Source organism: Bacillus sp. AR4-2, assembly GCF_008274865.1.
In the GTDB taxonomy this organism is placed as follows: domain Bacteria; phylum Bacillota; class Bacilli; order Bacillales; family Bacillaceae_G; genus Bacillus_A; species Bacillus_A cereus.
In genome coordinates, this window is sequence record NZ_CP031062.1 from 155,001 (window position 1) to 212,671 (window position 57,671).

Consider the following 57,671-nt stretch of genomic DNA (forward strand, 5'->3'; position numbering starts at 1 on the left):
ATCGCTCAACGGATAAAAGCTACCCCGGGGATAACAGGCTTATCTCCCCCAAGAGTCCACATCGACGGGGAGGTTTGGCACCTCGATGTCGGCTCATCGCATCCTGGGGCTGTAGTCGGTCCCAAGGGTTGGGCTGTTCGCCCATTAAAGCGGTACGCGAGCTGGGTTCAGAACGTCGTGAGACAGTTCGGTCCCTATCCGTCGTGGGCGTAGGAAATTTGAGAGGAGCTGTCCTTAGTACGAGAGGACCGGGATGGACGCACCGCTGGTGTACCAGTTGTTCTGCCAAGGGCATAGCTGGGTAGCTATGTGCGGAAGGGATAAGTGCTGAAAGCATCTAAGCATGAAGCCCCCCTCAAGATGAGATTTCCCATAGCGTAAGCTAGTAAGATCCCTGAAAGATGATCAGGTTGATAGGTTCGAGGTGGAAGCATGGTGACATGTGGAGCTGACGAATACTAATAGATCGAGGACTTAACCATATAATATGTAGCAAATGTTATCTAGTTTTGAAGGAATATATATTAAAATTTCTTCTTGACATTTCGAAAGAAATGTTTATAATGATAAAAGTCTGGTAATGATGGCAGAGAGGTCACACCCGTTCCCATACCGAACACGGAAGTTAAGCTCTCTAGCGCCGATGGTAGTTGGGACCTTGTCCCTGTGAGAGTAGGACGTTGCCAGGCTAATATTATTCCGCAGTAGCTCAGTGGTAGAGCTATCGGCTGTTAACCGATCGGTCGTAGGTTCGAGTCCTACCTGCGGAGCCATTATGCTTCCATAGCTCAGCTGGTAGAGCACTTCCATGGTAAGGAAGAGGTCACCGGTTCAAGCCCGGTTGGAAGCTTGGGAATAGGTTTAAAACTTTTTTGGCCCGTTGGTCAAGTGGTTAAGACACCGCCCTTTCACGGCGGTAACACGGGTTCGAATCCCGTACGGGTCACCACTTTTGGAGGATTAGCTCAGCTGGGAGAGCACCTGCCTTACAAGCAGGGGGTCGGCGGTTCGATCCCGTCATCCTCCACCATATATATTTAAAATGTCGGAGGGGTAGCGAAGTGGCTAAACGCGGCGGACTGTAAATCCGCTCCTTCGGGTTCGGCAGTTCGAATCTGCCCCCCTCCACCATTTTCTTTAAAATAACCTGAGAGGGTTTATTTTTTTGAAAAGATAACCATACTAGTAAATATTAATGGGCTATAGCCAAGCGGTAAGGCAACGGACTTTGACTCCGTCATGCGCTGGTTCGAATCCAGCTAGCCCAGCCATTTACGAGCCATTAGCTCAGTTGGTAGAGCATCTGACTTTTAATCAGAGGGTCGAAGGTTCGAGTCCTTCATGGCTCATCATTTTTGCGGAAGTAGTTCAGTGGTAGAATACAACCTTGCCAAGGTTGGGGTCGCGGGTTCGAATCCCGTCTTCCGCTTAATTAATAAGGGGCCTTAGCTCAGCTGGGAGAGCGCCTGCCTTGCACGCAGGAGGTCAGCGGTTCGATCCCGCTAGGCTCCATCTAAATAAAAAAGCTTACATCATACGATGTAAGCTTTTTTTGTGTTTAAAAAGACAACTTTTATACTTGTCGTTTAAAATGAAGAAAACGTAAAAATAAGGGATGGGGAGATAATTGTGAAAGTTGTTATTGCATCTGATTCATATAAAGAAAGCCTAAAAGCTATAGAAGTATGTGGAGCTATTGAAAGAGGTTTTAGAGCAATTTTTCCTAATGCAGAGTATGTGAAAATACCAATTGGAGATGGAGGAGAAGGGACGGTTGAATCACTTGTTGATGCTACAGGGGGGAGAATTATATCAATTAGTGTGACAGGACCGCTTAGAGAAGGTATACAAGCTTTTTATGGCATTTCTAAAGATAAAAAGACAGCGTTTATTGAAATGGCAGCAGCATCAGGATTACAGCACGTTCCAGTTGAAAAGCGCAACCCACTTATTACAACGACAAAAGGAACAGGAGAACTTATATTACATGCGCTAAATCAAGGAGTGGAGTACATAATTTTAGGACTTGGAGGAAGTGCTACAAATGATGGCGGGGCAGGTATGTTAGCGGCTTTAGGAGTAAGGTTTATAAATGGCAAGGGTGAAGTAATAGATCCATCTGGAGGCACATTACACTCGATTGTTACTATTGATTTTTCACGAATGGACCCACGCTTAAAGGGGGTAAAGATAGAAGCGGCATGTGATGTGGATAATCCATTAGTCGGAATGCAGGGAGCATCTTTCGTATTTGGGAGACAAAAGGGTGCAAATATAGAGATGATGAAAGAGCTAGATGAAAATTTACAACATTATGCGAATATGCTTAAACGATATGTATCTTTTGATGTATCTGAAATACCTGGTGCAGGGGCAGCGGGAGGAATGGGAGCGGCTGTTATTTCAGTGTTAAAGGGAGACTTGCGTAGGGGCATTGAAATTGTATTAGATTATACAAATTTCGATAAACATATAGAAGATGCAAATCTTATTATAACTGGTGAAGGTAGAATAGATAAACAAACTGCATATGGAAAGGCTCCTGTGGGTGTTGCGGGGCGTGCAAAACGTTTTTCTGTGCCTGTAATTGCTATTGGAGGGTCTGTATCATCTGATTATTCAGCTGTGTACGAGAAAGGAATAGATGCGGTATTTAGTATTACAACGAGACCGATGACACTAGAAGAAGCATATAAAGTAGCAGAAGAAAATATTGAAATGACAACGAAGAATATTGCAACAGTATGGAAAATAGCATCAGAAAAACACTTCTAAATATAGGAGTGTTTTATTATTATTATTTAATAATAGTGATTGCGATTGTTTCATTAAGTTAACTTTATACATAGAATGGTCTTAAAATTTGGTTTTCAACGTGAATATAAGTGAATAAATTGTATATCCATACAGAAAAATGTCGAGTTGAGTCAGACTATATAAAAGATTTAAAATATTTAGTGAAGGCATAAAAGGGGGATACTATCTATGAAAAAAGAAATCTCAGTTATTGGAGTTCCAATGGATTTAGGACAGATGCGTCGTGGAGTTGATATGGGACCGAGCGCGATCCGTTATGCAGGGGTAATTGAAAGAATTGAAGAAATTGGATATGACGTTAAAGATATGGGAGATATATGTATAGAGAGAGAAAAAGAGATAGATGAAAATACAAAATTAAGAAACCTTACACAAGTTGCAACTGTATGTAATGAATTAGCAAGTAAGGTGGATCATATTATAGAAGAAGGTCGTTTTCCACTTGTATTAGGTGGTGACCATAGTATTGCTATCGGTACATTAGCTGGTGTAGCAAAACATTATAAAAACTTAGGCGTTATTTGGTATGATGCACACGGTGATTTAAATACAGAGGAAACTTCACCATCTGGAAATATTCATGGTATGTCACTTGCAGCAAGTTTAGGTTATGGACATTCTTCACTTGTAGATTTATACGGAGCATATCCAAAGGTGAAAAAAGAGAATGTCGTAATTATCGGTGCGCGTGCATTGGATGAAGGAGAAAAAGATTTCATTCGCAATGAAGGTATTAAAGTGTTCTCAATGCATGAAATTGATCGTATGGGGATGACGGCTGTGATGGAAGAAACAATCGCATATTTATCTCATACCGATGGTGTACACTTATCATTAGATTTAGATGGTCTTGATCCTCATGATGCACCAGGTGTTGGAACACCTGTAATTGGCGGTCTATCTTATCGTGAAAGTCATTTGGCGATGGAAATGTTAGCAGAAGCTGATATTATCACATCTGCTGAATTTGTTGAGGTAAATACGATTTTAGATGAGAGAAATAGAACGGCAACAACAGCAGTTGCTTTAATGGGTTCTTTATTCGGTGAAAAACTAAAATAAATGTAAGAAAAGCAACTGAGAAGTTGCTTTTTTTATTTGAAAATAAGCGTATAATAATGATTTATATTATACTGTACAATAAAAATGTTTGACATCTTACCAATTTGAGCTAAAGGGGGTTGTTTGTAATTGTCGTTTGTTTCATGTATGGTATAATTAACTAGTTGTTGGAAATACATACAGATAGAGCATAAAACAATATTTCAATATATGGATAGAATTGCTCGTAAGTAGGAGGAAGGGATAGCATGCCTTTTGAAGATACGACCATTTTGAAATATCTTAGTACGGCATTAGATATTGCCATTGTATGGTTTATTATATATAAGCTAATTCTTATAATCCGAGGGACGAAAGCTGTTCAACTTTTAAAAGGGATTACAGTTATTATCGTCGTTAAGATGATCAGTATTTTCCTTGAATTGCGTACGCTATCTTGGCTAACTGAACAAGTATTAACGTGGGGATTTTTAGCCGTTATTATTATCTTTCAGCCAGAATTGCGAAGAGCACTTGAGCAGCTAGGGCGCGGGAGTTTATTTTCGCGTGTTGGAACGCATGAGGATGATGAACCTGAAATGGTTGCAACAGCGATAGCAAAAGCAACCGAATATATGGGGAAACGTAGAATTGGTGCATTAATTACTTTGTCAAAAGAGACCGGTATGGGTGATTATGTGGAAACGGGTATTCCGCTTAATGCAAACGTATCATCGGAATTACTTATTAATATTTTTATTCCAAATACACCTCTTCATGACGGAGCGGTAATTATGCAAGGAAGTACAATTAAAGCAGCAGCATGCTATCTTCCATTATCAGAAAGTCCGTTTATTTCTAAAGAATTAGGAACTAGACATCGTGCTGCAATGGGAGTTAGTGAAGTTACTGATAGTATTACAGTAGTTGTGTCTGAAGAAACTGGTCAAATTTCTTTAACGAAAAATGGTAAGTTGCATCGTGATTTGAAGACAGAACAGCTGAAAGATATGTTATTAGCTGAATTTAGTGGAAACGAAAAAACGACTTCTTCGTCTTTATGGAATTGGAGGAGAAAGCGTCATGGATAAGTTAATGGAGAATCATTGGTTTTTAAAAGGGATCTCATTACTATTGGCGTGTATGCTTTTTATGTCAGCGACGTTAACTGAAAAAAATACGACATCAGGTATATTACCTTTTGCAAATGATACGAAAGAAACATTAACTAATTATGCTATTAATCTTAAGTATGATGAGGAAAAATATATTGTAAGTGGTATTCCGGCAGAGGGCGTTAAAGTAAAATTAGAAGGCCCAAAAGCATCAGTTGCTACAGCAAAAGCAAAAAAACAATTTGACATACCGGTTGATTTGCGAGATAGTCCAAAAGGAACTTATGAGATTTCTTTAAAAACGAACGGGCTTCCAGATGATGTGAAAGGAACAGTTCAGCCATCAACAATTAAAGTTACTCTTCATGAAAAGGCGAGAAAATATGTTCATGTAGATCTGAAATTATCAAATGAGGATCAGATGCCAGCGGGGGCTACTCTAGAAAAATCAAGCCTTAAACCGGATACTGTTGAGGTAGTTGGGACGAAAGAAGAAATTGAAAGCATTTCATCTGCCAAAGCGTATGTTGATTTAAAAGGTGTTAATAAAACTGTTACAAAAACTCCCGAAGTTACATTATACAATAAAGAAGGAAAACGTTTAAATGTAAGAACAAGTCCATCTAAGATTAGTGTAACGTTGAATGTGGCAACGCAAACTACAGCCAATAATACTGAAAAAACTGTTCCTGTAACGTATACGAAGAAGGGGAGTTTAGCAGAAGGATTGGCGGTTACAAATATCAGTGTTGAACCGAGAGAAGTAACGATAGCTGGTCCAAAAGATATTTTGGATAATATACAATCTCTAGAGGGGGTCGAAGTAGATCTTAGTCAATTGACAGAGTCTACAACATTCGATGCCTCTGTTTTATTACCCAAGGGTGTAACAAGTGCAAAACCGAATCAAGTGAAGGTTTCGGTGGGAGTGCAAAAAACAAAACAAACGAAAACAAAAACGATTGATGGTATCCCAATCCAGAAAAATGGACTGTCTAAAGATGTTACTGCTCAGCTACTTTCGCCGCAAGATGGAAAGATAAGTGTTGATATTTCAGGAGAAGCAAGTATAGTAGATAAAATAACAGCTGCTCAAATAACAGCGGTAATTAATCTGCAAAATGTATCCTCAGGGACGAAAGATATTTCCATTCAAGTGAGCGGTCCTGGTAATATTTCAATAGAGCCAAAACAAAAAAGTGCTAAAGTTACTATTGTGAAGAAAGAAAAACCAGATAAAGAAGTACAGGGTAACGGTCAACAACCGGATTCAAATACGGATCAAGAAAATCAAAATGAGAAACCAAAAAATCCTGAACCTGATTCAGAAAAAGAACAGGAAAAGAATCAAAACCAAAATCAAAATCAAGATAAAGATAAAGAAACGAGTCAAGAACCAACAGTAGATAATCAAAAAGAGCAAGAAAAAGGAGCGAATCATAATGGGTAAATATTTTGGTACAGATGGAGTACGCGGAGTTGCAAATAAGGAGTTAACACCTGAATTAGCTTTCAAAATTGGACGTTTTGGTGGTTATGTATTAACAAAAGATACAGATCGTCCAAAAGTAATTATCGGTCGTGATACACGTGTATCTGGTCATATGTTAGAAGGAGCTTTAGTAGCAGGCCTATTATCAACTGGAGCAGAAGTAATGCGCCTTGGCGTTATTTCTACACCGGGCGTTGCTTATTTAACAAAAGCACTAGATGCACAAGCGGGTGTTATGATTTCTGCATCTCATAATCCAGTACAAGATAACGGTATTAAATTCTTTGGTTCAGACGGCTTTAAATTAACAGATGAGCAAGAAGCTGAGATTGAAGCTTTATTAGACAAAGAAGTTGATGAACTACCACGTCCGACAGGTACTAATCTTGGACAAGTGAGCGATTACTTTGAAGGTGGACAAAAATATTTACAGTACATTAAACAAACTGTTGAAGAAGATTTCTCTGGCCTACATATCGCTTTAGATTGTGCACATGGTGCAACTTCTTCTCTAGCTCCATACTTATTTGCAGACCTAGAAGCTGATATTTCAACAATGGGAACTTCTCCAAACGGTATGAATATTAATGAGGGTGTAGGATCTACACATCCAGAAGGCTTAGCTGAATTGGTAAAAGAAAAAGGTGCGGATATCGGACTTGCTTTTGATGGCGATGGCGACCGTTTAATTGCTGTAGACGAAAAAGGAAACATCGTTGACGGTGATCAAATTATGTTCATTTGTGCGAAATATATGAAAGAAACTGGTCAATTAAAACATAATACAGTTGTTTCAACTGTTATGAGTAACTTAGGTTTCTACAAGGCACTTGAAGCAAATAATATTACAAGTGATAAAACAGCAGTTGGTGACCGCTACGTAATGGAAGAAATGAAGCGTGGAGGTTACAACCTAGGTGGAGAACAATCAGGCCACATTATCTTACTTGATTACATTACAACTGGTGATGGAATGTTAAGTGCACTTCAACTTGTAAACATCATGAAAATGACGAAAAAGCCATTATCTGAGCTTGCAGGAGAAATGACGAAATTCCCACAATTGTTAGTAAACGTTCGTGTAACAGATAAAAAATTAGCATTAGAAAATGAAAAAATTAAAGAAATTATTCGTGTTGTAGAGGAAGAAATGAACGGTGATGGCCGTATTCTTGTTCGTCCATCTGGAACAGAGCCACTTATTCGTGTAATGGCAGAAGCACCAACACAAGAAGTTTGTGATGCATATGTACATCGCATTGTAGAAGTTGTGAAAGCCGAAGTTGGCGCTGAATAATTAGCTGAATTTATATGAAAAAGGAGCACAAAAAGTGCTCCTTTTTCATATGTTTTATAGACGATGAAAAAAATTTCATTGACGGTTTATCCATGTTTGTTATAAGATGGTCTTGTTCTTTTTCTCAAAGGAAATATTGTAAATTATAAAAGCGCCAGAACTACAAATAGTGTAGTTGACGAGGTGGGGTTTATCGAGATTTCGGCGGATGACTCCCGGTTGTTCATCACAACCGCAAACTTTTACTTAAATCATTAAGGTGACTTAGTGGACAAAGGTGAAAGTGTGATGAGAGAAGAGGAACGGATGAAAACTAGCTGTATAAGTATATACGGACTTAAACCCAATCGAGAGGAAGGTGAAAGCCGTTACAAGCTTACAGGGCTAGCAATATGTAATCCGTTTTTTAGTATAAATAAAAATGGTATCGGACTATGTCGTTACATGTTCGCAGAGCAGTGTAAGCATTTGTAACGGCGACTAAACATGTGTGGAATCGTAGGATTTATTGGAGAGCAAGATGCAAAGGAAATTTTATTAAAAGGTTTAGAAAAGCTAGAATATCGTGGATATGATTCAGCAGGTATTGCAGTACAAGCAGAGAACGGTGTTGTTGTATACAAAGAAAAAGGCCGTATCGCAAAACTTCGTGAAATCGTAGATGAGAACGTAGCAGCAAGCGTGGGTATCGGACACACACGCTGGGCTACACACGGTGTTCCAAGTAAGGTAAACGCGCATCCGCATCAAAGTACATCAAAACGCTTTACATTAGTTCATAACGGTGTAATTGAAAACTATGAATTAGTGAAAAAGGAATATTTACAAGATGTAACGTTCGTAAGTGAAACAGATACAGAGGTTATCGTACAGCTTATGGAACAACAAGTGAGCACAGGATTAAGTGTAGAAGAAGCGTTCCGTAATACGCTATCTCTTTTACATGGCTCTTATGCAATCGGATTACTTGATGCTGAAAATCCAAACATGATTTATGTTGCTAAAAACAAAAGCCCGCTATTAGTAGGTGTTGGTGACAACTTTAATGTTGTGGCAAGCGACGCTATGGCGATGTTACAAGTTACAGATCAATTTATTGAGCTAATGGATAAAGAAATCGTAATCGTAACGAAAGAAAGTATTACAATTAAAAACTTACAAGGTGAAACGATTGAACGTGCACCGTTTACAGCGGAATTAGACGCAAGTGATATTGAAAAGGGAACATATCCTCATTTCATGCTTAAAGAAATCGATGAGCAACCACTTGTAATCCGTAATATAATTCAAAAGTATCAAGATGAAAATGGCGAAATTGAATTAAATCAAGACATCCGCAATGCGATTTTAGATAGCGATCGTATTTACATCATTGCATGTGGAACGAGTTATCATGCAGGTCTTGTTGGAAAACAATTTATCGAGAAGTTTGCAAAAATGCCAGTTGAAGTACACGTGGCAAGTGAATTCTCTTACAACATGCCATTATTAACAGAAAGACCATTCTTCATTTACATTTCACAAAGTGGTGAAACAGCTGATAGCCGTGCAGTACTTGTGCAAACAAATGAAATGGGCCATAAAGCATTAACAATTACAAACGTGCCTGGTTCTACGCTTTCTCGTGAAGCTGATTATACACTTCCGTTATACGCTGGACCAGAAATTGCAGTTGCATCAACGAAAGCTTACACAGCACAGCTTGCAGTACTTTCAATTTTAGCGGCTGATATTGCTAAAGCAAAAGGTGAAGTTCTTGATTTCGATTTAACACACGAACTAGGACTTGTAGCAAATGCAATGATAGAACTTTGTGATCAAAAAGAAGAAATGGACGCATTAGCAAAACAATTTTTAGCGACAACGCGTAACTGTTTCTTCATCGGACGTAGCGTAGACTTCTACGTAGGATTAGAAGGTGCGTTAAAACTAAAAGAAATCTCTTACATCCAAGCAGAAGGATTCGCTGGAGGAGAGTTAAAACACGGTACAATCGCTTTAATCGAAAATGGTACACCAGTTATCGCACTTGCTACACAAGAGCACGTAAACCTTGGAATTCGTGGTAACGTGAAAGAAGTAGTAGCACGCGGGGCTAACCCATGTATCATTTCAATGAAAGGCTTAGAAATGGAAGGTGACAGCTTCGTATTACCAGCTGTACACGAAGCGCTAGCACCGCTAGTAGCAGTTATTCCATTACAACTTATCTCATACTACGCAGCACTTCACCGCGAGTGTGACGTTGATAAGCCACGTAACTTAGCTAAGTCTGTTACTGTTGAGTAGGAGATTGGTAGGTTAATAAGTATAGTTATACGTTTGAAATAAATTAAAACTAAGAAAAAACTCTGTAAAAATCATTTTACAGAGTTTTTTTAGTTATTTATTGTTTTACATAACAAATTGTTACTTGTTCGTCTATGTGGAAAATCTGTAACGCTTTACCATCTAAATTTTTAACCTCATATGATGAATAAATAGGTCTTTCTAATTTCACTTCTTGACCATTTTGAGTTCCTTTTTCCACCATTAGCGTTAACTGATGGGAAGAAACGTCTGCTTGGTATGTTCCTGTTAAGTAATTATCTTTATTTGGATAAGAACCATTTGCATATGTTTCAAATGTCTTATCTGCTTTTAGGACTAACGTAGTTTTGACTCCGTCTCCGTAATCAATACCCCAATTACCTACAAGCTCTGTACCGTCTTTATAGTTGTTCTGTACATTCTTAAACTTAGCGGAATCCTCGTCTGGTGTATCAATTTTTCCTTTGAATATACCAGTTTTATCTTGGGTACTGTATGTTTTAACTGTATTACCACTAGATAAACTCGGTGAGTTAGAAGAACTAGTACCACTTGTTGTAGAAGTAGTTGTTGAACCACCCTTAGCTTCCGCTTTTAACTTATTAAATACAGGTTTCCAAATGCGTTTTGCTTCATCTAATTTATTGTTTGCTTTATCTATGATTGCATCATCCGTATCTTTAAGTGTTTTAGAGTAATCAAATAACTTCGATACTTCTTTGAAAGATTCTTTTAACTTTTGAACAGCTTTTACAATTTCCTTATGATCTTCCTTGTATTTTCCTGGTGCATCTATACGCTCTATTTTATTAAATACTTTATCTAAGTCTTTAATACTATCTCGTACCTCTTCATTTGACTTACTTCCCTTTTTATTATCCCTCACAGAGGCATCATAGTAATCTAGACGTCTTAATAAGTCTTCTTCAATGTCTACCATAAGTTGTGGGTAATCCTCAGGTAAAACCATAATCATCTTAACATCTTTACTTTCTTCTTTTGAGTTAGTTGATTTTTCCTTTGTTTCAGATGATTTACCTTCTGACTTAGTTGAATTTGTTCCTTCTGTCTTAGTTTCTTTACTTTCTTGTTTACCAGATTCAGCATTTGTTTTTTCTTTTTCTCCAAATAAATTTGTTACACTACAAGCTGACATAGAAACTACTAATCCGGATGCTAGTAAAATTTTACCTGTACTCTTTTTGAAATTCTTCATATGATTTTTCAATTCTCCCTTTGAAAACATAAAATAGATGTGCTTTAGCCCCTTTAAAACTAAAAAACATACCCCTTCTATATTTATTTTATAATACCTTTCTACGTATAATATTTTACAATTAATTACAGATACGGTCAAAATTTATCTTAGTTTAACGATGTTCACAAAAAAGATGCGAAGCTTTATTCCTTCAAGTAAAGATTCTAAGTGAGTTTTGATTAAAATTTTTTTATAAAAATCTCATACTTAGTTAAAAAGAGTAATTCTATTTTGATCAATCGTTTTTTCAAAATGAATTTTTTTGTTGTTAAATAAAGATTTGTGACTTCATTTCTATCAAATTTTATTCCAAACCAACATATAGTTATAGCTTTAAAATAAATTTACAAATTTGTATCTAAAAGGGGTGTTTTTGTGTCGAAAAAGAACATCTAGAATTGGTAAGTGGATAGAACTCCATAAATTAAAGTTTTACTTTATCGACTTCACTTTTATTTATCTGAATTTTCCGTTATCATTTTAAGTATTCGTGAACAATTTCCTTTATTACGACAAAAAGAGACGAGAGATTTATGGACATTTCGAGGGGGTATATTGATGAAAGTGAATGAAAAAACATATTTAAGTATAGAAGAGGTTATTTCATTACCAACCGTATCAAGTACAAACATAAGTGATGATGGTAAAAACGTAGCATTTGTTAAGAAGACGGCTGATTGGAAAGACAATACATATAGGAATCATGTATGGATATATGAAAAAGATAAGAAGCGGAGTTACCCATTATCAAATAGTGATATAGATAGTATACACCCATTATGGTCTCCAGATGCTAGGTGTATCGCATATCTTAGTCCAGTTGGTGATGGGAAAAATCAGATATTTGTTAAGTCACTAGATGGTTATAGAGAGGTTCAAATTACCGATGAGAAAGAAGGAGTCAGTACATTCAAATGGGGTCCTACTGGCAAGGGTCTTTATTATGTTACGCAGTCAAAAGAATGTGAGGAGATAAAGAAACGTAAGGACCTATATGGAGATTTTCAACATATAGGTAAGGAACACCAGAATAATTGTTTATATTACATTGAAATAGAGAAGGTGATACAAAGTGATACAGATGAACACGAGAACAGAGTCGTTTATCAATTAACGGATGGTAAGGATTTTCATATCCATGAATTTGATATTTCAAATGATGGTAAAAAGGTTGTATTTATGGCGACACCAAGCTCAAATATGGCAGATTATATAAATGGAGATCTATACATACTCCATATTAAAGCTGGAGAGCTACAAAAGCTGAATGTGGATAAGTTGTTGGGAGGGAGTGTTTGCTTTTCTCCTGATGGCAGTGAAATATGTTACACAGCAAGCATAAGAGAGAAGGATTACTATAGAAACCATATACAAGATAGTACGTTAGAGATATATGATATAAATACCGGAAAGGTAATTCAACCTGTAACAAATTTTGATAGTACGGTTATGCCATTACAGTGGACAGCTAAAGGGGTTTTAATTAGGTGGCAGAATAAAACGAATTATCTTATTGGTTTGCTAGCCGAAGATGGCACTGTGGAAATATTAAGCGAAAAAGTAGATGGCTTTATAATGGATGCTTCTATAACAAAGGATGGCAAACATATATCCTACAATAAGGCAATAACAAATGAAACCTTTGAAATCTATTTAGACGATAAAAAAATAACGGATGAAAATAGCTTTTTCAAAGGGAAACTTAGAAGTAACAGGGAAATCATCTCATGGAAAAGTAGCGATGGTCTTGAAATAGAAGGTGTTTTATCAACGCCAGTAGAGTTTGACACTAATAAAAAATATCCTTTATTAGTAGTAATTCACGGCGGTCCGGCTTGGGCATCTTTTCCGATATTTTCAGACTGCTTCAATGAGAAATATCCGATTGAACAGTTTGTTGAAAAAGGCTTTATCGTTTTAGAGCCAAATTACAGAGGAAGTTCAGGTTATGGTAATGAATTTTTAAAAGCTAACTATAGAAAACAGGGGATTGCTGACTACGATGATGTTATATCTGGAGTGGATGAACTAGTAGAAAAAGGGATGGTAGACAAGGATAGAGTAGGAGTTATGGGATGGAGCAACGGTGGATATGTATCAGCTTTCTGTTCTACGTTTAGTAGTCGGTTTAAAGCTATTTCAGTTGGCGGTGGAATCACTAACTGGAGTACCCATTATGTAAATACAGATATACCTTACTTTATTAGAATGTATTTAGGAAATACTCCATGGAATGATCCAGAGATATATACGAAGACATCACCTATGACGTATATTAAATCAGCTTGTACGCCTACCTTAATTCAACATGGGGAAAAGGATGCAAGAATTCCAATTACAAATGCATATGATCTATATCAAGGATTAATGGATATGGAAGTTGATACAGAATTAATTATATTTAAAGGAATGGCATATAGTTCTGACCAACCAGGAGTTCATGTGGCTATTATGAAGCAGAACTTGATGTGGTTTTCGCACTATATTCTTGAGGAGAGTATGGAGGGCTTTAGGACTTTGTAATGGATGTTTGTACAAGACATAAGGTTGAAACGGTCTTCATATTGAGATGATTTATTATAAAATATATACTTAAACTACTATCAGTACATACATCAGGGAGGACTAATATGACAGGAAATAAAAATGACTTACTAGTAGAAAAACGTGAAGAGTTATTGAAAGTATTGCAAGCTCGTTTTGAGAAAAACATGAACCGCCATGAAGGTCTTGAATGGGCTAAAGTTGAAGCGAAGCTGACTACTAATAATGAAAAAATGTGGTCACTTAACGAAATGGAAGTAACTGGTGGTGAGCCGGATGTTGTTGGTTATGATGAAGAAAAGGACGAATATACTTTCTATGATTGTTCAAAGGAGAGTCCTAAAGGCCGCAGAAGTCTTTGTTATGATCTTGAAGCGTTAGAATCAAGAAAAAAACATAAACCAGAAAATAACGTTATTGATGTTGCCAATGCTATGGGCATTGAGTTATTAACGGAAGAACAATATCGAGAGTTACAACAACTTGGAGATTTTGATATGAAATCATCGAGTTGGGTACAAACACCTTCAGATATTAGAGAGCTTGGTGGTGCTCTATTTTGCGATTATCGCTTTGGACATGTTTTCGTGTACCACAATGGAGCAGACTCTTACTATGCTGCCAGAGGTTTTCGTGGTTCGTTAAAAGTTTAAATTAGGATAAATAAGAAAAAGAGCCTATATTCAGGCTCTTTTTCTTATTTATATTTTAAAAGTAAACTGTTACTACGCAGTTTTACTTAATTTATATGTTCTGTGGTTGTTTTTACGGAAAAGTTTAGGGAAAACATAGCCATCTAATCCAATACGTCCAGCGTTCTGCCCTGCAACTAAAATGAACATAGTCAAAATAAGCAGGTTTGGGTTTACACTAACGGTTCCACTTAATAAAAATGAAAGATTCATTATGATTCCGAAAAATGCAGCTGTTTTTGTTAATCCGCCTAAAATCAAACCTAGACCTACTAAAATTTCTCCCCATTGAACTAAAAAGCTAAATAGGTCTGCGTTTGGAAGGACAAAATGTTGAAGAAAATCTGCCCACCAACTTTGTACTGCAGGATGGTCACCTGATGCTTGAGCAATAGCACCCTTTAGAAAACCGCTTGCGTCAAAAGATTGTCCGAAGACTTTGCCTATCCCAGCAGCGAGCCATGTATATCCTATGTAAAGCCGTAAAAGTAATAATATGAAAGTAGCACGTTTATCAGTTCTTAAAAAATTGATAACCATTGAAATCCCTCCAATATTGTATTTACATGTTTATTATATATCCATTGTGAATAAATTCACAATGGAGGAAATGTGAACGAATATATGTTTTGAGTAATTGTTTTATTTTTTGTAACATTTCATCTTTTTTGATAGACTAATAATAGAGATATATCAAAAGGAGGCAAAGACTAGATATGTGGATGAACTTGTAATGATTAGAAACTAGATAGATGAATTTTGCTCTCATAAGCGAGGGTTTATTTAGTTATCTGTAAATCATTCAAGGAATGCATATTTGGATTGTACATCCCTTTTATAAGGATAGGTGCCTATTTTATGTATCTGTCTTTTTTGTGGGAAAGTTTATATCTCTTATATAAAATATGCGTCCTTTAAACTTGGAGGAGTATATGATGAACCAATTGAAAAATAAAGTAGCAGTTATTACAGGGGTAAGTCGTCTAGATGGTATAGGCGCAGCGGTTTGTAAAGAATTAGCTGAATCAGGATACGATATATTTTTTACGTATTGGACAGCTTACGATAAAGAGATGCCTTGGGGCGTTGATAAAAATGAACAAATACAATTAAAAGAAGAGTTACTAAAAAACGGTGTTAAAGTCTCAAGTATGGAGTTAGATTTAACTCAGAATGATGCACCGAAAGATCTTATAAATAAAGTTACTGAACAATTAGGGTACCCTCATATATTAATTAATAATGCAGCATATTCTACGAATAATGATTTCTCTACGTTGACTGCTGAAGAATTAGATAAGCATTATATGGTAAATGTTCGTGCGACTACATTGCTCAGTAGTCAATTTTCCCGGGGATTTGATAAGAAATATGGTGGTAGAATTGTTAATATTACTTCGGGGCAATTTCAAGGTCCTATGGCAGGAGAACTAGCTTATGCGACAACGAAGGGAGCTATTGATGCTCTTACTAGTACGTTGTCAGCAGAGGTAGCTCATTTAGGAATAACAGTGAATGCAATTAATCCAGGACCAACCGATACAGGATGGATGACTGAAGAGATAAAACAAGGGTTAAAGCCGCTGTTTCCTTTTGGCAGAATTGGTGAGCCAAGGGATGCAGCTAGACTCATTAAATTTTTAGTAAGTGAAGAGGCCGAGTGGATTACTGGGCAAGTTATTCATTCAGAAGGTGGATTTAAAAGATAAAAAAGAAGGCATCTCACCTTGGTGAGATGCCTTCTTTTTTTAATCTTTCTTCAATCTTCGTGCAACACCATTCCCTAAAGACTGTAATCCTTGAACGAGGATAATTAAAATAAAGACGGTTGCATACATTACTTCAGGCTCGTAGCGTAAATGTCCGAACCGGTATGCTAAATCCCCTAGCCCGCCAGCACCTACAAGGCCAGCCATTGCTGTTGCGCCAATTAAGCCAATTGTTGCGATTGTTAATCCAAGTACAAGGGAGGGACGAGCTTCTTTAACCATGACGTGCCAAATGATTTTTATAGTAGAAACGCCCATCGCTTGGTAGGCTTCAATGACACCGCGATCGACTTCTAGTAAAGCTGTCTCCATTAAACGTGCGATATAAGGGGCTGTGAAGACGACAAGCGGTACGATAACACCTTGCACGCCAATGGACGTTCCCATTAGAAACTTTGTAAAAGGTAAAATAAAGAATAATAGAATGATAAATGGAAGAGAGCGAATGATATTAATAATTGTATTAAGAATAGGATAGATGATTTTATTTTCACGCTGCCCACCAGGTCTCGTTAAAACAAGTGTAACACCAAGTGGCAGTGCAATAAGGATCGAGATGAGTAATGAAATAGATGTCATTTGAAAGGTTTGGATCGTAGCTTCCCATATGACTTTACCCCATTCATCCAAAAAGGACTTGTTTCCCATAGTCTGTTCTACCTCCTTCTACGATGATTCCTTGCTCTTGTAAAAATGATAAAGCACGGTGGATTTCATTTTGTTCCCCTTGCATATGAACGACTAGTTTCCCATATGCTTCATGTTTTAACTGCGTAATATTACCGGATAAAATATTCGGATACACTTGGAAACGTTTTGTGGCAACGGCTAAGGCAGGTTCCCCTGAAGTAGTGCCAATAAATGAAAGTGTTACAATTTCTCCAGTACTTTGTAGTTCTTTCTGTACCTCTTCTGGAATTTTCGCTGCAAATGCGCTATTTACAAATTTCTTCGTTGTTACATGTTGTGGGTTTGTGAAAATATCTTTTACAGTCCCACTTTCGACTACAGATCCATGTTCCATAACAGCAACGCGGTCACATATACGCTGGATGACATTCATTTCATGTGTAATGAGTAAAATCGTAATTCCGATTTCTTCGTTAATCTTTAATAGCAAATCAAGGATAGAATCGGTTGTTTCGGGATCTAATGCGCTCGTTGCTTCATCACTTAATAACACTTCAGGTTCATGTGATAGCGCACGAGCAATTGCAACACGCTGTTTTTGACCACCAGAAAGTTCGCTTGGATACGCATCTTTTCGATTAAAAAGATCGACAATGCGTAAATACTTTTCTACTCTTTTTTCAATTTCTGCTTTTGGAATGCCAGCAAGCCGTAACGGTAATGCGATATTTTCATAAACGGTAACAGTTTTAAGTAAATTGAATCCTTGAAAGATCATTCCGATTCTTTGTCTCGCTTTTGCTAGTTCTTTTGTCGATAACGTTGTTAAGTCTTGTTCGTTTACAATGATATTTCCTGTCGTTGGTTTTTCTAATAAATTTACACATCGAATCAATGTACTTTTACCAGCGCCACTATACCCAATGATTCCAAATACCTCGCCTTTTTCTACTTTAAGGGAAGTAGACTTAAGAGCCTCAACATTCCCTTTTTTTGTTGTAAATACTTTGGATATGTTTTTTAATTCAATCATTATCGTCAGCTCCTACCAAGATGGTAAAACTGAACCATCAAATTTTTTCTCGATAAACTCTTTTACTTCTTTAGATTGATAAGCTTTCTTTAATTTATTTACAACGGCATCATCTTTATTTTCAGTACGAACAACAACCCAGTTCACATAGGGTGAATCTTTTCCTTCGCGGAAAATAGAATCTTTCGCTGGACTTAATTTTGCACCTAATGCAAAGTTTGTGTTAATTGCAGCTGCTTTCACTTCACTTAGTTGCGTTGGTAATTGAGATGCCTCTAATTCGACAATCTTTAATTTTTTTGGATTTTCAATTACATCTTTTGCAGTCGCTTTTTCTGTAGCCTTTGGATCAACTTTTAAAACCCCTGCTTTTTCAAATAATTTTAAAGCTCGAAGTTCATTCGTTGGGTCATTTGGTACAGCAATTGCATCGCCCTCTTTCAAGTCTTTTACATCTTTTATATCTTTAGAATATACGCCCATAGGGAATGTTACTGTTGAAAATACTTCAGCTAATTTCATATTGCGTTCAGCTTTAAATACATCTAAATACGATTTCGTTTGGTAACTATTTACATCAAGGCTTTTTTCATCTAATGATACGTTTGGCGCTACATAATCATTAAATACTTTTATATCAATTTCGAGACCATCTTTTGCTGCAACTTCTTTTACCTTTTCAAAAATTTGTTCATGTGGTCCACCTGTTACACCGACAGTAATCTTTTTCTCGTCTAATGCTTTTACCTCTTTATTTGAACTCACGCTACATGCGCCTAATAATAATACTGCTCCGCTTACAATGCTTAATAATACCTTTTTCATCTATAAATCCCCCTTCATATACGTTCCAAAATAAAAAGCACCTCCCAAAATAAGAGAGGTGCCGAATAGACGAAATAGATTCCTCTCTTATCTTTCAAAACGAAAACTCGTTTTGCAGGAATTAGCACCTTAGCTTATACGTCATAAGCTCGGTTGCCGGGCATCATCGGGCCAGTCCCTCCGCCACTCTTGATAAGAGTATGTGTATGTAGTTTTGAATATGGTACTAATAGTAAATCGTACAAAAAGAATTGTCAATGATATTTTCAGAATATATTTTATTTTAAGGTAATCGAAACGTTCCCCTTTTTATGTCCTTTTTCTACATATATATGAGCTTCAGCAATTTCTTCTAATCGGTAAGTTCTATCAATAACAGGCTTTAGCTTTTCTGTTTCAGCTAGTTGTTTTAGTAGGTTCATATCTTCTTTACTGACCTTTGCCATCATTCCGTTCACAGATACATATTTTCCATTAGGCATTAATGCATCTGTACAAAGAGACTTTTTATATTTTCCAACTGCATCAAATATAATATCATAGTGCTCGCCCCGCTTAGTAAAATCTTCTTTCATATAATCAATTACGTTGTCTGCCCCTAAAGCTATTACTAAATCGAAATTCGAACTACTACAAATGGCTGTGACAGTCGCCCCGAAGTATTTCGCAAGTTGTACGGCAGCTGTCCCTACTGACCCAGAGGCGCCGTATATAAGTACTCGTTGCCCTTTTTTTATCTGTCCTTTTCTAAGGAAGTGCAATGCTGAAGTTCCGCCAAAAGGAATAACGGCAGCTTCTTCATATGTCACATTGGTAGGTTTTAATGCTATTAATCCACTTTCATGCACGCATATGTATTCCGCATAACCACCAAGGTTTAGTTCTGTTAATGCAAAAACTGGATCTCCTTTTTTAAATTGTGTTACATCTGTTCCAATGTCTTCGATTTCACCGGATAATTCTACGCCAAGTATAGGTTTTCTCGGTTTTCTGAAACCTAATATGATCCGCATAGGAATCCAAAATAAGAGGGGGCTATTAAAGCCACGTATTCTACAATCTCCAGTTGATACACTTGTTGCGTGAATTTTAACTAATACTTCATTTTTTTTAGGTTTAGGCTTTTCTACATTTTGAAGCTGGAGAACATTAGGTGGTCCATACTTTGTGCAAATAATCGCTTTCATCCTGACCTCCTGAAATGAGTTGTTATTATTTACATCATATTTAAACTTTTTCTCAAACATGTTGTTATATAGGAAATAAATTTAAAGATAAATATTACGAATTATATAGATTTCATAGGAAAAGAGATGATATTATTTTTGGGAAGGAGGGGACGTTATGAAAAAATTTATTTTAATTTCAAGTTTAGTACTTGCAGTCGGTCTAGGAGTAGGGTGTAGTAATGAGAAAACAAAAAAGACTGATGAACCGAAAAAAGAAGCTGTGCAGAAAGAAAAGGAATTAACAGCGAAGGATGTTTTTAATAAAGCGAATGAAGCTTTTAAAAACGAAGAAAATGTAACGATGACATATGATGTGGGAATAAAGGCTGAAGGAACAGAGATGAATGTAATAAAGGCCAAAATGCAACTAGAGCCGAAGAAAAAAAATTCTCGTTCTGAAATGAATGTTTCTGGTACAGAGGTTGTTGTTTATGATGTGGGTGGCAAAATTGCTGGTCAGTTGAAAAATCCTAATACGGGTGAAGTTATGTCTGTACCAGAGGAACAATTAAATGCTAACGGAATGAACGCGACTCAAGGAATGGTAGATAATTTAGAGATTCCATCGGAAATTTTAAATAAAGTGAAGATGGAGAAAAGTGGAGATAATTATAAGCTGAAGTTTGCATTAAAAGGGCAAGAGACAGAGAGTATGTTAGCTAGTATGGATGAAAAGCAGAAACAAATGCTACAAGGCCAAAATGCAAAGATAGAAGAAATAGATGGGGAATATATTATTACAAAAGATTTTAAATATGAATCAGCAAAGATAGATATGGTTATGAGTAGCAATGGTGAGGATAAAGCGCACATTATTACGGATGCAAAGTTTACATCGTATGATAAATTTGATCCAATACAATTGCCAGCAGCAAAGTAATCACTGTCAAGAGAGGTACCTGAAAGAACGGGTATCTCTTTTTGTTGCTAATAAGGAGAGTGTCCTTTGAAAAAAAGAAAGATAGCAGTGGTCATTGTCGCATATATGGTTTTGCTTGCAACGTCTGTACATACGTATAAAAAACAAATTGATCATCCTATTATGAGTGATGTAGGTAAATTGCTTCCGACGAAAATAAAACGTGTTGAAAGTGCTACGGAAGAGCACTCGTTAATAAAATTAGTGCGAGATGCAAAAGTTTCAGGAGAGAAAATTTCCATTGCAGGCATGCAACATAGCCAAGGAGGACAGACATATTATCCGAATGGCACGATGCTCGATATGAAAGGATATAATAAAATATTAGAATTTGATCCAGAGAAGAAGCGGATTACAGTTCAAAGTGGTGTCACCTGGAATGATATTCAGAAGAAAATAAATCCTTATGGCCTTGCGGTACAGGTCATGCAGTCTCAAAATATTTTTACTGTTGGCGGTTCATTAAGTGTAAATGTACACGGGCGTGATATTCGTCATGAGGCACTGATTGATACAGTAGATTCATTTAGATTGTTAATGGCAGATGGCACGGTACGTAATGTAAGTAGAGAAGAAAATGCAGAGTTATTTCCATATGTCATTGGGGGTTACGGTTTATTTGGGGTTATTTTAGATGTGACGCTGAAGTTAACAGATGATGAATTATATGAAATGCACACGAGAATGATAGATTATAAAGAATACGCATCTTATTTCAAAGAGAAAGTGAAAAGAGATGAGAATGTTCGTATGCACTTAGCACGTATTTCTGTTGCTCCAAATTCATTTTTAAAAGAGATGTATGTGACGGATTATACTTTGGCACAAAATCAAAATATGAGAGAAGAGTACAGTGAATTAAAGGAAGAAAATATTATAGCTGCACCAAAATTTTTACTTGGGTTATCACGTTATAGTGATTGGGGAAAGAATACATTTTGGGATATACAAAGAGGTTATTTTGAACGTACAGATGGAAAGTATGAGACGCGTAATAATGTTATGAGATCAGATAGTGCTTTTATGGAATATGAAAATCCAAATAGGACCGAAGTGTTACAAGAATACTTTGTGCCTATAGATGCTTTCACAGAGTATATAGATGATTTACGTAACGTATTAAATGAAGAAGAGTTTAATTTACTCAACATTACGATTCGTTACGTGGAAAAGAATGAAAATGCAGTTTTGTCCTATGCGAAAGATGATATGTTTGCGCTGGTTCTTTTGATTAACCAGGGACGCTCAGAGAGTGAGATAAAGAGAACAGAGGATGTCATTCGGAAGATGATTGATGTTACTTTAAAGCATAACGGTAGTTACTATTTGCCGTACTATTCTTATCCAACGAAAGAGCAGTTAAAGAGGGCATATCCTCGTATTGAAGAATTTCTCAAGAAAAAGAAGGAAGTAGATTCAGAAGAGCGATTTGTTAATTTATTTTATAGGGAGTATACGAAATGACATATAGAAGATTTGTGGCTTCGCAAAGTATTATCATGATGGCAGGAAGTATGGTATTTCCTTTTTATATATTATTACTTCGAAACGTTGGAAATAGCTTCTCGCAATTTGGCTGGGCGTATGGCTTATTTGCTTTAACATCAGCGCTTGTATATCCACTAGTGGGAAAGGTATCTGATCAAGTAGGTGATAAAAAATTATTAATCATATACGCTTGGTCCATGGCAATCTTAATGCTTTGCTTTCCGATTGCCACGGAAGTATGGCATGTGTATATTCTTCAAATTGTAATGGGAGTTTTAGGTGCTGTGCAGCGTAATACTGAGAAGACTTCATTAGCACGAAAGGTTGCGCAGGAAAAGGCTGGTTATGAGATTGGAAAATACCATGTGTGGACATCCATTGGCGGAGCAGTAGCGGTTATTGCCACGGGATATTTAGTAGATTTCTTTACGATTGGTACAATTTTTTATATTGCATCTATTCTATATGTAGTGAGCGGGATTGTATTAAGTAGTAAAAAAATATAACTATTCCTATTTTCACCTTAATACCCTTTATTTGTTATACTAAAAGGGAATACAAAAGAAAAGGGGACAGTGCCTTTGATGAAATTTGTAGTTTTAGCTATTCTTACTTTGTTTTTGATTCCATGGACAAGAAGTAGTAGTAAGCTTCGAGCAGTGGATAAGAAGGGAGATAAGAAGGTTGTAAAGGGTAAGAAATCATCTATTTTAGTTATTCCTGTTTTATTTTGGATAGGTATTGCAATCTATGAATACTTTTGGCTAATTGATGATCGAGTAGACTCGATTCTTACTCATTATTCTGTTGCAGTAGCAATTTTAATTGGGCTTGTTTTATTTTCACAAGATCAAATAGGGAAATTAGAAGGTACATTAAAAGGACTTCTAATGTTTATTTTACTCGCAAGTTACGGCTACTTTGGTTATTTGCACGATATAGTAATCTCGCAAAAGAAATATGATTCTGTTGTTAAGGTAGAGAAAGATATTTCAGAGCCATTTACTGAAAATGACCAGCCGTTTACAGTGCCGCCAAAGACAGCGGAGAATAAGATGAAAAAAGTATTTGGTGATATTCCAAAAGTAGCTTATTTTGAGCTAGGAGAATTAACGCCACAAATGGTAAACGGCGAGGCTTTATATGTAGCGCCGATTGAAGTTTCAGGATTTTTTAAAGCGCGTAAAGCTGAGACAATTCCAGGGTATGTAACGATGTCAGGTACGAATCCTGATGCGGAAGCGAAACTGCACCTCGGTTATAAAATGAAATATGTGCCAAGCATGTTTTTTGGTAATAATTTAGAGCGTGTGGTAAGGCAAGCAGAACCAAATTTAATCTTTAAAGGAAAACCTAAATTTGAGGTTGATGATAAAGGAAAACCATATTATACAATGACGTATGGTGAATTTATTTCAGGAAGATCTGGATTTGAGGTAGAAGGTGTTGTCGTAGTAGATGCACAAACAGGTGAAGTGAAAAGATATGATAAAGGAAAGGCACCTAAATTTGTTGATGGTGTATTAAATCATGAGACTGCATCTACGTTAAATACGTACTTTGGTAAATATATTCACGGATTTTGGAATACGAAATTCTCGCAAACAGATATGAAAATTCCGACTGAGTGGGGAACGAAAGAAGGGGTGACCCCGATCTTTGGTAAAGATGGAACACTGTATTATTTTACAGACTTTACTTCTCCAAAAGAAGGAGTAGATTCAGCCCTAGGCTATTCATTAGTAGATGCACGTACAGGCAAGCTATATTACTATAATGGAAAAGAAGTAAAGGGGATTATGGATGGTTCAGCAGCTACAGAAGTAGTGGATAATTCCTTTAAGAGAGAGAAATGGCATGGGACAATGCCTGTCATTTATAACGTATACGGTAAACCAGCTTGGATTATTCCGGTTGTTGATGATGGAGGCCTAGTACGTGCACATACAGTTGTATATGCTGCTAATGCAAAAATATTTGCGACAGGTTCTTCGCAGAAAGAAGCGCTTGAGAATTATAAAAACGTAATGAGCGGTAATGGTGATACATTTAGACCAACCTCAACAGGAAAAGAAGCGCAAAAAGAAGGTATTGTACAACGTGTATATAAAGAAAAATCAGGTGAAAATACAATCGTGTACGTACTTTTAGAGAATGAACAAAAGGTATTTATGATACCGGTGAAGAAATTCCCATATGCTATGTTTACAGAAGTAGGAGACCCAATTCAAATTACATATTTAGATACGGGAGAGATGATGTCCTCAGTATCTAAATTTACGAATAGCAATGTGAAAAAGTAAAGCGATAGAATTTCTATCGCTTTTTTTACATTATGAAAGAGGAAAATGCGCTGTACTTGACGTATGTTTATGATGTAACTATAATTGTTACGATTCAGTTTGTATAGGAAAGGGTGAATTGAAAAAGTGAATGAAGTTAATCACGAAATATATAAACCTGTAAAGGCAAACAGGTTATGGATGATTCTTGTATTAGGAACACTTACGGCGATTGGGCCATTATCTATTGATATGTATTTGCCTTCATTACCGAAGTTAACGGATGACTTGCAAACAGGTGCATCCCTCGCGCAGCTTACATTAACAGCTTGTTTGCTTGGGCTGTCAGTAGGACAATTATTTGTTGGCTCAATTAGTGATATTTACGGAAGACGCAAACCTCTTATTATTGCTCTTATTATTTATGTTGCTTCTTCTTTACTTTGTGCTGTTGCGCCATCTATTTGGACATTAGTGTTATTGCGCTTCCTACAAGGAGCTTCAGGATCAGCCGGGATTGTTATATCACGTGCGATGGTACGTGATATGTATTCAGGTTCTGAAATGACGAAGTTTTTCTCACTGCTTATGTTAGTAAACGGAGCAGCACCTATTTTGGCACCGATTATTGGGGGGCAATTATTACAGTTTACAACGTGGCGCGGTGTTTTCATCGTTCTTGGAGCAATTAGCGTATTCATGTTAATCTCAGCTATTTTTGTATTACGTGAAACATTACCTCCTGAAGAAAGAGAAACAGGTGGTTTGTCAGGGACTTTGGCGACGTACGGAAAATTGTTAAAGGACCGTCTGTTTATGGGATATGCATTGTCACAAGGATTAGTAACAGCGGCAATGTTTGCATACATTTCGGGCTCACCATTTGTGTTGCAGAACATATACGGAGCATCACCACAGCAGTTTAGTTTATTCTTTGCGATTAACGGCATCGGTATTATTATTGCTAGTCAAGTAACGGGTCGTTTAGCGGGGAAAGTGAATGAGAAGACATTATTTGTCTCTGGTATCATTATTGCAGCTGTTGGTGGTTTATCTTTATTACTGACAATCTTACTAGGGATAGGGTTAATTGGTGTTTTATGCTCGTTATTCCTTGTCGTATCAAGTGTTGGGGTTGTCTCAACAACTGGGTTCTCATTAGCGATGAGAAATCAAAAACAAGCTGCAGGAACAGCATCAGCTTTATTAGGCTTATTACAGTTCATTTCAGGAGCGCTTGTTGCACCGCTAGTAGGTATCGGTGGAAGTAATACAGCATTACCGATGGGTGTTGTTATTGCGCTTTGTGAAGTAGGAGCAGTGTTATGTTATCTATTTATGGCCAGAAGAAGTGAGAAGCAGTTTGAACTGCAGCAAAAACAAAATTTAGAGGCTTAACAAAAAAGAACTGATTCAAAGGGAATGTTTGAATCAGTTCTTTTTTCATTTCTTTGAAATACCTCATACAGTTTTGTAAGGTGATGTAGTAAAGCAGTGCAAAAGTTATTTGTATAAAGTGACGATACTGTGACAAACATGTTGGTATATATATTACGATGTCGTCTTAAGTGTAAAAAGTAGGATGTTCTCGGTATAATAACAAGTGGAGATAAAAGAAACTATAATGAGTAGTAGCTGTAGATAAAAGGAGAAGAAGAGATGAAGAAGGTTTTGGGTATTGCTGTAATGGGAAGTATGATCCTTCTAGCAGGATGTAATGGAAATAAAGATACGAAAGAACCGAAAGAAAAGGTAGAGCAATCCACTGAGCAAACAGAAGAGATGAAAGAATACCGTGCAGTACATGAAAAATACGATATGAAAATGAATAAAGAAATTAATAACGCACTGCAGCTATTTGAAGTGGCAAAGGAAAAGGGCGGTAAGGAAATAACGAAGGATACATATAAAGAAAATGTGCAAAAGGTAACGACAAACATGTTAGAAGATATTGATAATATACGTAAAGAAATTCGTGTTCCGAAGTCGAAAGAGCAAGAACATGAGGTATATGTTGGTTTCTTGAATGAATCAGAACAAGCGATGAAAAAATTACAGAAGTTAGCGAAAGAAGAAGATTCATCGTTGATTCGTGATATAGAAATTAACTTTGCAACAGCATCGACATACTATAAACGTTTTCAAGCAGAAACGAAAAAATAACCTTGCCTGTGCAAGGTTATTTTTTCTTCTTACCATCTCCGTCTTCATCCTCGGATACTAATACCTTCTGTTCTTCGTGAAATTCGGAAATAGTTTGCCCGGTAATATTATCGAAACGAGTATAAAAAGAAGTAATACGTTTCTTTTTAATAAAGAGTTTATAGAAGCCGATGATGACAAGTATAACGATTGTTAAGGGCAATCCTATAGTAGCTAGAAGTAAGGGGTTCATCTTATAACTCCTTTCATATCTTTTTTTATTATAAGAATATAGATAAATAAATTTATTAAAAACTGATTTTTCTAAATATACCCAATTTGATTGACTTTTCGTTTTTTCAGAATTATAATTCGAAATATACAATTTGAACCAAATAATAATATAGCAATTTACTTATCCAGAGAGGTAGAGGGACTGGCCCTATGACACCTCAGCAGCGGGTTCTGTAGTAGGAACACCGTGCTAATTCCAGCAAGCAAGTCTTGAAAGATAAGTGATGGGCCTTTGTTTATTAAGCCTTGATCTTATTTTTTAAGATCAAGGCTTTTTGTATTCTAAAAAGAGAAAAGGGAGTAATGGAAAAAGTACATTCATAAAACAAAGTAAATTCATGTGTTTAGGGGGTTATTAAAGTGTATGTAATTAAAAAATTATCGGTTATGGTGTTCACACTATGGGTTATTACGACGGTGACATTTCTAATTATGCATATTATTCCGGGGGATCCATTTTCATCAGATGCAAAAATTTTTCCTGAAGAAGTGATCCAAAACATGAGAGCGAAGTATCACCTTGATGAACCGTTATGGAATCAATATGTTGCTTATTTAGACGGTGTAGTTCATTTTGATTTTGGCGAATCTGTTCAATCAACTGGGCAAGGTGTATCAGAAATTATAACAACTGGCTTTGGTCCATCAGCAATTATTGGTCTACAAGCACTTGTTATTTCATTGTTGGTAGGAATTGCGGCAGGGACATTTGCGGCTCTCTATCATGGGAAGGTAATTGATTACGGTGTAAGTTTACTTGCCATCCTCGGTATTTCTATTCCGAGCTTTATTTTAGCACCACTATTTATACAAGTATTCGCTATCCAATTTGAGCTTTTACCAGTAGCCTCTTGGGGAACATTCGAACATACAGTATTGCCATCCTTTGCATTAGCGTTAGGGCCAATCGCAGTTATTACAAGGTTTGTTCGTTCTAATATGATCGAAGTACTGCAGAGTGATTATATTAAGCTAGCAAGAGCAAAAGGCATACCAATTAAGAAGATTATTATAAGACATGCTCTTCGAAATGCGATTGTTCCAGTACTTACATTTGTGGGACCGTTAATGGCTGGACTTTTAACAGGGACTTTCGTTATTGAAAAAATCTTTTCAATTCCTGGCCTAGGAAAATATTTTGTAGATAGTATTTTTAACCGAGACTATCCGGTGATTATGGGAACAACGATTTTTTATAGTGCATTATTAATTGCTTGTATTTTCATTACAGATATTATTCATCGTATTGTTGATCCGCGTATTCGTTCTATTACATAAGGAGGGGGGATATTAAAATGGGAGCTTATGAAATTAATGAACAGTTATTAACGAAAGAAGAGAAAAAAGAATTAACGATAAATAAAAATCAGCAAACGATTAGCAGAAAGAAAGAAGTGTTTCATAAGTTTATATCGAATCCAATCGCAGTTTTAGGAACAGTGACGTTATTGCTAATTATTGTTTTCTCGCTTATTGGCGAAAGTTTAACTTCATTTACTGCGAGTGAACAAGTAAAAGAGGCAACAAATTTACCGCCTAGTAGTGAGCATTGGTTCGGAACAGATGATTTGGGAAGAGATATATGGGCACGTACTTGGGCTGGCGGGAAAATTTCATTAACAGTTGGATTAGTGGCAGCTGCTCTTGATATAGGACTTGGTGTGCTAATCGGAGGATTTAGTGGATATGTGAGAGGGCGCAATCGCCTTGGGACATTAATTGATGAGTGGATTATACGAGGAATCGAAGTGTTATACGGTATCCCGTATTTATTAATTGTTATTTTACTATTAATTGTTATGAAACCAGGTCTTTTTACCATTATCATCGCCCTTGCATTAACAGGATGGATTGGTATGGCACGTCTCGTTAGGGCGCAAGTCTTATCTTTAAAACAAAGAGAGTTTGTTATTGCAGCGGAGCGATTAGGTACATCCCATATGAAAATTATATACGGGCATTTAATTCCGAACTTAACGGGCATTATTATCGTAAATTTATCATTTACAATTCCCGCAGCTATTTTCTCAGAATCATTTTTAAGCTTTATCGGACTAGGAGTGCAATCACCGGCAGCAAGCTGGGGGACGATGACGAATGATGCACTTGGGACATTATTGAGTGGAGAATGGTGGCAGCTATTCTTCCCAGCAATCATGATTGCGCTCATTATGTTCGCATTTAATGCGATTGGTGATGGTTTACAAGATGCAATTGATCCAAAAATCGTAAAACGGAATCGAAAGGAGAAAAAACATGGGACAGCTCTTATCTTTAGAAAACGTAACGTTAGCCGTTGAAAAAGAGAATAGTAACCAAGCAATTGTGAAGCATGTTTCCTTTTCTATTAGCGAAGGTGAAATAGTTGCACTTGTAGGAGAAAGTGGTTCAGGGAAAAGTGTTACAGCACAATCTATTATCGGCTTAAATCAAGAATCAATTCATATTGATGATGGAAATATATCTTTTGAATCAAAGGAATTAACGAATCTACAAGAATCAGAATGGAATCAAATTCGAGGGAAAGATATTTCGTTTATCTTTCAAGACCCACTTTCATCTTTAAATCCGACGATGAAGGTAGGAAGGCAAATTACAGAGGTGATTTTGCAACACGAAAAGAAATCGAAAAAAGAAGCAAAAGAAATTGCGATTAACTTATTAAATGATTTAGGGATACATGAAGCAGAGAAACGCTTTGAACAGTACCCACATCAATTAAGCGGAGGCATGAGGCAACGTATTTGTTTAGCAATCGCATTTGCCTGCCACCCCAAACTCGTTATTGCGGATGAACCTACGACAGCATTAGATGTAACAATTCAAAAGCAAATTATGGAGTTATTAAAGGAAAGAAAGGAAAAGCAAAATACGAGTATTTTACTAATTACGCACGATTTAGCACTTGTACGTGAAGTAGCGGATCGAGTAGTTGTGATGTATGGAGGACGTGTTGTTGAAAAAGGAACGATAGAGGAAGTGATAGGTTCCCCTAAACATCCATACACAAAAAGCTTATTACAAGCAATTCCGAATATGGATGATTCCGAAAAGGTATTACGTGCAATAGAAGGAACGACACCTTCCATTGAAACATTAAATAGCTTTGGTTGTCCTTTTGTAAATCGTTGTCCAGTAGCGATAAAAGAATGTATTCATCGTTTCCCAGAGAGAACAACGTATTCTAAGGAGCATAGTTCACATTGCTGGCAGCATGTTCTGGAGCATAATAAAGCGAAATCAAAAGAGAAGGTGAATGCCTCATGACGACAGATTTAATTACTGTAAAGCAAGTAACAAAAACATATGGAAGTAGAAGTAAAGAAATCACAGCGTTAAAAGATATATCACTTTCTATCCCGAAAGGAACAACACTTGGCATTATTGGTGAAAGTGGTTCAGGAAAAACAACACTTGGAAAGCTTATAGCTGGGATTGAGAGCCCAACGTCTGGTGAAATTGATTATAACGGTCAAGTCGTTCACAAGCTGAAATCAGCTCATAGGCGAGATTTTTTACAGAAAGTACAGTTCATTTTTCAAGATTCCACAGCAGCATTAAATCCGCGCTGGAAAGTACGCGATAGCGTAACGGAAGGTTATATTTCATTCGGTTTAGGTGATAAAGGATTAAAGGATAAAGTAGCGGGTGATGCGCTAGAGCGTGTTGGATTAGATAGAAGATATATTGATCGATATCCGCATGAATTTAGCGGAGGACAACGTCAACGTATCGCTATTGCAAGAGCGTTATTGTGTGAGCCGGAAGTATTGATTCTTGATGAACCAATTTCAGCATTAGACGTTTCATTGCAAATTCAAATTGTACATCTGCTGCAAAAAATCCAAAAAGAACAAGGTTATACATATTTATTCATCGCTCACGATTTACCGATGGTTCACTATTTATGTGAAAAAGTAGCTGTCTTATACAAAGGAGAACTTGTTGAATTTGGAAATACGGACGAAGTATTCCGTAATCCACAACATTCTTATACAAAAACATTATTAGCATCAACACCAAAAATTTCAGGTTAAAGGAGAATGTAGGATGAAGAAGTTTTTACTGTTTGTCATTATGACTGTTTTAGCGATTACTTCTGTCGCTTGCGGTAAGAAAGAGACGCAAAAGGCGAGTGCTGGTAAGGGAGAAGGAGATCGATTAGTAACGAATATTAGTAGTGATCCATATACACTTGATTCTGCTATTGCAACAGATAGCACGTCAGGTTATATAATTGGACAGTTGTTTTCAAGTTTATATACGCAAGATAATAATGGGAAATATCAAAATGAATTAGCGGAGAAAGAAGAAGTAAATGCTGATGGAACTGAATATACAATCCATTTGAAGAAAGATATTAAATGGTCAGATGGTTCTCCTATTACAGCAAATGATTTTGAATTTGCATGGAAGCGATTATTAAATCCGAAAACGGGTTCTATGAATGCGACAGAAATGTATTTTATTAAAGGGGCAGAGGCGTATAATACTGGAAAAGGTGAAGAGGGACAAGTTGGTATTCAAGTTGTTGATCCTCAAACATTAAAGGTAACCCTTGAACACCCAGTTGCTTCTATTAAACAAAAACTAGCAAGCTCGCTATTTATTCCATTAGCTAAAAAGTCGATTGATGATAATAATAAATTAAAAACAGATCCAAAAGAGTTAATTACGAATGGGCCATTCACGTTAAAAGAGTGGAAGCATAACCAAGCTATTACAGTACAAAAAAATAAAGAATTCTATGATAAAAAGGTAACTCTAAAAGAAATTGAGTTTCGTATTATTCCAGACTCTAAAACAGCGTATCAATTATTTAAATCCAAAGAATTAGATTTACTAAGTGGTTTACCACAAGAGATGATCGAAAAAGAAAAAGGAAATAAAGAATATAAGCGTGTTGCAGGGTTCTCTTCTTATATTTATTCGTTTAACGTAGAAAAAGAGCCGTTTACAAATGCGAAGGTACGTAAAGCATTTTCATTAGCGGTTGATCGTAAATTTATCGTTGAAAAATTGTATAAAAATAATGCGCAAGAAGCATATGCATTCGTTCCAGAAGGAGCAAAAACACAAAGTGGCCGTGATTTCCGTAAAGAAAAAGGTGATTACGTTAAATTTGATCCAGCGGAAGCGAAAAAGTTATTAGAAGAAGGCATGAAAGAACAAGGCTGGTCTACATTACCTGAAGTAACATTAAAATTCACTACAGATACACAACATAAAAAAGTAGCAGAAGCAATGCAAGAAATGTTTAAGAAAAATCTTGGCGTAGATATTAAATTAGAAAATAAAGAGTGGAAGAGTTACATCGACACATACAAGCAAAGTGATTTCCAATTAGCTTATATGGGATGGGGCGGCTCTTTATTAGATCCAATTACTAAACTAGATTTATATGCGGGTGATGGTCCAAATAACTATGCAAAATGGCATAATAAAGAATTTGACGCTTTAATAAAAGAAGCAAAAGTTGAACAAAACGAGGATAAGCGTTTTGAATTATTGCATAAAGCGGAAGATATTATGTTTACAGATTCACCATTAATCCCAATTATTTTCCCAAGTGCTTCCTATTTACAAAAATCATCAGTATCCGGTGTCCAATTCATTATTGGTTCTAGTCCAGAATTAAGATACGCAAAAATTAAAAAATAAAGAAGTAGGCAACCGCCTACTTCTTTATTTTATTTCTCTTTTATATTCTTTTTTCGTTCCATCAGAGAAGACAACTTCTAAATCAAATTTTTGATAGTCTTTATCAAGTTTGAATACGTTCACTACTTGATCGATTACTTCTTGGTCAGCAGTATCTTTATCAAATTTTAATTCTTGTAGAAGTGGGCTTAATTTTGTGATAGCCTCGTCTCCTGTTAATTTTACATCTGCTTTATGATCTTCAATTTTTGCTTCCATTTTCTTGTCAGCTGCTACATTTTTATAGTCTGCTTCGTAGTCCTTCTTTGTATCTTGATAGTCTGCCTTTAAATCGAATTCATTGAAGTTTAGTTTTAAATCTGCAGGAGCCTCATTTTTTGCTTCTTCAGTCGTCTTTTTATTAGAAGTTGTGTCTTCTTTGGCAGGAGCTTTACATCCTGTTAATGCAGGTACTAGCATAAGAGCTAATAAAACTGATAGTAGAATTCTCATTATAAATTCCTCCTTATGTAAATTCGTTCTATACAAGTTTTTCCCAAAAACATGTAATTATGTATGTGTTGAAAATAAATTATTATCCTGCAGTCACGAGGGCTAATCCGCAATTTAAATCAAAAACGATTTGTATGTATATGGTAAATTGAAATTGTGAGGGAGGGGCTAAAATGCATGAAGAATATAAAGAGATAATAAAAAAATCAATTGAATATATAGAGAATCACTTACATGAGGAGCTTACAACAGAAAGAGTGGCATCTCACAGTGCCGTATCGATGTACCATTTTCATCGCATCTTTCAAAGATATGTTGGGATGAGTGTAACGGATTATATTCGAAAGAGAAGGTTAACTCATGCTGCGCAAGTTTTAGTGTCAACGGAGAGAGCTGTTATTGATATTGCACTGCAATACGGTTTTTCCTCACAAGAGGCATTTACGAGAGCTTTTAAAAGAATGTTTCAATTGCCACCAAAGAAATATCGAAAGTACTTTCAGTCATTTTATATAGAAAGAGAGGGTGTTTCAATGCAAAAAGGTATACCGAAAGGATGGATCTTAAGTGGGAGTCATCCTGCTGAATATGAGATGGGTTTAGATTATGAAGTTGTCCATCAAGGAAAAGTATCTGCATACATAAAAGCAAAAGAGAATGTTACGCACGGAGGATTTTCAACATTAATGCAAATGTTCAGAGCGGATAAATATGTAGGGAAGAGATTACGTTTTACAGCATTTGTTAAGAGTGAAAATGTAAGAGATTGGGCAGGATTGTGGATGCGAGTAGATGGAAAAGATACAGAACCGCTCGCTATGGATAATATGCAAAATCGCCCCATTAAAAATACGAATAACTGGCAATCGTACTCGGTTGTATTAGATATAAAAGAAGAAGCACTTGGTATTGCATTTGGTGTTTTATTATCAGGAGAAGGTTGTGTGTGGCTAGATAGTATTCGATTTGATGAAGTAGATGAAAAAATTCCTTCAACAGATTTGGCAGAGAACTTTTATGAAACACTTTTAGAAGAGCCGGTGAATCTGCAATTTGAAGAAGTAGAAAAATAAAAAACAAGGAGAAAAGATATGCTCAAATATGTAAAACTAATAAGTATTAGTTTAGTAATATCGTCTTGTATTATGGGAATTAATTATTTAGTTAGCTATCTTTGGTCAGGGCATATACCTTCTTTGACGTGGAGAACATATTTGATGTTTGTGTTTATATTTATGATGAGTTTTGGTTCAATGCAAAAAGAAGGAAAAGAGGATTATTGACAATAGTCTTTTTCGCATTTCTTTCATTAACACAAATGGTTGTAACTGTGCCACATGAAATGCTTTCTAAAACATATCAAACAATCAGTGAATTATTTCCTGCAACATATGCAGCGAATGGCTATTATACAATAATATTTGGAGGAGTTAGTTTAGAGAGAAATATTATTTCATTATTAGTTATTGTATTGGTTACACAATCAGTAGCAGTGATGACTTTAGCTATAAAAGGAATGGTAAAGGGAAGAAGAAGCTCTGTAGTTAAAGAAGTATAAAATAAAAAGGTATCCTCAATGGATACCTTTTTATTAGCACTTATTATTTTGTAACTTCTGTCCACTTGTAGTTAAACTCACCACCGAAGTCAGTTGTTACAAGTCCTTTAATGAAAGAGCGTTGTAAGTAAGAACGGCCTTGTTGGTATAAAGGAGCGACAGCGCCGTCTTGTAATAGAATTTTTTCAGCTTGCTTCATTGCTTCAAAGCGTGCTTTTTCATCGCCAGCTAAATCTGTTTTCACTTTATGAATTAGCTCATCGTACTCTTTGTTAGAGTATTTATCGAAGTTATAAGCACTATCTGTTGTAAATAAATCTAAGAATGTAATTGGATCAGCGAAGTCAGGGCCCCAGCCGTCAATACCAATTTCATAGTCACCACTTAATAGTAGTTTTAGCTGTTGTTTACGTGGTTGTGGTTTTAAATTCACTGTTAATCCATCTAGGTTCTTTTCTAATTCACCTTTTAAATATTCACCAGTCTTTTTAGCTAAAGCATTGTCACTTGTTAATAGTTCGATTGTTACTTTGTCAGTACCAAGTTCTTGTTTTGCTTTTTTCCAGTTTTCTTTCGCTGTTTTCACATCATCCTTGACTAGATTTCCATTTTCTTTACGGAAGTCATTGCCTTCTGGGCTCTTTGCAAATTTCGCAGGAACCATTCCTTCAGCTGGAACAGCGCCGTTATTTAAGATTGTTTCTACGTAAGCTTTTTTATTCATTGCGCCGTTAATAGCAAGGCGTGCATGTTGATTTTTTAATGTTTCATTTTTCTGATTTAATCGTAAGAATTGAATGCCGACTTCAGCGCGTTCTTTGAAGTTTGGATCGCTCTTATATTTATCAACAAACTCTGCAGTTAAAGCAACACGATCAATTTGTCCTGAATCATATAAGTTCACTTCTGTAGACTTATCTTTAACGACATTGAAGTTGATTTCTTCTAATTTTACAGTTTTAGCATCCCAATAGTTAGGATTTTTCTTCAATTGGAAGCTTTGTTCATGTTTCCAGTTATCTAATGTGAAAGCACCGTTATAAATTAAATGATTTGTTTCTAAACCATATTTATCGCCTTGAGACTTTAAGTACTCTTCATTAATTGGTAAGAATGTTGAGAATGTAGTTAAGCTTAAGAAGTAGGGAACAGGACGGTCTAGTTGTACTTCTAAAGTTTTGTCATCGACAGCTTTAATACCTAATTGATCAACCGGTAATTGTTTTTGGTTTATTTGTTTCGCATTCTTTATATCGAAGAATAAGAATGCATATTCAGCTGCTGTATCAGGATTTACGGCACGTTGCCAAGCGAAGACGAAGTCCTTTGCTGTAACAGGAGTACCGTTTGACCATTTTGAATCACGGAGATGGAATGTATATTTTGTTTTATCGGGACTAATGTCAACCGACTCAGCGACACCAGGAACCGGTTTATTATCTTCTCCCATTGCATATAGCCCTTCAAAAACATTACGCATTACGTTCATGGATTCCCCATCCGTTGCTTTTGCAACATCCATTGTTGGAATTTCTGAAGCGAATGATAAGTTAATTGCCTGTTTATCAGGTGCTTTATCGTTTGCTTTCGCTCCGCTTGCATTATCTTTATTTCCCCCGCAAGCAGTTAGTAATAGACTTGCCCCTAAAACAGATGCAACAACAGGTACAACTTTTTTCTTCATTGTTCGTTCCTCCCTAAATGTGTTGTTCGTAACGTCATAATGTCCGTGTCTTGAAGTAGCTATAGAAGGAGATAAAACCTATTATAAATATTTGTTTATAGGTAATCAGGTGTTCTATATGTATATACATGTTGAACTATAATCTATCGTTATATGTTTCAACGTAGTAGACATTATATTTTGATGGTTAAATATTTTGTTTCTTTGATTATTTAGAATATTAACACTGAAAAGAACTATATGTCAATAATAAAAATAGATTGTTAATTTCTTAGAATAATATATTAAAAAAGCAGATTCTCATGTGTGAGAGAACCTATTTTTAATATATTTTGCTAAAAAAACAATTAGTGTGGGCTAATAATAAGTGGGGATGAAGAAACCCCCACTTATTAAAGTTTCACTTTATTTTTCAATTTTTGCCCACTTGAAGTTTAATTGACCTGCAAAGTCTACTTGCACAATTCCTTTCACATAAGAACGTTCTAAATAAGATTCGCCTTTTTGGTAAAGAGGAGCGATAACAGAGTCTTTAAATAATATTTTCTCGGATGCTAGTAATGCTTCCCAGCGAGCTTTTTCATCACCAGCTAAAGTTGTTTTCACTTTTGCTATTGTTTCATCGAATTCCTTATTAGAGTAATGATCTAAGTTATAAGGGTTATTCGTTGTAAATAGCTCAAGGAATGTAATTGGATCCGCAAAGTCAGGGCTCCAGCCATCAATTCCGATTTCGTAGTCACCTTTTAATAAAAGCGAAACTTGTTGCTTACGCGGCTGAGGTTTTATATTTACTGTTAATCCATCTAGATTCTTTTCTAGTTGTCCTTTTAAGAATTCACCAGTTTTCTTATCAAGGTCAGCATCACTCGTTAATAATTCTAATGTTATCTTTTCAGAACCAAGCTCTTGTTTAGCTTTTTTCCATAACTCTTGTGCAGATTTTGTATCAACTTTTGTTAAATCACCGTTTGCAGTACGGAAGTCTTTTCCTTCAGGTCCTTTTGCAAAGTTTTTTGGAACGAGACCAAATGTTGGTGTAGAGCCATCATTTAATAACGTATTTACAAAGGATTTTCTATCAATTGTTTGATCAATTGCTTGGCGTGCAGAAACGTTTTGAAGTACTTTGTTTTGTTGATTCATACGTAAAAATTGTACGCCTACGTTTGGACGTTCTTTAAAGTTAGCATCCTTTTTATATTTATCGACGAAGTCAGATGTTAGTTTTATACGATCTAATTGTTTTGACTCGAATAAATTTACTTCTGTTGATTTTTCTTTTACGACATTAAAATTGATTTCTTCTAGTTTGACAGTATCTTTATCCCAATAGGTAGGGTTCTTCTTAAATTTAAAGCTTTGTTCGTGCTTCCAATCGCTTAGTGTAAAAGCTCCATTGTACAAGATTGTATTATCTTCTAAAGCGTACTTATCACCTTGTACTTTAAAGAATTCCTCATTAATTGGTAGAAATGTTGGGAACGCTGTTAAGCTAATAAAATAAGGAACAGGACGCTCTAATTCTACCTCAAACGTATGGTCATCAACTGCTTTTACACCAAGTTGGTCGGCTGGAAGTTCTTTGTTGTTAATTTTTGTTGCGTTTTTAATATCAAAGAATAAAAATGCATATTCAGAGGCTGTTGCTGGATCTACGGCACGTTGCCAAGCGAACACAAAATCTTTAGCTGTAACAGGAGTGCCGTTTGACCATTTTGAATCTCGCAAATGGAATGTGTATTTCGTTTTATCGCCACTTACTTCATGAGATTTTGCAACACCAGGAACAGGTTTGTTACCTTCACCAAGATTATACAAACCTTCAAATACGTTTCTCATTACTTGACCAGAATCAGTATCTGTAGCACGAGCCGTATCCATTGTTCGTATTTCAGTAGGTGAAGATAAATTTAAAACCTGTTTACTAGGTGCCTCGTCTTTTGCATTTGCTCCACTTGCTTCGTTTTTATAACTACCGCAACCAGTTAATAAAATACTTACTCCTACAACTGATGCAATACCGGGTACAAACTTCTTTTTCATTTGATTTTCCTCCTAAATAATTAAGTTTGGATGATGATGAGGGAAATGAAAAATAAAAAATCCCTCTTTTCATATTGAGAAAGAGGGATTTTTACGTACAAGTTATGCACCCGTATATAAACGAAGTCCCTCATTCTATCTTTCAAGCATAAAGCTTGCAGGAAGTGGCACAGTATTCAAAATGAACCTGTTGCCGAGGTTTCAAAGGGCCAGTCCCTCCACCTCTCTTGATACAATGAGTAAACGAATAAATTTTATTAATTTTTGTGTTTCTTTGATAATTCAAAATCTTACACCTTGAATAATGAAGTGTCAACTAAATGAAATATAGTTTAAATTTTCAGTTTTCTCAAATAGAAAAACCACTGCATATGGCAGTGGTTTTTCTACTAGAAGTTAAAGTTATCTGGATCTGGACCAACGCGACGATCTTCATTTAAAGCTTGAATTGCTTTCATATCATCAGCACTTAATTCAAAGTCGAAGATGTTTGCATTTTCAATAATGCGATGTTCTTTAATTGATTTGGGAATTGTTACAACTTCGTTTTGTAAATCCCAACGTAAAATAATTTGCGCAGTTGATTTATTATATTTTGTCGCAATTTCTTGTAACGTTGGATTATCTAGTAGTTGTCCTTGCATTAATGGTGACCAAGCTTCAAGCTGGATATTATGTTCTTTACAGAATGCATGTAACTCTTCTTGTGCTAAACGTGGGTGGTATTCCACTTGGTTGACCATTGGCTTAATTTCAGCAATTTCAAATACGTCTTGTAAGTGGTGAATGTGGAAATTACTCACACCGATAGCGCGAACACGGCCATCTTTATAAAGTGTTTCTAATGCTTTCCATGATTCAGTATATTTCCCTTTTACAGGCCAATGTACTAAATATAAATCTAAATATTCTAGACCTAATTTCTCTAATGTAGTTTCAAATGCTTGAAGTGTTGTTTCATATCCTTGATCGCTATTCCATACTTTTGAGGTAATAAATAATTCTTCACGTGAAACACCGGATTCACGAATCGCTTGCCCAACGCCTTCTTCATTTTGATAGATTGCTGCAGTATCGATGCTGCGGTAGCCATTTTTAATTGCTGCTTTTACAGAATCAATTACTGCTGAACCATCTTCTACTTTAAAAACACCTAAACCAAACCAAGGCATTTTTACACCGTTATGTAATGTTGTATAGTCTTTTAAACTTGTTAAAATCATATTATTTCCCCCTAGCTTTTTTGTTTGTTGCTTCTACTGCTTTTTGAATTGCCTCTGAAAAATTATATTCGTATAAAGTTTTGAGACCCTCAGCTGTGGAACCATCTGGCGTTGTTACTTGTTCGCGAAGGTTAGCTGGATTTTGCGTTTGTTCAAGCATAGAAGCAGAGCCAGAAATCATTTGAATCACAAGATGTTTTGCGGTTTCTTCATCAACTCCATAACTTTTTGTTGCTTCAATTAAGCTTTCAGCAAAGTAATAAAGGAAGGCTGGTGCACTTCCAGTAACTGCAGTAAGCTGATGAACTTCTTCCTCAGTACAAAGTTGCGAAGTACCAATACCTTTTAAAAGTAGTTGCAAGGTTTCTTGATGTATCTCGTTTACTGATTGTCCCATTGTATATAAGGAGATAGACTTGCCAATTTCAGCAGCTGTATTAGGCATAATCCAAGCAACAGGCGTGCCTTTTGGGAGTCTAGCTTCTAAATAAGATGGTCCAATGCCAGCTGCTACCGTTACGACTAGTTGATTTGATATTAACGGAGATAGCTCAGCTAATAACTCTTCATGAGCAGAAGGTGGCATTGCTAAAACAACCGTATCAACAGATGTAACATGCTGCTTCCAATCTGTTGCAGTAGACACATTATATCGTGCTTGTAATTGTTCTAGCTTTTTTACGTTACTTCGGTTAGAAACGATAATTTCTTCAATGTATTCTTTGCTTGTTTTAAGTAATCCGGAAAATATAGCTTCTGCCATACGACCAGCACCAATAAATAGAATTCGATGTTTAGTGAGCATATCCTTTATTCCTTTCCAGTAGAGATATGTTATAAAAAACGATAACATCTTTAAGAGAATTTTGTAAAAAGAAAAGACTTATCGTAAATGGAATGGATAATGAGAAGGCGGAAATTCATGCTAATATTAGCTGTTATTAATCTCTTTATATGTGTAGCTGGTTTGCTAGAGTGGAAGAGCAATTATAAGGGACAAGAACATACAAATAACTATATCTAGAAAATAATTAGAATTGAAAAACCCCTGAAGCACATATGCTCCAGGGGTTTACTAATAGAATATAAGATTATGCTTTTGTCATACCAAGTAATACAGCGCCGCCAATAATTAAAACACTACCTAGTGCAATAAAGATCAATTGACGTTTTGTTTTCTTTTCACCTAAGAATACAATCGCACCGAATGTTGAGATAACGATTCCAGTTTGAGATAATGGGAAGCTTGTTGCTACTCCGACACGTGGTAGTGAAAGAAGTAAGAATAAGTTTCCAGTTCCCCATAGTAAACCAGATAAAGCATTACGGATTGCATATTTGTTAAATGGTTTATGTTTAGATGTCAGTACAACCGCCCCAACAAACATACCAACTGCTTGTGGTAAAATAGCAGACCAACCATCGATATTATACCAACGAATAATAATTACATATACAAGATAGCCGAAAGTAGAAACAATTAAAGTAAGAAGTCCTTTTTTCAATTGTCCAGGTGGCTGAGCATTTTCTTTATCATCTAATGATGTGAATACAACACCAACTACGATTAATAGGATTGCAATCGTTCCCAGAATAATCGTTGTAGTAGTAGTCCACTCACGGAAAGCGATAACCCCAAAGATAGAAGTTGCAACAAGTTGCATACCAGTAGAAATCGTTACAGTAGTTGAAACACCTAGTTTTTCAACTGTTTTTAATTGGTTTACTTGTCCTAAAGCCCAGAATAAACCTGAAATAAAACCAACAATTAAGATTGTCATTGTTAAAGCTGGTTGAGTAAATACATACATAATTGTTGCGAAGAATAGAGCACCGATTGTCATACCTACCGTTTGGCTATATGCACCACCGCCCATTTTTACGCTTACTAATAAGATGTTTCCCCATGCAATTGCAGGAAGAAGCGCTAATAAAATGTCCATTACAAGACTCCCTTCGGTTTGCTATACCAATATAGTTACATATCGTTCTAACGATCGGTAATGCCCCACTAATAGAGTAGAAGATTACCGATCGCTAAAACAGGATGAAGAATTCACGATATAAATGCGTTTTCATTTCTTCATTTTTTGAAACACCTCCATATAATAACAGGAAATTGCCTATTTTAGAAAGTGAATTCAAATAAAATGTATATTTTAATAAGAGGTAAAATTCAGTTATTTACCGGTGGTATATTTTATTTCCTAAGAAATAAAGAAGCAGCTTTGAAAAAAGCTGCTTTAAGAGTTAGTAATTCTTTTATTAATAAGTTGAATACATAGTAGAAATACGAGTGACATACCGATAGTAATAACTACAAGTGTCCATGCGAGTTGCATATTACTTGCATCAATAGCCATGTAAATTGCAGTTGGGATTGTCTGTGTTTTACCAGGAATGTTCCCGGCAAACATAAGTGTAGCACCAAATTCACCGAGCGCGCGGACAAAGCTCAAAATCATCCCGCTTAGTAAGGCAGGAAATGCGAGCGGAAGTGTAACGTGCAGAAAAACTTGATATTCACTTGCGCCAAGGTCACGAGCACTTTCTTCAATTTGTACATTTGCGATAGAAAATCCCGTTTTCGCTGATTGGTACATAAGCGGAAATGCAACAACTGTAGAAGCAATGATCGCAGCAGTAGATGTGAACATAATAGACTGCTGAAATAATGATTCAACCCACTTTCCGATCGGGCTGTTGTTTCCAAAGATGATAATGAGAAAGAAGCCGATAACAGTTGGTGGAAGTACCATTGGTAATAAAAATATGGTTTCTAATAGTACTTTATATCGCCATGAGGAGCGAGCTAGTGCTCGCCCGACAATCGTCCCTAAAATTGTAACGAGAATAGTGGCGCATGCAGCTACTCTTAAAGATAGAAAGACAGGCGATAAAATAGCATCAATGCTCATAGTAATTACGACAGGACTGTAAATCCATATTTCTTAAAGATAGATTGTGCATCTTTTGACTGCAAATACTCATAAAATGAAGTCGCCTCTTTCTTATGTTTAGATTCCTTTATAACACCTAAAGGATAGTGGATTGGCTCATGAGAAATAGCTGCTGCTGTCTCACCAATCTTTACTTTATCCGAAATGAGAGCATCTGTTTTGTATACGATACCAGCATCGACATTCCCTGTTTCTACATATGTTAACACTTGGCGAACATCTTTTGTAAATACGACTTTATTTTGAACATCATTCCAAAGGTTTTCGTGTGTTAGAGAAGCCTTTGCATATTTGCCAGCAGGTACAGATTCAGGTGTACCAAGTGCGATTTTTTTGATTTTCTCATCTTTTAAATCTTGAAATTTTGTAAGAGAACTATCTTTAGGGATGACTAGAACTAGTTCATTTCCAAGAAGATTTTTCCCTTCTTTTTCATTAATGAATCCTTTTTTTACAAGGGTTTGGAATTTATCTTCTGCTGCTGAGAAGAATAAATCAGCAGGTGCACCTTGTTCAATTTGTTGTTGAAGTGCTCCAGAAGCACCGAAGTTAAAAGAAAGTTTGATATTTGGCTCTTTTTCTTTATATTGTTTTTCGATTTCTTTTAATGCATCTTGTAAGCTTGCAGCAGCTGAGATAGTCAGTTCAACTGTTTTATCCTCTTTAGCAGCTGACTTTGTATGCTTTTCCCCACTTGTACAAGCAGCGCTAAATATAAGAAGGAAAGAAAGTATAAGTGCCCCGATGAAACGTAATATAAATTTATTCATAAAAAAATCCCCTTTCATTTTGACACATCTAATTATAACTAAATATAACTAAATATAACTAGTTATAATTGAATATAATTTGAACATATGTCTATTTTTAAAAAATAGGAGAAATATTCTTTTCTTTGTTACAATGAAAGGAGAAAGTGAGGAATCGTCTATGGATCATCATTCCTACACAACGGAAGAAGTAGCAAAGCGATTAAAAGTATCAAAATTAACTGTATACGACTTAATTAAAAAAGGAGAACTTCCTTCTTATAGAGTTGGTAGACAGATGCGCATTGATGCAGCAGATTTAGATCAATATATAAAGCAAATGAAAACAGGGAAAGTACAAGTTAATCCTGTAAAAAACGATGGTAGTAGTATCTTGAACACGTGTATTATTAGTGGTCAAGAACTAACGTTAGATATGTTAGCTAAACGTATAGAAAATCGTTTGCCAAGTTCTAATGTTTTAAGAGCGTATCAAGGTAGCTTAACGAGTTTAGTGAAAATGTATCAAGGAGAAGGAAGTATCGCTAGTTTGCATTTGTTTGATGGTGAAACGGGTACATATAATATTCCTTACGTAAAACGTATTTTAGTAGGACAGCCATGTCTTATGATTAATTTATTGTCCAGAAATGTAGGGTTTTATGTTCAAAAAGGAAATCCGAAGAAAATAAAGACATGGGCTGACATATCCGGGTCCACTATAAAGTTTGTGAATCGAGAAAAGGGTTCTGGTATTAGAGTGTTAGTGGATGAACAATTACGAATCCAAAAATTAAATAAAGCTGATATTAGTGGATATGAATGGGAAGAATCGAATCATCTTGGTGTTGCCACGCAAGTTGCAAATGGAAAAGCTGATGTAGGAGTAGGTTCAGAAAAGTTTTCGCAAATTGTAAATGTGGACTTTATTCCAATCATGAAAGAACAGTATGATTTAGTAATTTTGAAGAATAAAGAAAATGAAGAGCTGATTGAAGTTGTGAAAGACATTCTGCAATCGGAAGAATTTCATAATGAATTAAATGCGATTGGCGGATATGATATTACGAAAACAGGTCAAATTGTATATGAAATAAAGTGAAACTTTAATCAGTGGGGGGGTTCTTCATCCCCCACTGATTATTAGCCTTCACCAATCGGACTTTTATGGGCAGCCCGACCCCCACCTAACTTCTTTGCTTTCGCTGAATTTTGAGGTGGGGGTCGGGCTGCCCATTAAAGCGGGACAAACTAAAAAGCTGCTTGTCTATAAGACGAGCAGCTTTTTCTATATATAAAGGGGTTTGGGGAAACAAAGTGTTAAATAAGACCTTGAGCAAGTGTATAAATGAAAGCCGTAAGAAGAGTAGCTCCACTTGCAAGTCCGATAAAGTCTGATTTGTTGAAAGTAATGTTGTTCATTATAATCTCTCCTTATTTGTTTAATGTAGTTGCAACAGCTTTTGCATCGACAAGTGCGGATAGCACCATGCCCATTGTATTTAAAAATTTATTTGATTTCATATTGTTCATCATGCGTATCCGCTCCTTTTCGAGTTGTTGTTGCCCTGCTTATGTCTTAATTATAGGGAATATGGATACTTGCAACTATCGAATTAGCTTACGAAAGACTTACACTTTTGTAAGAAAAAAAGACATTCATGTAAGAATGTCTTTCACAGCATATTGATATGATGATGGTCTTCAATTGTTTTTAAAAAACTACGCATTGAATTCGTCATATAGCTATCTTTACGGCGTATGAAAACCGTTGAAATACTGCCGTATTTTTCAGGGATTGCATGACAATGTACCTTACCTGCTTTAGAAAGATGATGGACAGCAGACTGTGGTACGAGTGTAATTCCGAGACCGAGTGCAACACTGTTTAATATTGTCTCTAATATATTGAATTCCATAATTCTTTTTGGTAGCAAACCTTCATCTTTAAGCCAACGTTCTAGTTTGGAGCGGTATCCACATCCTTGGTTAAAAACGAGTAGAGGCGTTGTTGTAAATTCTTCTATATGAAAGGCTTTATTTTGTGTTATAAGCATTAATTTCTCTGTACTAACATCGTATTGTTCGATTAGTGGATGTTTAATAGGACCTGATATAAAGGCGCCATCTAATTGATGATCAAGTACTTCTCTAATTAATTCTTCTGTTAGACCTGCTTGTAATGATAAATCGACATTCGGATAACTTTTATAGTAAGAAGATAAAATGGTAGGCAGTGTACTTACTGTTTCGACTGTACCGATTTTTAATATACCAGAAGGTGTTTCGCTATCTAAAAATACTTGTTTTAGTTCGTCGACATCTTGCAAAATTTTACTAACATAAACGAGCATTTTTCTTCCTTCAGCTGTTAAAGTCATTCCTCGTTTATGGCGGTAAAAGAGTGGGGTTTTTAATTCGTTTTCTAGTTGTTTAATACGTGCAGTTACATTTGATTGTACATAATTTAATTCCTTTGCTGCGCTACTTACACTACCCTGATCGGCAACGCTTTTAAAGATTTGTAAGTTTCGTAATTCCATTTTGTAATCCCCCTTGATGTTAACTATCATTATAAATGATAGTTAACATCATTTTGAATCATTTTACGTGATATATTTTTTCTTTTACAATTCTCTTTGTGCAAATAGAAAGAAACGGGGGATTGCGGTGAGAAGAGGTCAAATGATAATAGGGGCTTTGGCGTGTTTAATTGCGAGTATGTCATGGGGAGCGATGTTTCCAGTTGCTGATCATGCACTAGAATACATAGATCCATTTTATTTTTCGCTTATTCGCTATGGAGCAGTGGCGATAATGCTGATTGTATTGTTGTTAGTGAAAGAAGGAAAACAGGCATTTTGTTTAGAGGGAAGAGGAAAGTTACTCGTCTTTTTTGGAACGATGGCATTTACAGTATATAATGTCCTCATATTTTTAGGGCAAATGTTAATGGGTAAGTCGGGTGTAATGGTAGCTTCCATTATGGAAGCACTTATGCCGATGATTTCTATTTGTATTTTATGGGGATATAAGCATATAAAACCGAAGAAGTATATGATAACGAGTATGGTTATTGCTTTTGTAGGAGCTGTGTTTGTTATTACAAAAGGTGACATGAGTTTCTTTGTAACATTGAAAGAGAATATGTTCCCATTAGCGTTTATATTTATTGGTGTTGTAGGGTGGGTTATTTATACGATGGGTGGTCAAACTTGTAGTGATTGGTCAACATTACGTTATTCTACGTTGACGTGTGTATTCGGTACGACTGTTACAGCGATTATAACGGTAATTATTACGTCGCTTGGATATATTTCAGTTCCGAGTATGGGAACGATTTCTATTGTGAAATATGATTTGTTATTTATGATGACATTGCCAGGTATTGTAGCGCTACTTGCTTGGAACTATGGTGTGAAAATTTTATCATCCATTAATGGGATTTTATTTATTAATTTTGTACCAATTACGACTTTAGCTATTATGATGATGCAAGGGTATCAAATCACAATGTTTGATATTATAGGGACTGTACTTGTTATTGCAGCGCTTATTCGCAATAACGTTTGTCAGAGAAAAGAAGAAAATATAAATAAGAGAGTTTTACAAGAAGAACAATTACGTCAAGCTGTTTAATAGGCAAATGGAGGATTTCACATGTTAGAAAGTTTATTGTTTTTCTTCGCCGTCGGAGTTGCCTGTGAGCTTGCAGCAATTAATCGAAATGGTCGTAAAAAGATAAAACAACAAGCTGAGCTAATACAGCTTTTAAAAGAATTGAAAGAAAGAAAAAATTAAAAAGACGACCGGGCATAGACGGTCGTCTTTTTCTATATAAAGGGGAAAGGGGACACAAGGTTATACAAGCATAGCAGCGTAAATAAAAGCAGTAAGAAGAAGAGAGCCGCTAGCTAATCCTAAAAAGTCTAATTTGTTAAAAGTGATGTTATTCATAATGAGTTCTCCTTACTTGTTTAATGTAGAAGCAACAGCTTTTGCGTCGAAAAGAGCTGATAATATCATGCCCATTGTATGTAAGAAATTGTTCATTTTCATATTGTTCATCATATCAATCGACTCCTTTTCGAATAGTTGTTGCCCTGTTTCTGACTTAATTGTATGAAATATAGTGAGAAGTAACTATCGAATTAGCTTACAAGAAAATTACACTTTTGTAAGAATTGAAATTTAACAATTCATACTTAATTTTATTACCAACTCCTAAAACTTAGTGTTATAATCGTTATAAGAATATGATTATACTTCGGATGTTTAGAAAGGAACGAAACCAATGTATAAACCAATTACATTTTTGTTGAAATATATATTTAAAACAGCTGGGAAAGTAGAAGTGCAAGGAAGAGAAAAGTTACCGGAAGGTGGTCCGTATGTTGTTGCGTGTACACATACAAGTTTTATGGATGTATTAATGTTAGCTACAGGGATGTACCCAACTCAAATTCATTACATGGCAAAAAAAGAATTATTTGAAGGGAAATTCAAAAATTGGTTCTTTAAAAATGTAAATGCATTCCCTGTAGATCGCGCGAATCCGGGACCAAGTACACTTAAAATTCCATCACGTTTATTAAAAGAAGGAAAGGTAGTAGGGATTTTTCCGAGTGGAACGAGATCAGCGGAAGATGTTTCATTAAAAGCGGGTGCTGTGACAATTGCGATGCGTTCTAATGTACCTTTAGTGCCGGCAGCTTATGTTGGTCCATCAAGTGTAAAAGAATTAATAAAGGGGAAAAAGGCACAATTGATTTTTGGAGATCCGATTCAAATTGAGGCTGGAGAACAAATAGATCGAAAAACTGCTATGAAAATGATGACAGATCAATTAAATGAGAAGTTTGAGGAGTTAAAAGAAGCTTTGCAATCAAATCAAAAATAAGAAAAGACGACCGGGCATAGACGGTCGTCTTTTTCTATATAAAGGGGAAAGGGGACACAAAGTTATACAAGCGTAGCGGCGTAAATAAAAGCAGTAAGAAGAATCGAGCCACTAGCTAGTCCTAAAAAATCTAATTTGTTAAAAGTGATGTTATTCATAATACATTCTCCTTACTTGTTTAATGTAGAAGCAACAGCTTTTGCGTCGATAAGAGCGGAAAATACCATGCCCATTGTATGTAAGAAATTGTTCGTTTTTATTTTGTTCATCATATTAATCCGCTCCTTTTCGAATAGTTGTTACCTTGTTTCTGACTTAATTGTATGAAATGTTGCGGAAAGTCACTATCGAATTAGCTTACAGAAAAATTACACTTTTGTAAGAGAAACGAATGAAGGTGTAATGATAAGAAGATTTGACATATGTTCATGGGATTCATTAAGTTAAAGATAGAGGTGAGTGTATGACTAATATTAAAGATATCGCAAAGATGGCGGGAGTTTCAGTTACGACTGTTTCGAGAGTGTTGAATGATCACCCATATGTAAGTGAAGAAAAAAGAAAAGCGGTTATAGAGATAGTTGAGAAATTGAATTACTCGCAAAACGCAAATGCTGTTCATTTATCAAAAGGGAAGACGAATATTGTTGGTGTAATTCTACCTTACATTAATCACCCGAGCTTTGATGCAATGGTAGGGGGAATGATGGAGGGAGCGTTAACTCATAATTACAGGGTGCTACTTTGCCAAACGAATTATAATAAAAAAGAAGAAATGAAAAGTTTACATATGTTAAAAACAAAACAATTGGATGGTCTTATTATTTGTTCACGTGCAAATGATTGGGAAACGATAGAACCGTATGCTTCTTACGGCACAATAATTGCTTGTGAAGATAATAATGATATTTCAAACATCTCAAGTGTATATACGAATCATTCAGCGGCCTTTCAATTAGGAATGGATTATTTGATTGAGAAAGGTTATAAAAAAATTGGTTATTGTACGGGAAGAAAATTAGGGCCGAGTAGTCAAAAGCGTTTTGATGTTTATAAACAGCAATTGCAATCTATAGACGAAGAGGTTAATGAAGAATGGATTTTTACAGAATGTTTTACACTAGAAGATGGTGTGAAAGTGGCTCATAAGTTAAAAGAGATGCAGGATCTTCCTGAAGCATTAATAGTAGCAGGCGATGAAGTTGCGATTGGGGTTATGACAGAGGTTGAAAAATTAGGGATTCAAGTTCCTGAGGATTTAGCGATTATTGGCTTTGATAATCAACCTATCTCGCAAGTGTTACAATTGACAACTATTGATCAAAATTTAAAGGAGATAGGGAAAACTGCTTTTGAAATGTTGCATAGAAAAGTGAATGAAGAGAGTTCTGAACAAGAAAAGCTGGAAATTCCATACGAACTTGTGGAACGCTCTACAGTTTAATTTTAACCCGTTATGTGTATAATCGCATAACGGATTATTTTTTTGAAATACCTTTGACAGGAAACGCGTTTCATACTTTATAAAGGAGTTAAACCGGTTTGTAACAATCCATGGATTCTTTTCAAGAATAGTATTTGGAGGGATATGCATGAATGAACTTTTATTAAGTGTGAACAAGTATATAGAGGATAACGAAAAAATGTTAGCCTTTGTAGTAGGGATCTTTGAGAAGGATAATTTTATGTTATGTTACCAACATGGAATTTTTGTTGCCACTACTAGACGTCTCCTTTTTTACGGGAAATTTCCGTACTATCCTTCAACATTTAAAGAGTACCCATATTTGCATATAGATAGCATAGATTTTCATTCGTACTTTGAGTTTACTTATAATCATGAAACGGTTAGAGCTAAGCATATTCAGAAAGGGAATGTGGAGCGATTTGTCCATGTAGTTAGAGCAAATATGAATAATTAATCAACCCTCTGTTTAAACATAATATTTCAATTTTTAAGAGGGAAAATGCGGAATAAAAACCACTTCTAAACCTCTAGGAGATAGTGATACAATGTCAAATGGGGGGAGGGTATGAACTATGGTTAATCAACGTATAAAGGAAATAACACTAATTACAATTGGTTCATTATTATTCGCAATTGGTATTAATTACTTTGCAATTCCAAACCGTTTATCGGAAGGTGGAATTATTGGTTTAACGGTTGTTACGTACTACTTATTTGATTGGTCACCAGGGATTGTGAATTTTGCTATAAATGCAATTTTACTAGCTATTGGTTATAAATTTTTTGATAAGAAAACAATGATTTATACAATTTTAGGGATTGTAGAAACATCTTTGTTTTTATACGTTACAGAACATATTGAGTATCATGTAAATAGTGATACATTATTAGCAGCTTTATTTGCTGGTTTATTTGTGGGTATTGGATTAGGCTGTATGTTCAAAGCCGGAGGTACATCGGGAGGATCAGCAATCTTAGCTCAGTTAGCAAATCAATATTTAGGTTGGAGTGTAGGTAAAGGTGTACTAATTATTGATATTGTTGTAATTGCTGGTTCTGTATTTATAATAGGGCAAGAAAAGGCAATGTATACACTTGTAGCTGTGTTCATTGGAGCGAAGGTGATTGATTTCATTGTAGAAGGAATGGACACAAAAACGGCTGTTACGATTATTTCGAATCAACCAGACTTAATTCGTGAAGCTATTACGAAAAATATGACACGCGGTGTTACTGTATTAGAAGGGCGCGGCGGATATACTGGTAAAAATAAAGAAGTTTTATATGTTGTTATTAATAAACAAGAGCTTGTTAAGTTAAAACAAGTTATTAGTCGGGTAGATGAAGATTCTTTCGTTGTTATACATGATGTACGTGATGTACTTGGCGGTGGCTTTAAAGCAAGCTAAAAGGTGAACGAGCAAATTCGTTCACCTTTTTTAATTCTTACAAAAATGTAAGTGTAATGTAATGAGATTCAATAGTAGATTTTATTCCCCCTTTTTAAAATGGATGTATATATATCCTGCAGAGGAGGAATGTTTATTATGAAGAAAAAAATGATCACTACTATAATAGCGATGATAGTGATAGTAGTAATGTTACTGCCTACGAAACTTGGACCGGTTATCGATAAATATAATCCATTTTATAAGACGAAAGAATACTATACGGTTGTGAATACAATTGGTCAGCATATTGGTGATGAGTGGTATGAATATGAATTTATTGCATTCGATGAACGTGGTAGAGAGCAGAAAATAAAGAAAACGGTTAAGCATATGTTAAAGAGAGATGAAGCATTAAAGGTTTTTGCAAAAGGACGTTACGGTGAATCGATTGAAGAGATTGAGGTTGCAAATATTCCTATAAATGCGAAGAGCAAACTTTTAACGATGAGATAGTAAAATATACCCCCAGCTATTTTTTGTCGAAAATAAAAATACTGGGTAAGGGTATTTTTAAGATTAACAAAAAAGCCTTAGTCCATATAGACTAAGGCTTTTTTATTATATAAAGAGGAAGGGGGTACATTGTAGTAGCATGGGTGAAAGGTATAAGAAGAGTAGCTACTAGCAATGTAATTTGGTTATGTGAGTGTTCTTCTTATTTGGCTTACTTCCTAACTTTATTGTACGAAATATAAGTAAGGGGAACTATCGAATTACATTACACATAACTTACAAACATGTAAGCCTTCTGTAATGTAATTCGATAGTTAAAAGATAGTAATTTTCATATAGTGTAACTAGAAAGTCTCAATGTATTACTTTCTGTTTGTAATGAAGAATGAAAAACCAACTAATTTTTAATAATCCTCATCTGAATAAAGATGGGGATCCTTTTTTAAACCTTACAACATTGTAAGGTTTACGTAAGTTAATTCGATAGTAAATTTGTCATATTTTTTGCATAATAGATACAGATAGAAAAATAATTAGGGATCTAGTAAGAAGGGAGAAGAATGGGATGCGTAAAGAAGAAGTAGTGAAGTTACCAATTAAAGATTTCTGTAGCTACTTTACTGTTGCCGTAGTGTGTATTGGATTATTTGATATCATAACAAACTTAATTGTTAAATAATATAGATGCTAAAACAAGAAAGGAAGTCCTTTCTTGTTTTTTTTATGGGGGCATAAAGATGAAATGGATTGATAGTCATATACATGTTGATCAATATAAGGATGAAGAGAAGAGCAGATTACTGAAAGAGGTGGAAAATAGTAATGAAATAAAGGGGCTTATTGCAGTATCTATGAATTATCAATCTTGTAAGGAAACGTTATCTTTAGCGAAGAAGTATCCCTTTATATATCCAGCGATAGGGTTTCATCCAGAGCAACAGATTCATAAAGAAGAGTGTGAACAGATTTATCAACTTATTGAACAGAACGCAGAGGAAATTGTTGCGATTGGTGAAGTAGGTTTGCCCTATTATTTGAGAAAAGAAGATGAAAGAATTGCTGCAGATCCATACATAGCTGTATTGAAAAAATTTATAGAACTAGCTAGTAAGTATAATTTGCCGATTGTATTACACGCAGTTTATGAAGATGCTGACATTGTATGTGATTTGCTAGAGAAATATAAAGTTTCACGTGCACACTTCCATTGGTTTAAAGGAAGCGATGAAACAATGAAACGGATGATGAGAAATGGTTATTATATTTCGATTACACCGGATGTTTTACATAAGGAGAAGATTAGAAAAATCGTTTCGTATTATCCGCTTGAATATATGATGGTAGAAACAGATGGACCGTGGGAATTTCAAGAGGGTGTTATAACGCATCCAAGAATGATTCGAGAGGTATTAAAGGAAATTAGTTCTATAAAAAACATATCCATTGATAAGGTCGCAGAAACAATATATGAAAATACAAGTCGATTTTATTTGAAAGGATAGGAGAATTATAATTTTCATAATGTAACGGAAAAAGTAAAAGTTGAATTTATTTAATAAAATGCCACGGTTTGATATATGAAAAAAACCACCGAGCGTTCCGCTCGGTGGTTTTGTATTAGGATTCTAATTTTTTCGCACGTTTTAATAATAAAAGAAAGACAATGATAACGAACCCCAGTATAAGGAAGAAGCCATATTGCTTTATATAATCAATTATGTCATTCGCACTGGTTGGTTTTTCAACGTGAATGCCGTCTTTATTCGTCGTAATATGAATATCTTTCATTTTTACTTCATTCTTTTCCTTTTGTAAATCAATCCATTCTATATTTGGAATACTTTCTAGATCCTTTAATACTTCTTTTAATGGTTTCACACCTAAGTAAGGATGATAGAATGCACCAATAACTCCATCTGATAATTTAGAAACAGATAGAGCACGTTCTTTCATTTTAGCAATAGTTTGTGGCGTATCTTCTTCAATCAATCCGACTGTTTCAGGCAATAGTTTCATTCCATGTAAAAATGACGGAGTACTTGTATAATATGGTGAGTGCATGGATTTCCAAGTTGTATCATTTAACTGTAGTTGTCCTACATAAGTTGAAAAGTACCTTGATAATATTTCATATCCTTTTTGAGACATCGTGTAATGAGGTGCTTCAAAGGCAACAGGATATAGTTTAGCATCTACAAGTTCTTGAATTCCTTTTTCGATATGATCTTTCGTATATTTTTCCTCGAATTCTTCCCCTTTTTTTACATATTGGTTATATGCCTCTATATTTGGAAAGTCATCTTTTGTCTTCGGTTTTTCATGCTTCGGTTGGCGAATTGGTTGATCTGTTTTTACATCCCAAAATTCAAAGCCCTCACCTGTTTCACTGTCATAAAATTGGTGAGTATAACCATGCATAATAATTGCTGCACCATCATCTTGCATAGAGCGTAAAAGATCAACTAGTTCTGGTCTATCTTTTAAATGTATTATCTTTCCTGTATCTGGATCTTTATATACCGGAATAACAGTAATCATGTAAGGCATCTTTTTCTCTTTTAGTAATTCAGCAATTTCTTTCAATTGATTTATATCTGCTGCTGGGTGAACATCCTCAAGGCGTAAATAAGCTTCAACTTTATTTTTCGTTGGTTTTTGGCCGAAATAAGAAAATAACATTTCACCGACGTAATGAGACATCCAGTCAAAGAGGTTAGGTGTTGCAACATAATAAGATGTTTCATGCTGAACAATTAGTGGATTAGTGTTATTTGAGCTTAAGGCGTTAGCAAGCACAGTTCCATTCGTATCAAATAATTGAATTAATCGTTCCTCTTCTAAGGTATTTTTTAGCTTCTTGTCTGGATATTCAATTTTATTAACTCGTATATCATCACTCTTCAAAGTAATGAAAGAAAAACGCTTAGATAATTGTTCAACATTTTGTCCTAATACTAATATAGGGCCGGAGAAGTTTTCTAGAAATTGTTTCGTTTCATCAGAAAACGCTTCTTTTGTTTCACCGATATAAACAATATGTGTATAGGAGGATACGTTATTAATTGAAGTTGCTTCTTTTAATTTTTTTACGGTTATATCATTTGTAAAATGTCCTAATTGAGTATTAAGGATTTGGACATTATTTGAAACTTTATCGTCTTGTGTACTATACAAAACAAGTACTTTTGGTTTTGATGATGTTTGTGCAGAGGTGTAGGTAGGGATGAGTAGTAAAATGCTGAACAAGAGTGTTAGGCATTTTTTCATTTTGTACGCTCCTATTCTATATATAGAGTTCAGTTTACAATTATATACAATAAATGCGTTATAGTCTATGAAAGTTACATTTTTGCCCGTATTTACCAGCTGTTTTTTCACAAAATCGGTCTAAAGCATGATGATAATATGTATAGTTATTTGCTATGATAAAAGAGTAATAGAATGTAGGTAATTGTAAAGGGAAGGCTGAAAGGGGACAAATTTCAGCGGAGAAAGAGGTAGAGGTAGTGAAGAAATTCTTTGTAGGATTTTTAGTTGTTCTTGGAGTATATTTATATTTCCAAGGAAAGTCTGAAGGAATGGATAAGCTAGTGAATGGAACAAGCTATGTTGATTCAGAAGAAGCAAAACAGATGAAACACATCATTATAGAGGAAGCGAAGAAAGTAAATCTTCCAGAATGGATACCTCTTGCAATTGCCGAGCATGAAAGTCGATTAAATCCAAGAAGTGTTGGAGATAATGGAACTTCATTCGGATTGTTTCAACTACACCGCGGCGGCGGGCTTGCACCAGAACATTTAACTGATGATGAGCTGAAAGATCCACGTACAAATGCGCAAATTGCAATGCCGCATTTAATGAAAGGATATAAGCGTGGGGTGCAAAAAGGTTTGACTGATTTTGCATTACTGAAATATATAGCGAATACATCTGGATGGCCAGGGAATTTAGGGCCAGAGTGGACGGATAATAACATGAAGTATAACATCGGATTAGAAGATGTGTACTATCGAAATAAAGGTGTAATAAAAGAGTAGGTTTTCTATACCTACTCTGTTTTTTTATGAATAATTTCATCCTTTTCTTTCGTGAAATACTGCGTGAGTTGTATTTTCACCTCTTCTAGTTTTGTAGAAACTTGCGGTATTTTATATCCTACATACAATGGTGAAACGACAAATCTAGGTACAACTTTACAAATAATTTTTCCATTTAAGTAATAGAAGAATAAGTTATAACTACTGCATCCTTTATGGAAATCTGTCAGTATGTAACGTACAGTTTGCTGAATGTAATTTGCCATTGCATCTATATATGAAATATTATCAATGATTATATTGAATTCAGTGAAGCCAATAATGGGACGCTCTGAAATATTAAGCTCAATGCATTCATTTTTTTGAACAATTAACCCTTGGAAATTTTCTTCTTCAATATTTTCAAGATAATCTACATATTTCATTCCGATAATTTGCATGTGTGCATGATGCAAACTTCCACCTGAAAATGGACCGTGATTTTTATATAAAATCACAGATGCGAACTCTTCGTTCTTCTGTAAGTGTAACCAATGTTGAATAGAAAATTGCAGTAATTTTCTCATATGTTCTTTTGTATATGTTGCGATATGATCTTCGCAATTATCGGTTTCGATTAACACTGTTTGAAATGTATCTTGTAATGTAGGAAATTTATTTTTTAACCAAATAATAGAACCATCAGTTGCTAAAATATCCGTTAATTGTTCTTTATCGCAAAATGGACATGCAGCGCTTCTATTCCGAATACTTTCTGGTTTTTGTTTACCGATATCGTTTAAAAAATATAGTTGTTGTGTATCCATTTGTATATATGCCCCTTTAAAATATGTGTAAAAATCCCGCTTAATACATTCGGGAAAAGGAGAAGGAAATCCTCTAAAGGAATAGGGGAAAAATAAAAGACAAGATATCCTCATTACGATAGGGTACCTTGTCTTTTATTTTTTCTCTAATAGCGTGTATGGATAATATAGAACATTTTCATTATTTTTCTTTTTTCTCTTTTTTATTGTGTATAAGGTAATTGCTGTGCTTGCAATTATAATAATGGCTTTCTTCATATTCATATACCCCTTTTTATTGTTGGTTTAATTCTTGGCTAACTGCTTTTGCATCGACTAAAGCGTGTAAAATCATTTTCACCATGTTCATCATATTTCTTCACTCCTTTTTATAGTTCATTTAGTTCTTTTACAACTGCTTGTCCGTTCACTAATACCTCAAAGATTGCTTTTACGATTTCTTTTATCATGTTTGTTTCCTCCTTTTGTTTGTCTTGCTTGTTTACATCTTTATTGTATAGGGAGGCATCTTTTCGTACTATCGCTTTCCATTACGTGAACATAACAGTTTTGTAAGATTTGATGTCACTTATTGAAATGTTTAGTCTATCTTCATTATTTTCAGAAAAATGACTATTCAAACATGAAATTGGAAAGTATAATAAAGAAGTAAGTATTAAATTCCGTACGAAAGGGGTGAATGAGATGAAACGTTCTTTAGCTGCGCGTGCCAAATTTTTAGATTTTATCTATTTTTGTCGTGCGATTTTTCATGATGTAGTTGTTAACGGGATACGTATGCCCTTTTTTAACAATTGCATAGTGACTATTGAACGATAGAAATCTCTTCACCCATTTTTAATAAACGTGTGAAAAGGGAGCTATTTGGCTTCCTTTTTCTATGCCGAAAACCATGGGGAATGTTTCTTTCTCATGGTTTTTTATATTGAAAGGAGTACGGAAAATGACTATTTGTAGTGTAAATAATGTAACGAAATCTTTTGGTGGAAACATCATATTTGAA

58 protein-coding genes, 9 tRNA genes, 2 rRNA genes and 3 riboswitches (2 of these 72 cut by a window edge) are annotated in these 57,671 nt (G+C 35.5%); of the genes, 47 read left to right on the forward strand and 22 right to left on the reverse strand.

Translation table 11 applies throughout. The features are described from left to right. The 18 genes from DN399_RS00895 to glmS form a co-directional block, all read left to right on the forward strand. Positions 1–482 (forward strand): 23S ribosomal RNA (locus tag DN399_RS00895) (it extends 2,440 nt beyond the left edge of the window). Positions 483–573: 91 nt separating this feature from the next. Beyond that, a 5S ribosomal RNA gene (rrf, locus tag DN399_RS00900) occupies positions 574–689 on the forward strand. Positions 690–698: 9 nt separating this feature from the next. Then, a tRNA-Asn gene (locus tag DN399_RS00905) sits at positions 699–773 on the forward strand. 4 nt (positions 774–777) lie between these two features. After that, a tRNA-Thr gene (locus DN399_RS00910) sits at positions 778–850 on the forward strand. Positions 851–874: 24 nt separating this feature from the next. Continuing rightward, positions 875–949 (forward strand) — tRNA-Glu (locus tag DN399_RS00915). Positions 950–954: 5 nt separating this feature from the next. After that, positions 955–1,030 (forward strand) — tRNA-Val (locus DN399_RS00920). A 17-nt stretch (positions 1,031–1,047) separates the two neighbouring features. Further along, positions 1,048–1,131: transfer RNA gene (locus tag DN399_RS00925), tRNA-Tyr, on the forward strand. Between the two features lie 65 nt (positions 1,132–1,196). Further along, a tRNA-Gln gene (locus DN399_RS00930) sits at positions 1,197–1,271 on the forward strand. 5 nt (positions 1,272–1,276) lie between these two features. Further along, positions 1,277–1,349, forward strand: a tRNA-Lys gene (locus DN399_RS00935). An 8-nt stretch (positions 1,350–1,357) separates the two neighbouring features. After that, positions 1,358–1,429 (forward strand) — tRNA-Gly (locus tag DN399_RS00940). A gap of 10 nt (positions 1,430–1,439) precedes the next feature. Continuing rightward, a tRNA-Ala gene (locus DN399_RS00945) sits at positions 1,440–1,512 on the forward strand. Between the two features lie 117 nt (positions 1,513–1,629). Continuing rightward, complete coding sequence (locus DN399_RS00950) at positions 1,630–2,775, forward strand: glycerate kinase (RefSeq protein WP_000869592.1); 1,146 nt, start codon at positions 1,630–1,632, stop codon at positions 2,773–2,775. 210 nt (positions 2,776–2,985) lie between these two features. Continuing rightward, positions 2,986–3,879: an arginase gene (gene rocF / locus DN399_RS00955; RefSeq protein WP_000711563.1), complete on the forward strand. Its 894-nt coding sequence runs from the start codon at positions 2,986–2,988 to the stop codon at positions 3,877–3,879. A gap of 248 nt (positions 3,880–4,127) precedes the next feature. Beyond that, complete coding sequence (cdaA, locus tag DN399_RS00960; RefSeq protein ID WP_001115697.1) at positions 4,128–4,949, forward strand: diadenylate cyclase CdaA; 822 nt, start codon at positions 4,128–4,130, stop codon at positions 4,947–4,949. Further along, on the forward strand, positions 4,942–6,423 hold the full coding sequence (locus tag DN399_RS00965) for a CdaR family protein (protein ID WP_000359601.1): 1,482 nt from the start codon (positions 4,942–4,944) through the stop codon (positions 6,421–6,423). The genes cdaA and DN399_RS00965 overlap by 8 nt, the downstream gene beginning before the upstream one ends. Beyond that, positions 6,416–7,762 (forward strand): phosphoglucosamine mutase, encoded by a 1,347-nt coding sequence (gene glmM, locus DN399_RS00970; RefSeq protein ID WP_000521476.1) that lies wholly within the window; start codon positions 6,416–6,418, stop codon positions 7,760–7,762. Before DN399_RS00965 ends, glmM begins: the two co-directional genes overlap by 8 nt. Before the next feature lie 288 nt (positions 7,763–8,050). After that, entirely contained in the window at positions 8,051–8,236 is a 186-nt protein-coding gene (locus DN399_RS00975) for a hypothetical protein (protein ID WP_001206405.1), read from the forward strand. Positions 8,237–8,248: 12 nt separating this feature from the next. Continuing rightward, complete coding sequence (glmS, locus tag DN399_RS00980) at positions 8,249–10,051, forward strand: glutamine--fructose-6-phosphate transaminase (isomerizing) (protein WP_000334163.1); 1,803 nt, start codon at positions 8,249–8,251, stop codon at positions 10,049–10,051. Positions 10,052–10,148: 97 nt separating this feature from the next. Here glmS and DN399_RS00985 read toward each other — a convergent pair whose 3' ends face one another. Further along, positions 10,149–11,300, reverse strand: a complete 1,152-nt coding sequence (locus tag DN399_RS00985) for a DUF3994 domain-containing protein (RefSeq protein ID WP_414635045.1) — start codon at positions 11,298–11,300, stop codon at positions 10,149–10,151. 588 nt (positions 11,301–11,888) lie between these two features. Here DN399_RS00985 and DN399_RS00990 point away from each other — a divergent pair. Next, positions 11,889–13,853 carry a S9 family peptidase gene (locus DN399_RS00990; RefSeq protein WP_149149279.1) on the forward strand — a complete coding sequence of 655 codons (1,965 nt, stop codon included), beginning with the start codon at positions 11,889–11,891 and terminating at the stop codon, positions 13,851–13,853. 107 nt (positions 13,854–13,960) lie between these two features. Further along, the gene (locus DN399_RS00995; protein WP_000147394.1) at positions 13,961–14,527 is read left to right on the forward strand and encodes a DUF4256 domain-containing protein; all 567 of its coding nucleotides are present in this window, start codon (positions 13,961–13,963) and stop codon (positions 14,525–14,527) included. A 72-nt stretch (positions 14,528–14,599) separates the two neighbouring features. Here DN399_RS00995 and DN399_RS01000 read toward each other — a convergent pair whose 3' ends face one another. Beyond that, positions 14,600–15,106, reverse strand: coding sequence for a DoxX family membrane protein (locus DN399_RS01000; RefSeq protein ID WP_000236368.1), 507 nt, complete (start codon positions 15,104–15,106; stop codon positions 14,600–14,602). A 392-nt stretch (positions 15,107–15,498) separates the two neighbouring features. On the opposite strand from DN399_RS01000, the gene DN399_RS01005 reads away from it, so the two are divergent. Then, entirely contained in the window at positions 15,499–16,275 is a 777-nt protein-coding gene (locus DN399_RS01005) for an SDR family oxidoreductase (protein ID WP_033686082.1), read from the forward strand. A gap of 39 nt (positions 16,276–16,314) precedes the next feature. On the opposite strand, the gene DN399_RS01010 is transcribed toward DN399_RS01005, so the two are convergent. The 4 genes from DN399_RS01010 to DN399_RS01025 all read right to left on the reverse strand — a co-directional run bounded on the left by DN399_RS01010 (position 16,315) and on the right by DN399_RS01025 (position 20,010). Continuing rightward, positions 16,315–16,983 carry a methionine ABC transporter permease gene (locus DN399_RS01010; RefSeq protein ID WP_000527151.1) on the reverse strand — a complete coding sequence of 223 codons (669 nt, stop codon included), beginning with the start codon at positions 16,981–16,983 and terminating at the stop codon, positions 16,315–16,317. Then, entirely contained in the window at positions 16,958–17,998 is a 1,041-nt protein-coding gene (locus DN399_RS01015; RefSeq protein WP_000571317.1) for a methionine ABC transporter ATP-binding protein, read from the reverse strand. Before DN399_RS01015 ends, DN399_RS01010 begins: the two co-directional genes overlap by 26 nt. A 12-nt stretch (positions 17,999–18,010) precedes the next feature. Continuing rightward, positions 18,011–18,823 carry a MetQ/NlpA family ABC transporter substrate-binding protein gene (locus DN399_RS01020; RefSeq protein ID WP_000756997.1) on the reverse strand — a complete coding sequence of 271 codons (813 nt, stop codon included), beginning with the start codon at positions 18,821–18,823 and terminating at the stop codon, positions 18,011–18,013. A gap of 84 nt (positions 18,824–18,907) precedes the next feature. Beyond that, a riboswitch (SAM riboswitch) is annotated at positions 18,908–19,022 on the reverse strand. 79 nt (positions 19,023–19,101) lie between these two features. Beyond that, entirely contained in the window at positions 19,102–20,010 is a 909-nt protein-coding gene (locus tag DN399_RS01025; RefSeq protein ID WP_149149280.1) for an NAD(P)-dependent alcohol dehydrogenase, read from the reverse strand. A gap of 157 nt (positions 20,011–20,167) precedes the next feature. Here DN399_RS01025 and DN399_RS01030 point away from each other — a divergent pair, with 157 nt between their 5' ends. From DN399_RS01030 to DN399_RS01055, 6 genes are all read left to right on the forward strand, one after another. Continuing rightward, on the forward strand, positions 20,168–20,932 hold the full coding sequence (locus DN399_RS01030; RefSeq protein WP_000713522.1) for a DUF6612 family protein: 765 nt from the start codon (positions 20,168–20,170) through the stop codon (positions 20,930–20,932). Between the two features lie 66 nt (positions 20,933–20,998). Continuing rightward, complete coding sequence (locus DN399_RS01035; protein WP_049106464.1) at positions 20,999–22,435, forward strand: FAD-binding oxidoreductase; 1,437 nt, start codon at positions 20,999–21,001, stop codon at positions 22,433–22,435. Next, the gene (locus DN399_RS01040; RefSeq protein WP_000222367.1) at positions 22,432–22,965 is read left to right on the forward strand and encodes an MFS transporter; all 534 of its coding nucleotides are present in this window, start codon (positions 22,432–22,434) and stop codon (positions 22,963–22,965) included. The genes DN399_RS01035 and DN399_RS01040 overlap by 4 nt, the downstream gene beginning before the upstream one ends. Before the next feature lie 78 nt (positions 22,966–23,043). Continuing rightward, complete coding sequence (locus DN399_RS01045; protein WP_000674047.1) at positions 23,044–24,762, forward strand: DUF3981 domain-containing protein; 1,719 nt, start codon at positions 23,044–23,046, stop codon at positions 24,760–24,762. A 117-nt stretch (positions 24,763–24,879) separates the two neighbouring features. Then, entirely contained in the window at positions 24,880–26,139 is a 1,260-nt protein-coding gene (locus tag DN399_RS01050) for a multidrug effflux MFS transporter (RefSeq protein WP_226800197.1), read from the forward strand. A gap of 261 nt (positions 26,140–26,400) precedes the next feature. Continuing rightward, positions 26,401–26,904 carry a hypothetical protein gene (locus tag DN399_RS01055; protein WP_086412285.1) on the forward strand — a complete coding sequence of 168 codons (504 nt, stop codon included), beginning with the start codon at positions 26,401–26,403 and terminating at the stop codon, positions 26,902–26,904. 16 nt (positions 26,905–26,920) lie between these two features. On the opposite strand, the gene DN399_RS01060 is transcribed toward DN399_RS01055, so the two are convergent. Then, positions 26,921–27,136 (reverse strand): DUF3951 domain-containing protein, encoded by a 216-nt coding sequence (locus DN399_RS01060; RefSeq protein ID WP_149149281.1) that lies wholly within the window; start codon positions 27,134–27,136, stop codon positions 26,921–26,923. Between the two features lie 159 nt (positions 27,137–27,295). After that, a riboswitch (SAM riboswitch) is annotated at positions 27,296–27,401 on the forward strand. Between the two features lie 136 nt (positions 27,402–27,537). Here DN399_RS01060 and DN399_RS01065 point away from each other — a divergent pair. From DN399_RS01065 to DN399_RS01085, 5 genes are read left to right on the forward strand one after another with little or no spacing between them, the layout of a single operon-like run. Further along, a complete protein-coding gene (locus DN399_RS01065) occupies positions 27,538–28,455 on the forward strand; it encodes an ABC transporter permease (RefSeq protein ID WP_149149282.1) in 918 nt (305 codons plus the stop codon). Between the two features lie 17 nt (positions 28,456–28,472). Further along, positions 28,473–29,477: an ABC transporter permease gene (locus tag DN399_RS01070; RefSeq protein ID WP_149149283.1), complete on the forward strand. Its 1,005-nt coding sequence runs from the start codon at positions 28,473–28,475 to the stop codon at positions 29,475–29,477. Further along, the gene (locus DN399_RS01075; RefSeq protein ID WP_000531264.1) at positions 29,434–30,444 is read left to right on the forward strand and encodes an ABC transporter ATP-binding protein; all 1,011 of its coding nucleotides are present in this window, start codon (positions 29,434–29,436) and stop codon (positions 30,442–30,444) included. Before DN399_RS01070 ends, DN399_RS01075 begins: the two co-directional genes overlap by 44 nt. Beyond that, positions 30,441–31,214, forward strand: a complete 774-nt coding sequence (locus DN399_RS01080) for an ABC transporter ATP-binding protein (protein ID WP_016124190.1) — start codon at positions 30,441–30,443, stop codon at positions 31,212–31,214. Before DN399_RS01075 ends, DN399_RS01080 begins: the two co-directional genes overlap by 4 nt. Positions 31,215–31,227: 13 nt before the next feature. After that, positions 31,228–32,838, forward strand: coding sequence for a peptide ABC transporter substrate-binding protein (locus tag DN399_RS01085; RefSeq protein WP_016124191.1), 1,611 nt, complete (start codon positions 31,228–31,230; stop codon positions 32,836–32,838). Positions 32,839–32,862: 24 nt separating this feature from the next. Here the strand turns inward: DN399_RS01085 and DN399_RS01090 are convergent, their stop codons facing one another. Next, a complete protein-coding gene (locus DN399_RS01090) occupies positions 32,863–33,330 on the reverse strand; it encodes a YusW family protein (RefSeq protein ID WP_001221551.1) in 468 nt (155 codons plus the stop codon). A gap of 173 nt (positions 33,331–33,503) precedes the next feature. Between DN399_RS01090 and DN399_RS01095 the strand changes: the two genes are divergently transcribed. Genes DN399_RS01095 through DN399_RS01105 form a run of 3 tightly spaced genes read left to right on the forward strand, consistent with a single transcriptional unit; the run spans position 33,504 to position 34,888 of the window. Continuing rightward, complete coding sequence (locus tag DN399_RS01095) at positions 33,504–34,403, forward strand: helix-turn-helix transcriptional regulator (RefSeq protein ID WP_016124192.1); 900 nt, start codon at positions 33,504–33,506, stop codon at positions 34,401–34,403. Positions 34,404–34,421: 18 nt separating this feature from the next. Further along, entirely contained in the window at positions 34,422–34,613 is a 192-nt protein-coding gene (locus DN399_RS01100) for a hypothetical protein (RefSeq protein ID WP_000922547.1), read from the forward strand. Further along, on the forward strand, positions 34,610–34,888 hold the full coding sequence (locus tag DN399_RS01105) for a hypothetical protein (RefSeq protein ID WP_000156944.1): 279 nt from the start codon (positions 34,610–34,612) through the stop codon (positions 34,886–34,888). Before DN399_RS01100 ends, DN399_RS01105 begins: the two co-directional genes overlap by 4 nt. A gap of 43 nt (positions 34,889–34,931) precedes the next feature. Here DN399_RS01105 and DN399_RS01110 read toward each other — a convergent pair whose 3' ends face one another. The 7 genes from DN399_RS01110 to modA all read right to left on the reverse strand — a co-directional run bounded on the left by DN399_RS01110 (position 34,932) and on the right by modA (position 43,571). Then, positions 34,932–36,572: a peptide ABC transporter substrate-binding protein gene (locus tag DN399_RS01110; RefSeq protein ID WP_000731090.1), complete on the reverse strand. Its 1,641-nt coding sequence runs from the start codon at positions 36,570–36,572 to the stop codon at positions 34,932–34,934. 405 nt (positions 36,573–36,977) lie between these two features. Beyond that, a complete protein-coding gene (locus DN399_RS01115; protein WP_000726482.1) occupies positions 36,978–38,618 on the reverse strand; it encodes a peptide ABC transporter substrate-binding protein in 1,641 nt (546 codons plus the stop codon). Positions 38,619–38,750: 132 nt separating this feature from the next. Continuing rightward, a riboswitch (SAM riboswitch) is annotated at positions 38,751–38,855 on the reverse strand. Between the two features lie 152 nt (positions 38,856–39,007). Beyond that, positions 39,008–39,841 (reverse strand): aldo/keto reductase, encoded by an 834-nt coding sequence (locus DN399_RS01120; RefSeq protein WP_149149284.1) that lies wholly within the window; start codon positions 39,839–39,841, stop codon positions 39,008–39,010. A gap of 1 nt (position 39,842) precedes the next feature. Continuing rightward, on the reverse strand, positions 39,843–40,646 hold the full coding sequence (proC, locus tag DN399_RS01125) for a pyrroline-5-carboxylate reductase (RefSeq protein WP_149149285.1): 804 nt from the start codon (positions 40,644–40,646) through the stop codon (positions 39,843–39,845). A 286-nt stretch (positions 40,647–40,932) separates the two neighbouring features. Then, positions 40,933–41,784: a GRP family sugar transporter gene (locus DN399_RS01130; RefSeq protein ID WP_000353544.1), complete on the reverse strand. Its 852-nt coding sequence runs from the start codon at positions 41,782–41,784 to the stop codon at positions 40,933–40,935. 300 nt (positions 41,785–42,084) lie between these two features. Next, on the reverse strand, positions 42,085–42,759 hold the full coding sequence (modB, locus tag DN399_RS01135; protein WP_000020526.1) for a molybdate ABC transporter permease subunit: 675 nt from the start codon (positions 42,757–42,759) through the stop codon (positions 42,085–42,087). Positions 42,760–42,764: 5 nt separating this feature from the next. Continuing rightward, positions 42,765–43,571 carry a molybdate ABC transporter substrate-binding protein gene (gene modA, locus DN399_RS01140; protein WP_049106460.1) on the reverse strand — a complete coding sequence of 269 codons (807 nt, stop codon included), beginning with the start codon at positions 43,569–43,571 and terminating at the stop codon, positions 42,765–42,767. A gap of 160 nt (positions 43,572–43,731) precedes the next feature. Between modA and DN399_RS01145 the strand changes: the two genes are divergently transcribed. Next, positions 43,732–44,652 carry a substrate-binding domain-containing protein gene (locus DN399_RS01145; protein ID WP_012593135.1) on the forward strand — a complete coding sequence of 307 codons (921 nt, stop codon included), beginning with the start codon at positions 43,732–43,734 and terminating at the stop codon, positions 44,650–44,652. A gap of 218 nt (positions 44,653–44,870) precedes the next feature. Here the strand turns inward: DN399_RS01145 and DN399_RS01150 are convergent, their stop codons facing one another. Beyond that, complete coding sequence (locus DN399_RS01150; protein ID WP_001060017.1) at positions 44,871–44,972, reverse strand: DUF3948 family protein; 102 nt, start codon at positions 44,970–44,972, stop codon at positions 44,871–44,873. A 254-nt stretch (positions 44,973–45,226) separates the two neighbouring features. After that, positions 45,227–46,093 (reverse strand): LysR family transcriptional regulator, encoded by an 867-nt coding sequence (locus tag DN399_RS01155; RefSeq protein WP_149149286.1) that lies wholly within the window; start codon positions 46,091–46,093, stop codon positions 45,227–45,229. A gap of 127 nt (positions 46,094–46,220) precedes the next feature. Between DN399_RS01155 and DN399_RS01160 the strand changes: the two genes are divergently transcribed. Continuing rightward, complete coding sequence (locus DN399_RS01160) at positions 46,221–47,189, forward strand: DMT family transporter (protein ID WP_149149287.1); 969 nt, start codon at positions 46,221–46,223, stop codon at positions 47,187–47,189. Positions 47,190–47,210: 21 nt separating this feature from the next. Next, complete coding sequence (locus DN399_RS01165; protein ID WP_000894065.1) at positions 47,211–47,351, forward strand: YrzO family protein; 141 nt, start codon at positions 47,211–47,213, stop codon at positions 47,349–47,351. Between the two features lie 60 nt (positions 47,352–47,411). On the opposite strand, the gene DN399_RS01170 is transcribed toward DN399_RS01165, so the two are convergent. Then, on the reverse strand, positions 47,412–47,507 hold the full coding sequence (locus tag DN399_RS01170; RefSeq protein WP_064774791.1) for a DUF3948 family protein: 96 nt from the start codon (positions 47,505–47,507) through the stop codon (positions 47,412–47,414). Positions 47,508–47,844: 337 nt separating this feature from the next. Here DN399_RS01170 and DN399_RS01175 point away from each other — a divergent pair, with 337 nt between their 5' ends. Then, positions 47,845–48,450 (forward strand): lysophospholipid acyltransferase family protein, encoded by a 606-nt coding sequence (locus tag DN399_RS01175; RefSeq protein WP_000277778.1) that lies wholly within the window; start codon positions 47,845–47,847, stop codon positions 48,448–48,450. A 62-nt stretch (positions 48,451–48,512) separates the two neighbouring features. Here DN399_RS01175 and DN399_RS01180 read toward each other — a convergent pair whose 3' ends face one another. Then, the gene (locus DN399_RS01180; protein ID WP_001059999.1) at positions 48,513–48,608 is read right to left on the reverse strand and encodes a DUF3948 family protein; all 96 of its coding nucleotides are present in this window, start codon (positions 48,606–48,608) and stop codon (positions 48,513–48,515) included. A gap of 305 nt (positions 48,609–48,913) precedes the next feature. On the opposite strand from DN399_RS01180, the gene DN399_RS01185 reads away from it, so the two are divergent. The 5 genes from DN399_RS01185 to DN399_RS01205 all read left to right on the forward strand — a co-directional run bounded on the left by DN399_RS01185 (position 48,914) and on the right by DN399_RS01205 (position 53,324). Next, positions 48,914–49,894, forward strand: a complete 981-nt coding sequence (locus DN399_RS01185; RefSeq protein WP_006919721.1) for a LacI family DNA-binding transcriptional regulator — start codon at positions 48,914–48,916, stop codon at positions 49,892–49,894. 148 nt (positions 49,895–50,042) lie between these two features. Continuing rightward, a complete protein-coding gene (locus tag DN399_RS01190; RefSeq protein WP_001004230.1) occupies positions 50,043–50,372 on the forward strand; it encodes a PH domain-containing protein in 330 nt (109 codons plus the stop codon). Positions 50,373–50,490: 118 nt separating this feature from the next. Further along, positions 50,491–51,327 (forward strand): YitT family protein, encoded by an 837-nt coding sequence (locus tag DN399_RS01195; protein ID WP_000248038.1) that lies wholly within the window; start codon positions 50,491–50,493, stop codon positions 51,325–51,327. A 138-nt stretch (positions 51,328–51,465) separates the two neighbouring features. Continuing rightward, positions 51,466–51,822 carry a YxeA family protein gene (locus DN399_RS01200; protein WP_000728422.1) on the forward strand — a complete coding sequence of 119 codons (357 nt, stop codon included), beginning with the start codon at positions 51,466–51,468 and terminating at the stop codon, positions 51,820–51,822. Positions 51,823–52,559: 737 nt separating this feature from the next. Then, positions 52,560–53,324 (forward strand): TatD family hydrolase, encoded by a 765-nt coding sequence (locus tag DN399_RS01205; protein WP_016124200.1) that lies wholly within the window; start codon positions 52,560–52,562, stop codon positions 53,322–53,324. 115 nt (positions 53,325–53,439) lie between these two features. Here the strand turns inward: DN399_RS01205 and DN399_RS01210 are convergent, their stop codons facing one another. Then, entirely contained in the window at positions 53,440–55,089 is a 1,650-nt protein-coding gene (locus tag DN399_RS01210; RefSeq protein ID WP_149149288.1) for a DUF2334 domain-containing protein, read from the reverse strand. Between the two features lie 239 nt (positions 55,090–55,328). On the opposite strand from DN399_RS01210, the gene DN399_RS01215 reads away from it, so the two are divergent. Then, on the forward strand, positions 55,329–55,862 hold the full coding sequence (locus DN399_RS01215; RefSeq protein WP_149149289.1) for a transglycosylase SLT domain-containing protein: 534 nt from the start codon (positions 55,329–55,331) through the stop codon (positions 55,860–55,862). An 11-nt stretch (positions 55,863–55,873) separates the two neighbouring features. On the opposite strand, the gene DN399_RS01220 is transcribed toward DN399_RS01215, so the two are convergent. After that, entirely contained in the window at positions 55,874–56,668 is a 795-nt protein-coding gene (locus DN399_RS01220; protein WP_149149290.1) for a DUF4931 domain-containing protein, read from the reverse strand. A 135-nt stretch (positions 56,669–56,803) separates the two neighbouring features. Next, the gene (locus DN399_RS01225; protein ID WP_002023099.1) at positions 56,804–56,932 is read right to left on the reverse strand and encodes a hypothetical protein; all 129 of its coding nucleotides are present in this window, start codon (positions 56,930–56,932) and stop codon (positions 56,804–56,806) included. A gap of 420 nt (positions 56,933–57,352) precedes the next feature. Here DN399_RS01225 and DN399_RS28275 point away from each other — a divergent pair, with 420 nt between their 5' ends. Beyond that, positions 57,353–57,487: an RAxF-45 family protein gene (locus DN399_RS28275; protein ID WP_000830643.1), complete on the forward strand. Its 135-nt coding sequence runs from the start codon at positions 57,353–57,355 to the stop codon at positions 57,485–57,487. A 124-nt stretch (positions 57,488–57,611) separates the two neighbouring features. Beyond that, a protein-coding gene (gene abc-f / locus DN399_RS01230) for a ribosomal protection-like ABC-F family protein (protein ID WP_149149291.1) crosses the window boundary here: on the forward strand, positions 57,612–57,671 show its 5' portion. Its footprint extends 1,821 nt past the window's final position; 60 of the gene's 1,881 nt are visible here — the first part of the coding sequence; its start codon is at positions 57,612–57,614; its stop codon lies off the right edge, out of view.

What these genes read in the sequence shown, in the direction of transcription:
- DN399_RS01045 (WP_000674047.1), top strand. Translation starts at nt 23,044, where the DNA reads ATGAAATTTGTAGTTTTAGCTATTCTTACTTTGTTTTTGATTCCATGG.
- DN399_RS00990 (WP_149149279.1), top strand. Translation starts at nt 11,889, where the DNA reads ATGAAAGTGAATGAAAAAACATATTTAAGTATAGAAGAGGTTATTTCA.
- DN399_RS01010 (WP_000527151.1), bottom strand. Translation starts at nt 16,983, where the DNA reads ATGGGAAACAAGTCCTTTTTGGATGAATGGGGTAAAGTCATATGGGAA.
- DN399_RS01100 (WP_000922547.1), top strand. Translation starts at nt 34,422, where the DNA reads ATGCTCAAATATGTAAAACTAATAAGTATTAGTTTAGTAATATCGTCT.
- DN399_RS01110 (WP_000731090.1), bottom strand. Translation starts at nt 36,572, where the DNA reads ATGAAGAAAAAAGTTGTACCTGTTGTTGCATCTGTTTTAGGGGCAAGT.
- DN399_RS00995 (WP_000147394.1), top strand. Translation starts at nt 13,961, where the DNA reads ATGACAGGAAATAAAAATGACTTACTAGTAGAAAAACGTGAAGAGTTA.
- DN399_RS01145 (WP_012593135.1), top strand. Translation starts at nt 43,732, where the DNA reads ATGGATCATCATTCCTACACAACGGAAGAAGTAGCAAAGCGATTAAAA.
- DN399_RS01210 (WP_149149288.1), bottom strand. Translation starts at nt 55,089, where the DNA reads ATGAAAAAATGCCTAACACTCTTGTTCAGCATTTTACTACTCATCCCT.
- DN399_RS01090 (WP_001221551.1), bottom strand. Translation starts at nt 33,330, where the DNA reads ATGAGAATTCTACTATCAGTTTTATTAGCTCTTATGCTAGTACCTGCA.
- DN399_RS01020 (WP_000756997.1), bottom strand. Translation starts at nt 18,823, where the DNA reads ATGAAAAAGGTATTATTAAGCATTGTAAGCGGAGCAGTATTATTATTA.
- rocF (WP_000711563.1), top strand. Translation starts at nt 2,986, where the DNA reads ATGAAAAAAGAAATCTCAGTTATTGGAGTTCCAATGGATTTAGGACAG.
- DN399_RS01055 (WP_086412285.1), top strand. Translation starts at nt 26,401, where the DNA reads ATGAAGAAGGTTTTGGGTATTGCTGTAATGGGAAGTATGATCCTTCTA.
- DN399_RS01170 (WP_064774791.1), bottom strand. Translation starts at nt 47,507, where the DNA reads ATGAATAACATCACTTTTAACAAATTAGACTTTTTAGGATTAGCTAGC.
- DN399_RS01180 (WP_001059999.1), bottom strand. Translation starts at nt 48,608, where the DNA reads ATGAATAACATCACTTTTAACAAATTAGATTTTTTAGGACTAGCTAGT.
- DN399_RS01195 (WP_000248038.1), top strand. Translation starts at nt 50,491, where the DNA reads ATGGTTAATCAACGTATAAAGGAAATAACACTAATTACAATTGGTTCA.
- DN399_RS01225 (WP_002023099.1), bottom strand. Translation starts at nt 56,932, where the DNA reads ATGAATATGAAGAAAGCCATTATTATAATTGCAAGCACAGCAATTACC.
- DN399_RS01165 (WP_000894065.1), top strand. Translation starts at nt 47,211, where the DNA reads ATGTTAGAAAGTTTATTGTTTTTCTTCGCCGTCGGAGTTGCCTGTGAG.
- DN399_RS01175 (WP_000277778.1), top strand. Translation starts at nt 47,845, where the DNA reads ATGTATAAACCAATTACATTTTTGTTGAAATATATATTTAAAACAGCT.
- DN399_RS01185 (WP_006919721.1), top strand. Translation starts at nt 48,914, where the DNA reads ATGACTAATATTAAAGATATCGCAAAGATGGCGGGAGTTTCAGTTACG.
- DN399_RS01075 (WP_000531264.1), top strand. Translation starts at nt 29,434, where the DNA reads ATGGGACAGCTCTTATCTTTAGAAAACGTAACGTTAGCCGTTGAAAAA.
- DN399_RS01085 (WP_016124191.1), top strand. Translation starts at nt 31,228, where the DNA reads ATGAAGAAGTTTTTACTGTTTGTCATTATGACTGTTTTAGCGATTACT.
- cdaA (WP_001115697.1), top strand. Translation starts at nt 4,128, where the DNA reads ATGCCTTTTGAAGATACGACCATTTTGAAATATCTTAGTACGGCATTA.
- proC (WP_149149285.1), bottom strand. Translation starts at nt 40,646, where the DNA reads ATGCTCACTAAACATCGAATTCTATTTATTGGTGCTGGTCGTATGGCA.
- DN399_RS01030 (WP_000713522.1), top strand. Translation starts at nt 20,168, where the DNA reads ATGAAAAAATTTATTTTAATTTCAAGTTTAGTACTTGCAGTCGGTCTA.
- DN399_RS01025 (WP_149149280.1), bottom strand. Translation starts at nt 20,010, where the DNA reads ATGAAAGCGATTATTTGCACAAAGTATGGACCACCTAATGTTCTCCAG.
- DN399_RS01150 (WP_001060017.1), bottom strand. Translation starts at nt 44,972, where the DNA reads ATGAACAACATTACTTTCAACAAATCAGACTTTATCGGACTTGCAAGT.
- DN399_RS00965 (WP_000359601.1), top strand. Translation starts at nt 4,942, where the DNA reads ATGGATAAGTTAATGGAGAATCATTGGTTTTTAAAAGGGATCTCATTA.
- DN399_RS01155 (WP_149149286.1), bottom strand. Translation starts at nt 46,093, where the DNA reads ATGGAATTACGAAACTTACAAATCTTTAAAAGCGTTGCCGATCAGGGT.
- DN399_RS01200 (WP_000728422.1), top strand. Translation starts at nt 51,466, where the DNA reads ATGAAGAAAAAAATGATCACTACTATAATAGCGATGATAGTGATAGTA.
- DN399_RS01115 (WP_000726482.1), bottom strand. Translation starts at nt 38,618, where the DNA reads ATGAAAAAGAAGTTTGTACCCGGTATTGCATCAGTTGTAGGAGTAAGT.
- DN399_RS01205 (WP_016124200.1), top strand. Translation starts at nt 52,560, where the DNA reads ATGAAATGGATTGATAGTCATATACATGTTGATCAATATAAGGATGAA.
- DN399_RS01120 (WP_149149284.1), bottom strand. Translation starts at nt 39,841, where the DNA reads ATGATTTTAACAAGTTTAAAAGACTATACAACATTACATAACGGTGTA.
- modB (WP_000020526.1), bottom strand. Translation starts at nt 42,759, where the DNA reads ATGAGCATTGATGCTATTTTATCGCCTGTCTTTCTATCTTTAAGAGTA.
- modA (WP_049106460.1), bottom strand. Translation starts at nt 43,571, where the DNA reads ATGAATAAATTTATATTACGTTTCATCGGGGCACTTATACTTTCTTTC.
- DN399_RS01005 (WP_033686082.1), top strand. Translation starts at nt 15,499, where the DNA reads ATGATGAACCAATTGAAAAATAAAGTAGCAGTTATTACAGGGGTAAGT.
- glmS (WP_000334163.1), top strand. Translation starts at nt 8,249, where the DNA reads ATGTGTGGAATCGTAGGATTTATTGGAGAGCAAGATGCAAAGGAAATT.
- DN399_RS01190 (WP_001004230.1), top strand. Translation starts at nt 50,043, where the DNA reads ATGAATGAACTTTTATTAAGTGTGAACAAGTATATAGAGGATAACGAA.
- DN399_RS01040 (WP_000222367.1), top strand. Translation starts at nt 22,432, where the DNA reads ATGACATATAGAAGATTTGTGGCTTCGCAAAGTATTATCATGATGGCA.
- DN399_RS01080 (WP_016124190.1), top strand. Translation starts at nt 30,441, where the DNA reads ATGACGACAGATTTAATTACTGTAAAGCAAGTAACAAAAACATATGGA.
- DN399_RS01130 (WP_000353544.1), bottom strand. Translation starts at nt 41,784, where the DNA reads ATGGACATTTTATTAGCGCTTCTTCCTGCAATTGCATGGGGAAACATC.
- DN399_RS01015 (WP_000571317.1), bottom strand. Translation starts at nt 17,998, where the DNA reads ATGATTGAATTAAAAAACATATCCAAAGTATTTACAACAAAAAAAGGG.
- DN399_RS01095 (WP_016124192.1), top strand. Translation starts at nt 33,504, where the DNA reads ATGCATGAAGAATATAAAGAGATAATAAAAAAATCAATTGAATATATA.
- DN399_RS01220 (WP_149149290.1), bottom strand. Translation starts at nt 56,668, where the DNA reads ATGGATACACAACAACTATATTTTTTAAACGATATCGGTAAACAAAAA.
- DN399_RS01000 (WP_000236368.1), bottom strand. Translation starts at nt 15,106, where the DNA reads ATGGTTATCAATTTTTTAAGAACTGATAAACGTGCTACTTTCATATTA.
- glmM (WP_000521476.1), top strand. Translation starts at nt 6,416, where the DNA reads ATGGGTAAATATTTTGGTACAGATGGAGTACGCGGAGTTGCAAATAAG.
- DN399_RS00975 (WP_001206405.1), top strand. Translation starts at nt 8,051, where the DNA reads ATGAGAGAAGAGGAACGGATGAAAACTAGCTGTATAAGTATATACGGA.
- DN399_RS01070 (WP_149149283.1), top strand. Translation starts at nt 28,473, where the DNA reads ATGGGAGCTTATGAAATTAATGAACAGTTATTAACGAAAGAAGAGAAA.
- DN399_RS01060 (WP_149149281.1), bottom strand. Translation starts at nt 27,136, where the DNA reads ATGAACCCCTTACTTCTAGCTACTATAGGATTGCCCTTAACAATCGTT.
- DN399_RS28275 (WP_000830643.1), top strand. Translation starts at nt 57,353, where the DNA reads ATGAAACGTTCTTTAGCTGCGCGTGCCAAATTTTTAGATTTTATCTAT.